37 protein-coding genes and 11 pseudogenes are annotated in these 43685 nt (G+C 44.9%); 31 read left to right on the forward strand and 17 right to left on the reverse strand.

Annotation, left to right across the window (positions count from 1 at the left end; all coding sequences use genetic code 11):
• Nucleotides 1-226 precede the first annotated feature (226 nt).
• From DA100_RS04680 to DA100_RS04700, 5 genes and pseudogenes are all read left to right on the forward strand, one after another.
• Nucleotides 227-1189, forward strand: coding sequence for a transposase (locus tag DA100_RS04680; RefSeq protein WP_171052138.1), 963 nt, complete (start codon nt 227-229; stop codon nt 1187-1189).
• Between the two features lie 265 nt (nt 1190-1454).
• Nucleotides 1455-1952, forward strand: a pseudogene (locus DA100_RS04685) (prolyl oligopeptidase family serine peptidase); the annotation flags it as partial.
• Between the two features lie 109 nt (nt 1953-2061).
• Nucleotides 2062-2214 (forward strand): annotated as a pseudogene (locus tag DA100_RS04690) (transposase); the annotation flags it as partial.
• A 193-nt stretch (nt 2215-2407) separates the two neighbouring features.
• Nucleotides 2408-3985, forward strand: a complete 1578-nt coding sequence (locus DA100_RS04695) for a tetrathionate reductase family octaheme c-type cytochrome (RefSeq protein WP_138971125.1) — start codon at nt 2408-2410, stop codon at nt 3983-3985.
• Nucleotides 3985-4584 carry a cytochrome b/b6 domain-containing protein gene (locus tag DA100_RS04700; RefSeq protein ID WP_206208551.1) on the forward strand — a complete coding sequence of 200 codons (600 nt, stop codon included), beginning with the start codon at nt 3985-3987 and terminating at the stop codon, nt 4582-4584. Before DA100_RS04695 ends, DA100_RS04700 begins: the two co-directional genes overlap by 1 nt.
• 206 nt (nt 4585-4790) lie before the next feature.
• On the opposite strand, the pseudogene DA100_RS04705 reads toward DA100_RS04700, so the two are convergent.
• The 4 genes and pseudogenes from DA100_RS04705 to DA100_RS04720 all read right to left on the reverse strand — a co-directional run.
• A pseudogene (locus DA100_RS04705) lies at nt 4791-5117 on the reverse strand (tryptophan--tRNA ligase); the annotation flags it as partial.
• Nucleotides 5118-5391: 274 nt separating this feature from the next.
• Nucleotides 5392-5589: a hypothetical protein gene (locus tag DA100_RS04710; protein WP_138971127.1), complete on the reverse strand. Its 198-nt coding sequence runs from the start codon at nt 5587-5589 to the stop codon at nt 5392-5394.
• Between the two features lie 85 nt (nt 5590-5674).
• The gene (locus tag DA100_RS04715) at nt 5675-6511 is read right to left on the reverse strand and encodes a DUF1566 domain-containing protein (RefSeq protein WP_138971128.1); all 837 of its coding nucleotides are present in this window, start codon (nt 6509-6511) and stop codon (nt 5675-5677) included.
• Between the two features lie 11 nt (nt 6512-6522).
• Entirely contained in the window at nt 6523-7521 is a 999-nt protein-coding gene (locus DA100_RS04720) for an OmpA family protein (protein WP_138971129.1), read from the reverse strand.
• A gap of 316 nt (nt 7522-7837) precedes the next feature.
• On the opposite strand from DA100_RS04720, the pseudogene DA100_RS04730 reads away from it, so the two are divergent.
• The 4 genes and pseudogenes from DA100_RS04730 to DA100_RS04745 form a co-directional block, all read left to right on the forward strand.
• Nucleotides 7838-8047: pseudogene (locus DA100_RS04730) on the forward strand (helix-turn-helix domain-containing protein); the annotation flags it as partial.
• 114 nt (nt 8048-8161) lie between these two features.
• Nucleotides 8162-8749: a TetR/AcrR family transcriptional regulator gene (locus tag DA100_RS04735; protein ID WP_138971131.1), complete on the forward strand. Its 588-nt coding sequence runs from the start codon at nt 8162-8164 to the stop codon at nt 8747-8749.
• Nucleotides 8750-8850: 101 nt separating this feature from the next.
• Nucleotides 8851-9702, forward strand: coding sequence for an alpha/beta fold hydrolase (locus DA100_RS04740; protein ID WP_138971132.1), 852 nt, complete (start codon nt 8851-8853; stop codon nt 9700-9702).
• A 158-nt stretch (nt 9703-9860) separates the two neighbouring features.
• Entirely contained in the window at nt 9861-11249 is a 1389-nt protein-coding gene (locus DA100_RS04745) for a DASS family sodium-coupled anion symporter (RefSeq protein WP_138971133.1), read from the forward strand.
• A gap of 96 nt (nt 11250-11345) precedes the next feature.
• On the opposite strand, the gene DA100_RS04750 is transcribed toward DA100_RS04745, so the two are convergent.
• The 3 genes from DA100_RS04750 to DA100_RS04760 all read right to left on the reverse strand — a co-directional run bounded on the left by DA100_RS04750 (nt 11346) and on the right by DA100_RS04760 (nt 15450).
• On the reverse strand, nt 11346-12449 hold the full coding sequence (locus DA100_RS04750) for a GGDEF domain-containing protein (protein ID WP_138971134.1): 1104 nt from the start codon (nt 12447-12449) through the stop codon (nt 11346-11348).
• A gap of 164 nt (nt 12450-12613) precedes the next feature.
• Entirely contained in the window at nt 12614-14089 is a 1476-nt protein-coding gene (locus DA100_RS04755; protein ID WP_138971135.1) for a Na+/H+ antiporter NhaC family protein, read from the reverse strand.
• Nucleotides 14090-14106: 17 nt separating this feature from the next.
• On the reverse strand, nt 14107-15450 hold the full coding sequence (locus DA100_RS04760) for a glutamine synthetase family protein (protein WP_138971136.1): 1344 nt from the start codon (nt 15448-15450) through the stop codon (nt 14107-14109).
• Between the two features lie 344 nt (nt 15451-15794).
• Here DA100_RS04760 and DA100_RS04770 point away from each other — a divergent pair, with 344 nt between their 5' ends.
• The 8 genes from DA100_RS04770 (at nt 15795) to gabT (ending at nt 24709) form a co-directional block, all read left to right on the forward strand.
• The gene (locus DA100_RS04770) at nt 15795-16541 is read left to right on the forward strand and encodes a gamma-glutamyl-gamma-aminobutyrate hydrolase family protein (RefSeq protein WP_138971138.1); all 747 of its coding nucleotides are present in this window, start codon (nt 15795-15797) and stop codon (nt 16539-16541) included.
• Nucleotides 16542-16557: 16 nt separating this feature from the next.
• Nucleotides 16558-17115: an HTH-type transcriptional regulator PuuR gene (gene puuR, locus DA100_RS04775; RefSeq protein WP_138971139.1), complete on the forward strand. Its 558-nt coding sequence runs from the start codon at nt 16558-16560 to the stop codon at nt 17113-17115.
• Nucleotides 17116-17152: 37 nt separating this feature from the next.
• A complete protein-coding gene (locus DA100_RS04780) occupies nt 17153-18637 on the forward strand; it encodes an aldehyde dehydrogenase (protein ID WP_138971140.1) in 1485 nt (494 codons plus the stop codon).
• 31 nt (nt 18638-18668) lie between these two features.
• Nucleotides 18669-19946, forward strand: coding sequence for an FAD-binding oxidoreductase (locus DA100_RS04785; protein ID WP_138971141.1), 1278 nt, complete (start codon nt 18669-18671; stop codon nt 19944-19946).
• Between the two features lie 24 nt (nt 19947-19970).
• On the forward strand, nt 19971-20837 hold the full coding sequence (gene aguB, locus DA100_RS04790; RefSeq protein ID WP_138971142.1) for an N-carbamoylputrescine amidase: 867 nt from the start codon (nt 19971-19973) through the stop codon (nt 20835-20837).
• 11 nt (nt 20838-20848) lie between these two features.
• On the forward strand, nt 20849-21931 hold the full coding sequence (aguA, locus tag DA100_RS04795) for an agmatine deiminase (protein WP_138971143.1): 1083 nt from the start codon (nt 20849-20851) through the stop codon (nt 21929-21931).
• A 63-nt stretch (nt 21932-21994) separates the two neighbouring features.
• Entirely contained in the window at nt 21995-23422 is a 1428-nt protein-coding gene (locus tag DA100_RS04800) for an NAD-dependent succinate-semialdehyde dehydrogenase (protein ID WP_138971144.1), read from the forward strand.
• Between the two features lie 15 nt (nt 23423-23437).
• Nucleotides 23438-24709 (forward strand): 4-aminobutyrate--2-oxoglutarate transaminase, encoded by a 1272-nt coding sequence (gabT, locus tag DA100_RS04805; protein WP_138971145.1) that lies wholly within the window; start codon nt 23438-23440, stop codon nt 24707-24709.
• 84 nt (nt 24710-24793) lie between these two features.
• On the opposite strand, the pseudogene DA100_RS21235 reads toward gabT, so the two are convergent.
• Nucleotides 24794-24904, reverse strand: a pseudogene (locus tag DA100_RS21235) (sterol desaturase family protein); the annotation flags it as partial.
• Nucleotides 24905-25092: 188 nt separating this feature from the next.
• On the opposite strand from DA100_RS21235, the gene DA100_RS04815 reads away from it, so the two are divergent.
• The 6 genes and pseudogenes from DA100_RS04815 (at nt 25093) to DA100_RS04840 (ending at nt 29664) form a co-directional block, all read left to right on the forward strand.
• Nucleotides 25093-26700 carry a peptidoglycan-binding domain-containing protein gene (locus DA100_RS04815; RefSeq protein ID WP_138971146.1) on the forward strand — a complete coding sequence of 536 codons (1608 nt, stop codon included), beginning with the start codon at nt 25093-25095 and terminating at the stop codon, nt 26698-26700.
• Nucleotides 26700-27086 carry a hypothetical protein gene (locus tag DA100_RS04820; protein WP_138971147.1) on the forward strand — a complete coding sequence of 129 codons (387 nt, stop codon included), beginning with the start codon at nt 26700-26702 and terminating at the stop codon, nt 27084-27086. The genes DA100_RS04815 and DA100_RS04820 overlap by 1 nt, the downstream gene beginning before the upstream one ends.
• A gap of 135 nt (nt 27087-27221) precedes the next feature.
• Nucleotides 27222-28007 (forward strand): annotated as a pseudogene (locus tag DA100_RS04825) (hypothetical protein); the annotation flags it as partial.
• Entirely contained in the window at nt 28007-28393 is a 387-nt protein-coding gene (locus tag DA100_RS04830) for a hypothetical protein (RefSeq protein ID WP_138971148.1), read from the forward strand. The pseudogene DA100_RS04825 and the gene DA100_RS04830, both read left to right, overlap by 1 nt.
• A 135-nt stretch (nt 28394-28528) precedes the next feature.
• Nucleotides 28529-29284, forward strand: a pseudogene (locus tag DA100_RS04835) (hypothetical protein); the annotation flags it as partial.
• Nucleotides 29281-29664 carry a hypothetical protein gene (locus DA100_RS04840; RefSeq protein ID WP_171052139.1) on the forward strand — a complete coding sequence of 128 codons (384 nt, stop codon included), beginning with the start codon at nt 29281-29283 and terminating at the stop codon, nt 29662-29664. The pseudogene DA100_RS04835 and the gene DA100_RS04840, both read left to right, overlap by 4 nt.
• 147 nt (nt 29665-29811) lie before the next feature.
• Here the strand turns inward: DA100_RS04840 and DA100_RS04845 are convergent.
• Nucleotides 29812-30095: pseudogene (locus tag DA100_RS04845) on the reverse strand (IS5/IS1182 family transposase); the annotation flags it as partial.
• Between DA100_RS04845 and DA100_RS04850 the strand changes: the two are divergent.
• Nucleotides 30051-30509, forward strand: a complete 459-nt coding sequence (locus DA100_RS04850; RefSeq protein WP_276608331.1) for an AraC family transcriptional regulator — start codon at nt 30051-30053, stop codon at nt 30507-30509. The pseudogene DA100_RS04845 and the gene DA100_RS04850 overlap by 45 nt on opposite strands.
• Nucleotides 30510-30582: 73 nt before the next feature.
• On the opposite strand, the gene speB is transcribed toward DA100_RS04850, so the two are convergent.
• Both speB and speA read right to left on the reverse strand, forming a co-directional pair.
• The gene (gene speB / locus DA100_RS04855) at nt 30583-31509 is read right to left on the reverse strand and encodes an agmatinase (protein ID WP_138971150.1); all 927 of its coding nucleotides are present in this window, start codon (nt 31507-31509) and stop codon (nt 30583-30585) included.
• A complete protein-coding gene (speA, locus tag DA100_RS04860) occupies nt 31510-33477 on the reverse strand; it encodes an arginine decarboxylase (protein ID WP_138971151.1) in 1968 nt (655 codons plus the stop codon).
• Between the two features lie 229 nt (nt 33478-33706).
• On the opposite strand from speA, the gene DA100_RS04865 reads away from it, so the two are divergent.
• Nucleotides 33707-34228 carry a DUF2058 domain-containing protein gene (locus DA100_RS04865; protein ID WP_138971152.1) on the forward strand — a complete coding sequence of 174 codons (522 nt, stop codon included), beginning with the start codon at nt 33707-33709 and terminating at the stop codon, nt 34226-34228.
• An 84-nt stretch (nt 34229-34312) separates the two neighbouring features.
• Here DA100_RS04865 and DA100_RS04870 read toward each other — a convergent pair whose 3' ends face one another.
• Both DA100_RS04870 and DA100_RS04875 read right to left on the reverse strand, forming a co-directional pair.
• Nucleotides 34313-34525: a cold-shock protein gene (locus DA100_RS04870; protein WP_138971153.1), complete on the reverse strand. Its 213-nt coding sequence runs from the start codon at nt 34523-34525 to the stop codon at nt 34313-34315.
• Nucleotides 34526-34848: 323 nt separating this feature from the next.
• Nucleotides 34849-35358 (reverse strand): annotated as a pseudogene (locus DA100_RS04875) (beta-ketoacyl-ACP synthase); the annotation flags it as partial.
• Here DA100_RS04875 and DA100_RS04880 point away from each other — a divergent pair.
• Nucleotides 35356-36252: pseudogene (locus DA100_RS04880) on the forward strand (FAD-dependent oxidoreductase); the annotation flags it as partial. The pseudogenes DA100_RS04875 and DA100_RS04880 overlap by 3 nt on opposite strands.
• Nucleotides 36253-36334: 82 nt before the next feature.
• Complete coding sequence (locus tag DA100_RS04885) at nt 36335-36586, forward strand: DUF3081 domain-containing protein (RefSeq protein WP_138971154.1); 252 nt, start codon at nt 36335-36337, stop codon at nt 36584-36586.
• A 44-nt stretch (nt 36587-36630) separates the two neighbouring features.
• On the opposite strand, the gene DA100_RS04890 is transcribed toward DA100_RS04885, so the two are convergent.
• Nucleotides 36631-36990 carry a DUF413 domain-containing protein gene (locus tag DA100_RS04890; protein WP_138971155.1) on the reverse strand — a complete coding sequence of 120 codons (360 nt, stop codon included), beginning with the start codon at nt 36988-36990 and terminating at the stop codon, nt 36631-36633.
• A gap of 197 nt (nt 36991-37187) precedes the next feature.
• Here DA100_RS04890 and DA100_RS04895 point away from each other — a divergent pair, with 197 nt between their 5' ends.
• Complete coding sequence (locus DA100_RS04895) at nt 37188-38081, forward strand: LysR family transcriptional regulator (RefSeq protein WP_138971156.1); 894 nt, start codon at nt 37188-37190, stop codon at nt 38079-38081.
• Between the two features lie 91 nt (nt 38082-38172).
• Here DA100_RS04895 and DA100_RS04900 read toward each other — a convergent pair whose 3' ends face one another.
• The gene (locus DA100_RS04900; RefSeq protein ID WP_138971157.1) at nt 38173-38376 is read right to left on the reverse strand and encodes a hypothetical protein; all 204 of its coding nucleotides are present in this window, start codon (nt 38374-38376) and stop codon (nt 38173-38175) included.
• A gap of 162 nt (nt 38377-38538) precedes the next feature.
• Here DA100_RS04900 and DA100_RS04905 point away from each other — a divergent pair, with 162 nt between their 5' ends.
• From DA100_RS04905 to DA100_RS04915, 3 genes are read left to right on the forward strand one after another with little or no spacing between them, the layout of a single operon-like run.
• Nucleotides 38539-39891, forward strand: coding sequence for an AlkA N-terminal domain-containing protein (locus DA100_RS04905; protein WP_240800880.1), 1353 nt, complete (start codon nt 38539-38541; stop codon nt 39889-39891).
• The gene (locus tag DA100_RS04910) at nt 39888-40364 is read left to right on the forward strand and encodes a methylated-DNA--[protein]-cysteine S-methyltransferase (protein ID WP_138971158.1); all 477 of its coding nucleotides are present in this window, start codon (nt 39888-39890) and stop codon (nt 40362-40364) included. The genes DA100_RS04905 and DA100_RS04910 overlap by 4 nt, the downstream gene beginning before the upstream one ends.
• A gap of 4 nt (nt 40365-40368) precedes the next feature.
• Nucleotides 40369-40773: a hypothetical protein gene (locus DA100_RS04915; RefSeq protein WP_138971159.1), complete on the forward strand. Its 405-nt coding sequence runs from the start codon at nt 40369-40371 to the stop codon at nt 40771-40773.
• Here the strand turns inward: DA100_RS04915 and nhaD are convergent.
• Both nhaD and DA100_RS04925 read right to left on the reverse strand, forming a co-directional pair.
• Nucleotides 40766-42202, reverse strand: coding sequence for a sodium:proton antiporter NhaD (nhaD, locus tag DA100_RS04920; RefSeq protein WP_138971160.1), 1437 nt, complete (start codon nt 42200-42202; stop codon nt 40766-40768). The two genes, DA100_RS04915 and nhaD, sit on opposite strands and share 8 nt — an antisense overlap.
• Nucleotides 42203-42439: 237 nt before the next feature.
• Nucleotides 42440-43645 (reverse strand): annotated as a pseudogene (locus DA100_RS04925) (leukocidin family pore-forming toxin); the annotation flags it as partial.
• Nucleotides 43646-43685: the final 40 nt, after the last annotated feature.

Consider the following 43685-nt stretch of genomic DNA (forward strand, 5'->3'; position numbering starts at 1 on the left):
CTAATAAGCCTATATTTCATGTTGGTCACCTTTATCCTTGATTCTGTCAAAAGTTAATCATGGCACATTGCGATGCCGAGATAGAGGTGACCATCTCATCACACGCCATAAAGGATGAAATAAGAGTGAGTTGTTGATACTTACGCCAAAGGTTCTATTCATGCGGGTTGCCGATTGTTGTTGGCATTCTTAACCTCACTGGATAACTCACCAAAGGGGCGTAAAAATGACAACTGCGAGAAAACAACAGATATGCGTTGATGCCACACCTTATTATCATTGCGTCTCTCGCTGTGTCAGGCGTAGCTTCCTGTGTGGGACTGACCCTATCACTCAACAAAATTATGAGCATCGCAGAGCGTGGGTGAAGCGAAAAATGATGGCGCTCTCGCAACTTTACTGCATTGACATCTGCGCTTACGCCATCATGAGCAACCACTACCACTTAGTCTTACATATCAATCGAGAGAAAGCCCTAAATCTATCGGCTTATGAGGTGGTTGAGCGTTGGCAGCAAGCACACAAACTGCCCAATATCGTGTCTCGATGGTTAGAAGGGCCGCTCACCAGTAAGGCCGAGCTTGAAGTGTGTTTAGCGATTATCGAATCTTGGCGTGAGCGACTATGGAGCCTAAGTTGGTTTATGAAAGAGCTTAATTTTGAGATTGCCTGCCAAGCCAACAAAGAAGACCAATGCAAAGGACATTTCTGGGAAAGCCGCTTCAAAAGCCAGGCTCTACTAGATGAACAGGCGCTCGCGGCAGCGATGACCTATGTCGACTTAAACCCGCTAAGAGCTGGAATAGCCCAAACACCAGAAACCTCCGATTACACCTCAATCAAAGCGAGAGTTGAGGCATTAAACAATCAGCGAGAGACGGCACCTTGCCTTTACCCGTTTGTTGGGAATGACAAAAACCATCAACGTGATGGTATACCGTTTCGACTGATGGATTACATCGAGCTAGTCGATTGGACAGCACGTCAATACCGAGAAGGTAAAGTGAGCTTAAGTGAAGATACGCTACCGATATTGCAAAGACTTAATATCAATCAAGCAAACTGGCTTGAGACTTGTACTCAGTTGGAGCGTCTGCGCTGCACCGCAGTAGGTTGCACCCAAAGCTCGATGATGGCCAAACAGCTGATGAATCGAAAGCGACTCAATTTACTTCGCTTGGATAGTTAAGCGATTAAAGCTATTAGCCAACCGTTAAATCTCTAGTAAGAAACCCACACCAAACCAAAATTGTTTTTGGTGAGTCACTCGATACTCAAAAAAGCCTCAATAGACTCATTCACGCAAAACCGTGACAGACAGAACGCACCCCTCTCCCCCTGTCGGACAAATTAATACCGATTTCACCGATAGATTATGCCTGGAGCATAAGTATCTTTTAATAGTGCCTGTCCTTTAAGTCTTTTTTAAGTCTTTGTCCTTTAAGTCTTTAGGTATCAAAGCTGATAATCTCGTGATGATGGGACGCTCAGCGGGTGGCCATTTGGCGGGTTTTATCGGCGCAACTAACTCTGCATACAACCAAGTGGATTTCTATGATCCGCCGAAGTATAAGGTTTCTGCTGTGGTGAGTTTTTTCGGTCCTACTGATTTACTTGAGTTGGGTAATAAGGGGGGCAAGAAAACCAGCAATCAGTCATCAGTGTCTCGCTTCTTAGGGGATATCCCAAGCAACATTCCAGAGATTGCCAAGCAAGCATCTACGACGACCTATGTGAATGAGAGTACACCCCCATATATCCAGTTGCACGGCACTTTGGATAAGCGAGTGCCTTTATCTCAAAGTGAGATATTAAAAGCAAAGCTGGATGAATACAGGGTACCTAATCAACTGTTCATTGAGGAAGGTGTAGGACACAGTGCTCCGGTCTTTGATACTGACAAATATGTTCCGCACGTTATAAGCTTCTTAAGTGAACATTTTCCGAACTGATTCTTTAGGAAAATAAAGCGGTTATCAATTGATAAAATTGATCTGTGTAGTGGTCAAACCATATTGGCCACTGCTGTACAAAGTGATTTTTCAATTGTCTAAGTAAGGCATCAAATACTAATGCTCTAATTGGCGCAAGTACAATAACTCACTAATCAACCGGGGTTCACTGACGTTTTGGATTGACGAAGAAGTAATAACTGAATGGAAACAACCTAAGCAGGATAGGCGTGGTAGACCACGATTGTTTAGCGACTTAGCTAGCGTCCGCTCGTAAGCTAAATTCAGAAACACAGCCCACCCATTCAATTATATGATCGATATCTCATATTATTTGCTCAATTCTGGGTTATTTGATTTATCTCAATTAACCGTTGTTTTTCTGTGGATATAGAGTGCGAAGTTGTTACATTAGTAATGTCTAATTAATGGATTGCTAACGTTAAGGTGTTGGTATGAACAGGATGTTGCTTTTGATTTTAAGTATAGTGATAACAAATGGACTATACTCTTCGACTGTGTTTGCACAATCGACTGCGGACCACTCAACATTTACACAACTGCAAGGGCCTTTTAATTCTGGACCTGATGTAACCGCTGCATGTTTGGAGTGTCATACTGAAGCGGCTCATCAAATCCAGGAGACGACTCACTGGACGTGGGCATTCGATGTTGGCCTCGAAGACAAAATTGTTGGTAAAAAAAACGTCATCAATAATTTTTGTATCTCAACCGCCTCCAATGAACCTCGATGTACCAGTTGTCACGTAGGGTATGGCTGGAAAGACAATACCTTTGATCACACCAAGCAAGAGAACGTCGACTGCTTAGTTTGCCACGACAATTCTGGCCAATACTCAAAATTTCCAACAGATGCTGGTCACCCAAACTATGTCGCCAAAGAGTGGCCAGTTGGCTCTGGCAAAGAACGCGCACCAGTTGACCTAAGTAAGGCGGCGCAAAGTGTTGGAGATCCATCCCGCGATACGTGTGGTTCTTGTCACTTCTTCGGAGGTGGCGGTGATGGCGTTAAGCATGGCGACATGGATTCAAGTCTTTCAAACCCCAGCCATTCATTGGACGTACATATGTCGAGTGATGGAGCCAACTTCGCCTGTCAAGACTGTCATACCACCAGTGGTCACCAAACCGCAGGATCACGTTACATTGTCAATGCCAAGGATACTGATGGTATCGACTTTCCCGGGCATGGGGATCAAAATCGAGCGTCTTGTGAATCTTGCCATGGGCTAGCACCACACCAAGGCAATCGACTAGCAAATAGACTGAATGAGCACGTTGAAAACATCGCGTGTTCTACTTGTCATGTCCCAGAATATGCCAGAGAGAAAAAAACCAAAACCGTTTGGGATTGGTCAACCGCCGGAGATAAGTCTCGCTCAACAACGAAAGATGATGAAGGTTATGTCACTTATACACCGACGAAAGGTGACTTTGTCTGGCAAAGAAATGTTACCCCAGATTATGCCTGTTTTAATGGCGATATGCGCTATACCACAATTGGCGAAAAGGTAGTGCCTAACCAAGAGGGTGTCGTTGAGCTGACCAAGCCCCAGGGCAACTGTGGTGATGACGATAGCCGTGTATGGCCTTTCAAAATAATGCGCAGCACTCAACCTTATGACACGGCCAATCAGATCATGGTGACACCGCACCTTTTCGGCAAAGACAAAAATGCGTACTGGAAACACTTCGATTGGGACAAAGCCGCCACGGCCGGAATGGCGGCCACAGGCGAAACCTATAGTGGTGAAATGACGTTTGTCGATAGTGTTTATCACTTCCCTATTGTTCATATGGTTGCGCCGAAAGAAGAAGCGTTAAGTTGTGGCGCGTGCCATAGCCAAGATGGTCGACTAGCCGCTCTGTCCGGTTTTTATATTCCATCCCAAACCTCAATACAGTGGCTAGACAACGTAGGCTGGCTGGTTGTGCTCATGACTTTGCTTGTGGTAATTGGTCATGCATTGATGAGAATTAAAGGGACATCTTCCCAAAAAGGAGACTCGTGATGAAAGTCATTATCTATAAAAAGTTCGAGCGCTTTTGGCACTGGAGCCAAGCCTTGTTGATGATAGCGATGCTAATCACGGGGTTTGAAATTCATGGTACCTACACTCTATTTGGTTTTGGCACCGCAGTGTTGTGGCATGAATACTGCGCCTTTACTTTAATGACCTTATGGGTGTTCGCCATTTTCTGGCATTTCACCACCGGTGAGTGGAGGCAATACATTCCTACCACAGATAAACTCAGTGCCGTGATCAATTATTATCGTAACGGGATTTTTACAGGTGAGGCACACCCGTTTCACCCGACAGCAGAGCTTAAACTCAACCCATTACAGCGATTCGCTTATTTGGGTTGGAAGTTAGTCATGGCCCCGGTGGTCTGGGTCACAGGTCTACTATTGTTGTTCTATTCAGAGTGGGAAAGTATCGGGTTAGGTTTTTTATCACTCGGTTGGGTTGCCACACTGCACATAATTAGCGCATTTATGATACTCGCATTCTTAATTGGACATGTGTACATGACAACAACAGGCGAAACACCTACCGCTCATATAAAAACCATGTTGCGTGGTTATGAAGTTAGTCAACGAAACGATTAAAGTAAACAACCAAGTCAAGTGCCGCAGTGGTGATCAGGAGTTAGGGTTCGGATTACCTCATGGCTCAGGTTACAAGTGACCTAGAAAGAAGTCGGGAAGGCTTTACTGGAAAACTTACAAAACTGTGGTCAATTTTAGTTGACCACAACATTCCATTTTAGCGGGTATACAAACGATTTAATTTAATGGTGCCTGTCCTTTAAGTCTATAGTGACTAAGTTACTGTAGAACATAGTCAGCTCAGCCAAGGCTGGCAATTGTGATTGCAGGCAGATGGTGGTTTGTGAAGGGTCGATACCAACAGCAAGGTAGTCTGCGACCACATTGAGAATGTTGGATGAGACTTTACGTGGATTGTGGGCGTTGTCAGTCAGACCTTGTATATCTGCAACCAGAATGTTTTGCTCACAAATGGATTGCAATGCGACTCGCTGTTTTAACGAACCAACGTAATGGCCGAGATGCAAGGGACCAGTTGCACGATCGCCAGTGAGGATAATTTCTTTTGGTTCAATGTGTTGTTGAGTTTTCATATGTGTATCTCCGAGATAAATAGATCGCTACTGGAGATACAAAAGAGATGACAATCTTAGCTACCTTCCAGCAGCATAAGAATGTAAGAATTCCGCGCCGCTCTAGTTAGAGCGCCACCAGAAGAATAGTGAAGGTGCGGATATATATTTCATTCAAGCAATCTAACAAGAAGTGTTTTTGAACACAACACGCTCGATAAAGATTTTATTGACGATTGCTTCGGGTAAAAACAATCGAACATATCGACGATTTAACAGATCCTCATCACAAGGGTTAGAAGGTGATTTTTCTTCCATTCAATTTCTTAACCTTTGTCCTTAACACCTTCAATGTCGGTAATTGGTCCTGTTTAGATACCCACTGCTGCCAACCAAAGAGTGATTGCTCATAGAAACGTACAAACATCCCCTCTTTTATGCCAACAATACGTTGACTGCTTTCAACCAATGCTAATTTAGTTTCAACATTCACTTATCTTCCTCCTTTAAAAAGTGCCAGATGCAACTCTGACACTTCAAAAACTAAAATTAAAACGTTAAACTCTAAACGCTCAACTTTAAGGATTTGAGACACAGGATACGTAGTCCGTGGTGCTCGGATGGACGCTGCCGATGCTGCCACCGGAGAGGTACACGTCGTAATAGTTGTCGTAATGGCTAGAATCATTAGGAGTCGCCGACCAATGGGCGTAGGCGGTCGGCCAACCGCGCGCGGTAAACATATTACCATATACGTCGTATAGCTCCATTTTTAACTCGTCTCTTGTCGCTAAACGCCAGTTAGTTCGTCCGCCGAGACTATGGGTGTTGTAGGTAGTACACAGTGCATTTGCGTTAGTCCAGTTGAATAGGTAGAAATCACCAGCTGGGCCTCTAGATCCTGTTTCAGTATAAGTACTGTTTGTAGCACTACCGCCAATGCTGTCTAGATAGGCCACTGATGGTGAATTGGTAAATAACTTACCAGTACCTGTATCGAAGATATCAATACATGTACCAGCTAAGTCACACACAGTGACATTTGCCGTATCGCTGGTGATGCCATCCTTTTTTGCTATGAGTTCAGTGTCACCTTTAGTGTTACCCGTTACTAAACCAGAAGCGGATATGATCGCGACTGTTGGGTCTCCAACAATCTCCCACGTCACAGAATCACTGACGTCACTTTCGGCTCCATCATCGTATTTAGCCACCGCGACCATCTGTTGTGTGCGACCTACTAACACCGAAATCGGTGAGGGGGTCACCGTAATTTCAATCACTGTCGCGTCTATTGGTGGCTGAGGCTGAGGCTGAGGCTGAGAACTGAATGCGCCCTCTGAATTACAACCGGTTAATACTATTAATAATGAAGCAATTGCTATTGAAAATAGAGATTTAAAATATGTATTCATACTAATTCAACTTATTTTTGAAACTGGAAGCTAAGGATGGTGATTTCAACTCGGCGATTTTTAGCTCGTCCTTCTGCAGTATTGTTATCTGCAACCGGTTGAGACTCACCCTCACCACTCCACTCAAGTTGTGTCGGTGTGACACCCAGTTCAATCAGTTTATTGACAACCGCTTGAGCACGATGCTCAGAAAGGTTTTGATTGTAGAGTGCTGAGCCCGTTGAGTCAGTGTGTCCAACAACTTTGGCTTGATCTTGTGGGTAAGAATTTAATACTGAAGAGGTCTCAGTTAATTGGTCAATGAGCTCTTGGCTAAGTTCGACTGAATCAAAACCAAACAATCCATCTGTAGTTTTTGGTGAAAATGCCTGTATTTGAGGAGGTGTTTTTACAGTGGCAGTCTCTTTAACGGGAGTATCTTCAATAATCGACGTTGGCGCTGTTTCGACTAACGCTGGTTGAGTTGTACTGCCAAACGTATAGGTTAGACTGACCAACAATCCATGGCTATCATACTTACCCGTGTTTGACTTACCAATACTGTCAATGTATTGATAGCCCGTTGATAATCGGACGTTAGGGTTAAAGTAATAGTTAATCCCCACCTCACCGAGAGGAGAAAAACCTGTCGCATCGCTCTTACTTGAAGACAGTTGCGTTTTTTCCATGTCCCAATAAGCAGCACCAAGCCGACCGTATAAACTTAGGTTATCTTGTAGGTACCAATCGTAACGAAGAGCACTTTCAATCAACCAAGTTTTAACATTAACTGATGTGGCGTCCGCCTTTAGTTTATCGTGATATTGATAGCCTAAATCCCAACTCCAAGAGGGCGTAAACTGTAACCCGCCATAGAGACCTAAAATTGTGCCCTCTGGATTTGAACGATTGTAATTGTCGTCTAGGGCCCATTGATACCCACCCTTTACGCCAACAAAAATCTGAGGGGACTCCGTCGCAGCCAGTACAGGAATACTAAATAAACTAGTAAGTAATATTATTTTTTTCATAATTTCCAGATAGTTAAATAGATAAATAGATAAATAGACAGTATCATTTTTAAGCAGGTATTGAGTGTAGGATTTATCTGAACTTTATTTTCTGCAAAGAACGAACTCTCATCTGATCCAAAAAATGAAAACCAAAATAGCCAGTCTCAGAGAGATAAATATCGATAGAAGGTAGCGCGAGAAATCGAAAGAGACTCACAAATAGAGTCCACAGATAATAACTGTTTTTGATGCATTTGCTTTGCTATCAGGACACTATACCCCTGATCATTGAAGATGCTTGATTTTCTTTAGAATCAGGATCATGCTACGAACCATGAAAATTACACTGACTCCTCAGCAGAAACTGCAACTCGAACAAATGCACGATTCTACTCGTGATGGTCGAGTGCGTGACCGTATTAAAGCAGTATTGCTTACCACAGAGGGGTGGAGTCAGACCATGATTGCTCAAGCTCTTCGCATTCATGAATCAACCGTTGCACGCCACCTTAGTGACTACGTTCTTTCTGAAAAACTCAAGCCTGCATTTTCAAGTTGATTGGGTATACACGACATTAATTTTCACTTAATCCTTTTTGAGCATTGCAAAAAAGTACGAGTGTGCTAAAAATAGCACTAATAGCAATGAGAGAGCGGTATGAGTAAAGGCAGAATTACCCGAGAGAATATCTTAAGCAAGGCATTTGAACTGGCGAGTGAGAATGGTCTTGAGAGTCTCACCATTGGGGAGCTAGCAAAGCAATGCGGGATGTCGAAAAGTGGCTTGTTTGCCCACTTTAACTCCAAAGATAATCTGCAAATAGCGGTGTTGGAGCATGCCAATTTGATTTTTACTCAGCGTGTTATTGCACCTGCTCGGGAGAGGACGTCGATCAGCATCGAGGATAAACTAACTCAGTTACTCGATAACTGGCTAGGTTGGAATCACTCTTTTCAGGGTAGCTGTATGTTTCTTGATGCATGGAAAGAAACGGGTAGCGAAGCGTCACCCACTCAACAGGTGCTAAAAAAGACCATTGCAACATGGATTGAATACTTAACGATTCAGGTAGCAAAAGGGGTAGAAAATGGTGAGTTTCGCCACGATTTAGACCCAAAGCAAGCAATCTATGAGCTGTATGGTTTGTATTTAAGTGCGCACCTTTTTTACTCCATACGCGGTGAGCAGGCAAGTCAACAACACTTCTGGCTGGGCGTTCAGCGTCTGATGGCGGACTGGAAGTAAAACTAAGCTAAGTGGATGACGACTTAGCTTATTATTTAACTTAAAATAGCACGGTCGTTCGCTTTTGGGGTGTAAGAGACTGGCATAACAAGGACTACAAGATGAGTGAGAAGATTTACTTTAATACCGCTAAAAAGTTTAGTGTTAAGAAAAGCTTAGTAAACTTAACCACACGCCTTCATCATACTCTGGCACCTACACACGCAAAGAGAACTGCGCGTAACCTTTTACTCACCCCTGCTCGAGCTAAGCCTAAAAATGAGTTACCGAGTGGATTGGTTACTGGTGAAGTGGCATCGAAGGAAGGGTTACTGAAAACTTACCAACTGGGTAGTGGCCCAGTTTGGGTGATGACGCACGGTTGGTCTGGTAGTGCTAATCAGTTTTTCCCGCTGATGGAGCACATCGCAAGTCAGGGCTACACCGCTTTGGCTTATGACCATCCAGGGCATGGCCGCAGTGAAGGTGCTTATGGTCATATCCCAGCCTTTGTTCTTGGTTTAGAGTCCATTCTAGATAGCGTTGATGATGTTGCAGGGCTAGTGGCGCATAGTATGGGGACGGTTTCTGCGCTTGAATGCCATCATCAAAAGTTAGTGGATAAACCACTGCTGCTTATCGCTCCTTTGCTCGATTATCTGGATAACTTGTTTGGCAGTATTGCGCGTTCTGGCCACTCGATGCGTCTATTTGATGCGGTGGTTAACGAGGTGGAAGAGCAATATCGCTATCCTCTCAAGTCGATTGATCCATACAGTAAACTTAAATCTCGCTCAGCACAGACTATTATTGTTCATGATGAACAGGATAAGTTTGCCAAGTATTCTGAGTCGGTTAAAGCCGCGCAAGAAATGGCGAATGTCAGCTTGGTCACAACACAGGATCAAGGGCATGGACGAGTAATGAAGTGCCAACAAGTGATGGATAGTTTTGATAAATTGGTGTCAAAATAGACGTTTTTCTGATGGGAAAATGTCCAATCTATTCATGTTGTTAACAAATATTTCCATGTTGTTGATATGGTTAACAGATTTGCAATGAAAAATATTTCCAAAGCAGGTTGTGTGGGATCATTTGCTATGCCACATGGCCCTCATAAGGAAATATAATAATGAATAGAAATGATAGTGTCCCTTTGCCCACCAATACCAGAGAATGGTTGTTTAACCGCAACAGTATGATTGTCTTAGCCGATATCGCACTGTTTGCGGCTCTATACTTTACCTTACCATTTGATCCTAAAGTGGTATTGGGTATCTGTATGTTAATTTTTGTCGCCATTCTTTGGCTGACAGAAGCCCTACATGTCACTGTAACGGCCATACTCGTCCCGATCATGGCCGTGTTATTTGGTGTTTTTGATACCCAAACGGCTCTAAATAACTTTGCTAACTCCATCATTTTTCTGTTTCTTGGTGGCTTTGCTCTTGCTGCCGCTATGCACCGACAGGGGTTAGACAAGGTTATCGCTGATAAGGTACTTGTTTTAGCCAAAGGTAAAATGAGCGTTGCAGTGTTTATGCTATTTGGTGTAACGGCGGCGCTTTCAATGTGGATCAGTAACACAGCAACGACGGCGATGATGCTGCCTCTTGTGCTTGGTGTCTTGAGCAAGGTGAACTCAGAAAGCGGCCATAAGACTTACGTATTTGTGTTGCTTGGCATCGCGTACAGCGCAAGTATTGGTGGTATCGCGACCATCGTTGGTAGTCCACCGAATGCAATTGCTGCGGCTGAAGTAGGTCTAACATTCACAGATTGGATGCGCTTTGGTATTCCAACGACCTTGATCTTACTGCCTATCTCTATCGCGGTACTGTATGCGGTTCTAAAACCAAACTTGAGTGGTCAGTTTGAGTTGAACAACGAGCCAGTCAACTGGGATAAAGGCAAAATCGTTACTTTAAGCATCTTTGCCGCGACCGTCTGCTTGTGGATTTTCAGTAAGCCTATCAATGCCATGCTGGGTGGCTACGCGAAGTTTGATACTGTCGTTGCACTAGCTGCGATTGTTGCCGTTAACTTTGCACGTGTGGTGCATTGGAAAGACATTGAAAAAACCGCTGACTGGGGCGTATTACTGCTGTTTGGTGGTGGTATCTGTCTAAGTAATGTTCTTAAAGCGACAGGTACGAGTGTTTTCCTTGCTAATGGTTTGAGCGAGCTGATTGCTCACCTAGGCGTGTTCTTTATTATCGCTGTGATTGCCGTGTTTGTGGTGTTCTTGACGGAGTTCGCGAGTAACACAGCCAGCGCAGCATTGCTGATCCCTGTCTTTGCCAGCGTGGCGGAAGCGTTCGGTATGTCACCTGTGGTTCTGTCGGTATTGATTGCCGTAGCCGCTTCTTGTGCCTTTATGTTGCCAGTGGCAACGCCACCTAACGCGATCGTGTTTGGTTCAGGTCATATCAAGCAGAGCGAGATGATGCGTGTTGGACTTATTCTCAACTTCGCCTGTATCGCTGCGTTAACCTTTATCGCGATGACTTTCTGGGCTTAACCAGTCCGTTAAGATTAAAAACCTGCTGTACGGCAGGTTTTTTTATATTTCATTCCTACCGAATCGTGAGTAATAGTCGGCAGGGGCGATATGCAGTTACTTTTTAAGTGCTACGCATTTTAGCGGTTGTTCATTTTTGTTGGGCGATTTGCGAGTCTTATTGAGGTACATATCTTTATCTGCTCGTGCCAAAGTATCCTGGCAGCAGAGGTAATTTTTCGGACCTGACTGTGCTACACCAACGCTAAGCGATATATCTTTTCGCAGAGAGGCAAGGCTTTCCATCATGCGTGGAATATAGTTCTCGACGGCGGAGTCTTTAGTGCAACTCGGCATGACAACCACGAACTCATCGCCACCAACTCTAAAGCAGAGGTCAACATTGCGAGAAGCGCCTCTGAGGCAATCAGAGACAATAATCAACACGCTGTCGCCTTCTTCATGACCAAACTGGTCATTGAAGTGTTTAAAGTTGTCGACATCGATATAGACGATGGCGACGGGATCGTTTTGTTGTTGTGCTTCTGAAAACAACTTACTGGTAAACTCTTCAAAAGCGCGCTTGTTATAGAGATTGGTCAGTGGATCTAAACGCGCCATCTTTTCAAGGCTTCGCGTTCTTTCTTGAACAATAGACTCGAGCTCATTGACGTACTGAAAGGATTTGTTCTTCTCAATCTCGATTTCGTTCATCATGCTTTTTATGTAAGTATCAAATACATAAGAAACATCAAAATCAATCAATCGGTCGAGAATGTCACTCAGCATCTGAGCATAATTAGGATCATCCAAATGATCATGAATCGTAGAGATCAGCTTCGCTTTGAGGTAGTTCACCGAAGATAGATACATTTTCGGGTCTACACCGATGCGTTTGTGGACTAGACCGATACGAAGTCGATGTTCGACATAATCCAAATTGATATCTTTACTGAACAGATCGGTAATGTATTGTCTTAGTGCAGACATTAAGCGCTGTAATGTACCCGCATCACCAATTAACGTTTCGACATCTGGGCTGCGAGTTTGATGGGTATAGAAGTCATCAACAATGGCATCTAAATGACGAGAGATGACCCCTTTCATCGTCCTTAATTCGTTGATATCACTCGTCGTGAGCCTAAAAAGATGCAGTCTTTGTGTTAACTCGGTTTCTGATATTTTTTGTTGTTCAACGAGGGATTTGTCTGTGATTCTCATCTTAACTACCCTTAATACACCTAGCCATGAACCTATATTATAAAACAGTATGCATATTTTGCCTGAATTTGATTGTTGCTAGATGTTATGGGGTATTTGCGATGCTCTTAACGTTAAAGCCCCGCTATCGTAAGCGGGGCTGATTGCATCGGTGAAACGAGTGGTTAGCCTATGAATAGGAAGAACAGGAATGTAGCGACAATACCAATCAGTGCATACGGGAACTGCGTGGTAGCATGTTGCATCGAAGTACATCCAGAACCTTGAGCAGAGAGTACAGTTGAATCACTGAAGAAACAGGAGTGGCTGCCTGCCGCTGAGGCAGAAAGTAGTGCTGCAACAGTTAGGTGTAGAGGCACGCCAAGTTGTTCACCTAGCGGAAGAACAATCGGCATTGCTACCGCAAACGTACCCCAAGATGATGCAGTCGCAAACACAAGGCCACCAGTGATCATAAAGATGATGGCAGGGAAGTAGGATGCAGATAAGTAAGGGCTAACCGTCTCAATAACATACTGAGTCACACCCAGTGAATCGTTGACGTTTTTGAGCATGAAGCCACCAATAACGGTTGCTAGAGGTAACAGCATGACCTTGATACCGTCGTAAATCGCCTCAAACATGTCGTTCATTGAGATCAGTCGTTGTACCCCATAGAAACAAACCGTAAAGATGATTGCAACGAAGACGCCTGCTAATAGATCGATACCGTAGTACCAACTTGCCGCAACAAGCACGACCATTGGAAGTAGGAAGTTGATAAGACCCATAGTTGGGCTGGTGTGTGCTGAAATATCTGAACCAAAATCGATGTCAGCAGCGCCGTCTGGGCGAACTTGTCCGTTTTTAGCACGTTGCTCGGCTTTTTTCATCGCACCAAGATCTGGGATCTTTTCGAGTGCAACCAGCAGAACAATTGCTAGCGTCACCCAACCGTATGCCATATATGGGATGGCTTCAATGTAGGTCTTGATACCTTCGCCAGATTCGGCCACATTGTTTGCTTCCAGAAGTGAGCTAAAGAATATTGCCCACGTAGAAATCGGTACCAAAATACAAATTGGTGCTGCGGTTGAGTCAACCAGATAAGAGAGCTTTTCACGTGAAATCTGGTAGCCATCCGTCACCTTCTTCATTGAGGATGAGATTGCAATGGCGTTCAAGTAGTCGTCAATGAAGATCACGATACCCAGTACGAATGTCATCAGCATCGACTGGCGACGGCTCTTCACTTTGGTCACCAGCATATCTGAGAAACTGAGTATGCTGCCGCCTTTTTCAAGGATAGCGATCAGGCCGCCCATCAAGCCACAGACCAGAATGATCCAAGCAATGGTTTCATCCATCATAACCGTCATTGAGATATCAACTATCTGCTCAACGGCTTGTGCCGGATTTAGCAGTAAAACCCCAGCAATCGCACCGCTAAATAGCGCTTCTACTGTACGGTGAGTCGTGAGAGCAAAGACGAGTACTAACGCTGTTGGGAGCAGGCTCATCCAGCCATAAGCTTGACCTTCTTCATGGCTAAGGCCAATAGCAGTAAAGAAGATAAAGGTCGCTATCACCAGTAAGGTGACCACAATATGTTGGGTATTGATCTTAAATGGCGCATCCAGCACCTTTGTTTGAGTCGTCATAGCTTGTCAGTCCTTTGTTAAGCTGAGTGCAACATCCAATCGATTTCTAGGGGAGTAACGGCTCGCTCAAATTCCGCGAGTTCACTCCGTTTACAGGCTAGGAATAAATCGATGAATTCTCTCGAGATGTATTGAGCCAACTCGCTGTGTTCCAATTGATCCAGAGCTTCAGACATTCGCACAGGTAAGTCAACAGCATTATCACTAAGAGAAGGAGGGCATTGTTCTTTGGTATAGTTTTCGCTTGCCAGCACCGCGGAGAGCACGACAGCTGCGAGAATGTAGGGATTCACATCTGCGCCTGCAATACGGTGCTCAATACGACGGTTCTTGCTGTCGCTAATTGGTACGCGTAATGCGACACCACGGTGGTTTACTCCCCAGTCAGCTTGGGTAGGTACATAAGCACCAGGCACAAAGCGACGGAAAGAGTTGATATTAGGGCAGATTAACGCCATTGAATCGGATGTTTGCGCTAGCATTGCCGCGATAGTCTGATAAAACAGCGGGCTCTCACTTCCATCAGCGAGGCTAAAGTGGTTGTTACCTTCTTCGTCGACAAGGCTGATGTGGATATGCATGCCATTACCAGCTTGCTCTGCAAAAGGTTTGGCCATAAAAGTGGCATCAAAACCATGTTGGTTGGCAACCTGACGGATGACACGTTTTGCGATGATGATTTCATCACAAACTCGCAACACATCTTTTGAATGGTTGAAGTTGATTTCAAATTGCCCTGGTGCAGATTCAGATAAAGCACCCGATGTGTTCAGCCCTTGCTCTTGAGCCACTTTACTTAGATCGGACAGGAAGTCGGCATAATCATCCAGACCACCCAGGTCATAAACTTCAGTATCTTTTTCACGGACGTGTTTGGTCGGGTTAATGGCGGTTTGCAATTCTCCATTCTCACCGCGTTTCTTATCAATTAGGTAGAACTCAAGTTCTAGAGCAATGCAGGGATAAAGGTTTTTTCGGTGCAGTTTTTCGACCATGCCGCCAACAATATTGCGAATAAATAGAGAGTTTGGGTTTACTCCCGTTTCATCCATCATGCTCAACAGCAGTTGACCCACTTGAGGTTTTGCCGTTGGCATGAGTGTATCGGCGATAGGGAAGCACATATTGTCTGGTTCGCCCAAATCTTCGCCAAGCCCAGCAGACTCCACTACATTTCCTTTGGTATCCAAGGTAATGGTAGATAAAGGGAGAGCGACCCCTTTATGCAGTTTGTCGAGTCCACTCACTGGGATGCGTTTACCACGTGGAGTGGCGTTTATGTCAGTGAAGATCAGGTCGACAAACTCTATTTCTGGCCATTGCTGTCTAAAATTTTTAACTTCCTGTAAATACGATTCCATTTTTAGTTCTCCAAGTAGCCTGACGAGCGGCGAGCTAAAAATAATTGACTTAACAATTAAGTTACATCATTTAGACCAAAGTCTAAGCAATGACAATTATTTTGTTTATATACAATGATTTAACTTCGTTTGCATGAAAGCGGAGAGTTCATTGTGGGTTTGTTTTGTTAACCATTTTGTAACAGGTGGTGGTCTTTTGCTCAATATATTGAGCAAAAAATGGTTCTTTTTTGACCAAAAAGGAGGGGTTGGTCACGATTTGGTCAGAATATCGAACATTGCTGTTGATAATTTTGTACATGGTTTGTAGTGTGAATGTTAAATAAATTGAACGCGGAAGCATCATGGCTAAAACAAGCAAACCCGTCATTGGTGTCGTCAGCTGCGCGAAACAGCTAGGTGGTTATAAGATTCAGTCAGTTAATGACTTTTATCTTCGTGCAGTAAAGGATTTTGGCGGTCTACCTCTGATTCTGGCTCCGGACTTACCACAAGAAGATATGCAAACCCTTGTCGAATTGTGTGATGGATTTTTGTTTCCGGGAAGTCATTCGAACGTTGCTCCGCATCGCTATAACGCAACGCATGAAGAAGCAAACAAAGATGAGAAGCGCGATGAGCTGGCATTCTCTCTTATTCGACACGCAGTTGATAAAGACATTCCTTGTTTGGGGATCTGTCGAGGGTTCCAAGAGATGAATGTGGCGCTCGGTGGTTCGTTGAATCCAGCCGTTCACGACTCTGGTTTTAGTGACCATAGAGAGAAACCTGTTGAAGATTTTGAACAAAAATATGCACCAGCCCATGCTGTGCTCGTTCAGAAAGAGAGCTTGTTTGAGCAGTGGTTAACGGAAAACCAGTGGCAGAACACCAGTTTGTTCGAAGTAAACACCCTACATAATCAAGGGGTCGACCAACTCGCACCACAGTTGCAAATAGAGGCTAAGGCCCCTGATGGTCTGATAGAAGCCTTTAGCCTGCCAGGACAAAAATTTTTCGTTGGCGTGCAGTGGCACCCAGAATGGCAAGCAAAAACCAATCATTTCTCTCAAATTTTATTCAAAGAATTTATGATGGCTGCCTCTGTATAAATCAGGAGCAGAATGAATGGACAATCAAGAGATTGGTAAAAATATTGTTCAGTTAAGAAAACAAAATGGATTGTCACAACGCGAACTCGCTGAGCGAGCGGGCATTACACACAGTGCGATTTCTTCAATTGAGAATGGCAAAGTCAGCCCGTCAGTGAGTTCGTTACAGAAAATAGTTAATGTTTTTTCTTTGTCACTTTCTGAATTTTTCATTGTTGAAAATGATCAAAGTGATGAAACGAAGGTTGTCGTGACACAGGATGAGCTGGTTGAAATGGGCAGCGAATCGGTTTCGATGAAACTTGTCACCAACGGCAGCAAAGATCAGGTAATCGGATTCCTGATTGAAGAATATGCTCCGCACGGTACCACGGGTGCGCGAGAAATCAGACACGAAGGTGAAGAGATAGGTACGGTCCTTGAGGGGGAAATTACTCTTGAGTACCGAGGAAAGTCTTATCTTATCAAGCAGGGCGAATCGTACGTTATTGATACGATGAAACCGCATAAGTTTACTAATCACACAGACAAGGCTTGTCGAATGATAAGCGCGCATACGCCGACCACATTCTAAGTGGGCCTTGCCTTGTTGTGATAAACAAGGAGGGCGTATGAAAACCCAAGAGCAATGGATTGAACTCAAAAACAATCTCGTCATTGAGAGCCGAGCTTACCTGAATGGCGAGTATTGTGAAGCACAAAGTGGTCAAACGTTAGGCGTATTCAATCCTGCAACGGATGAAAAACTGACTGATATCGCTCGTTGTCAAAGTGAAGATGTCGATCTTGCGGTTAAGTATGCCCGAGATACTTTTAAAGCTGGCGATTGGAGCAACAGTGCTCCTGCCAAGCGTAAGGCAGTTCTGTATAAATTTGCCGATCTCATCGAGCAGCATTGTGAGCAATTAGCACTGCTTGAAACCTTAGACACCGGCAAACCTATTTCTCATAGTGTATCAACGGACGTACCTGGCGCAGCCAATTCATTGCGCTGGTATGCAGAAGCAATTGATAAAGTTTATGGGGAAGTCGCACCAACAGAAAAAAATGTTCATGCCTTTATTTCTCATCAACCTATAGGCGTTGTTGCCGCAGTCGTTCCTTGGAACTTCCCTTTATGGATTGCTTGCTGGAAACTTGGACCCGCGCTTGCAGCAGGTAACAGTGTCATCCTTAAACCCTCTGAAAAATCATCTTTAACCGCTATCTACTTAGGTCAACTTGCCGAGCAGGCAGGTCTACCAAAAGGTGTTTTCCAAGTCGTCACCGGTTTTGGACATGAAGCTGGTGACGCTTTGGCTAAACATCATGATGTTGATTGCATCGCGTTTACTGGTTCAACCCGAATCGCGGGTCAGCTCATGATCAGTTCAGGTGAAACAAACCTGAAGCGAGTATTCGCCGAAGCGGGTGGTAAGAACGCCAACATCGTCTTTGAGGACTGTGACGATTTGGATCGCGCAGCAGCGGAAACTGCGGCGGGATGTTTCTACAACCAAGGTGAAGTTTGTGTCGCTGCGACGCGTCTGCTGGTGCATGAAAGCATTAAGGATCGCTTTGTCGATAAAGTGATTTCAGCGGCACAGGCATTTATGCCGAAAGATCCTCTAGACACCTCCTCATCAATGGGGGCATTGATCGACAAGGAGCACAAAGCCAAGGTGCTTGAGTATATCCTTCTTGGCCAGTCTGAAGGCGCGACGCTTCGCTGTGGTGGCGACGTTCAGGGTCAAGGCGCTTTCGTCGAACCAACCATTCTTGACAACGTCGATAACAAAATGAAAGTGGCTCAGGAAGAGATCTTTGGTCCGGTATTGTGCGTGATTCCATTTAAGGATGAAGCGCAAGCTATCGAGATTGCCAATGACTCACAATATGGCCTTGGTGCAGCACTTTGGAGTAGCAACATCAACCGTGTTCACCGTGTAGCGAAACAGCTACAGGCGGGCTCGGTCTGGGTCAATAACTACAACGAAGGTGACATGACTGTCCCGTTTGGTGGATTCAAGATGAGTGGTAATGGCCGCGACAAATCGCTGCATGCCATCGAGAAATTCACTGAAACTAAGACGACTTGGATTCGTCTACACCCTTAAGCCTGCTGAAGATTAATAAAGGAATATCTCTATGAACAAGCATACGGATTCGTTCTACGCCCATTCTGTACCCAATATGCCTGACTACCCGCAACTGCAAGACCACATTGAGTGTGATGTTTGTGTCGTAGGTGCAGGATTCTCAGGACTCTCTTCTGCCCTGCATTTGGCCGAAAAAGGTTTCAAAGTGGTGGTGCTGGAGAGTGCAAAAGTCGGTTTTGGAGCAACGGGTCGTAACGGTGGACAAATCGTCAATAGCTACAGCCGAGATGTTGATGTACTAGAAAGCCGTTACGACCATGCTCAGGCAAAAGCGCTTTGTGAAATGATTTTTGAAGGTGGCGATATCATTCGTGGCCTGATTGATAAATACAATATTGATTGTGACCATAAACAGGGTGGTCTGTTTACCTCGCTAAATAAAAAGCAGCTTAAAGGGCTGGAAGAGCATAAGAAGAACTGGGAACGCTACGGTAATGATCAGCTTACCTTGCTTGATGCTAACGAAATTGAGCAAGCGGTCGGTACCAAAGTCTACTCTGGTGGTCTGCTTGATATGCGTGGCGGACATATTCATCCACTTAAACTTGCGTTGGGTGAAGCGGCAGCATTCGTCTCTCTTGGTGGGCAAATCTTTGAACAGTCGGCAGTCACTGCGATTGAAAAAGGCGCTAATCCAGTTGCTAAAACCGCGCATGGTAGCGTGAAAGCCAAATACTTAGTGCTCGCTGGCAATGCTTACTTAGGTGGGCTAGCGCCGAACATCAGTAATAAAGCGATTCCATGTGGTACTCAGGTTGTGGCAACAGAGCCATTGTCAGAAGAGTTACTCAAACAGATCTTGCCAACCGATTATTGCGTGGAAGATTGTAACTACCTACTGGACTACTTCCGTCTCAGTGCGGACAAACGCCTGCTGTTTGGTGGTGGTGTGGTATACGGTGCGCGCGATCCAGAAAATATCGAAGCCATTATTAGACCTAAGATGGAAACCGTCTTTCCTCAGCTTAAGGGCATTAAAATTGACTACAGATGGACAGGGAACTTCTTGTTGACCTATTCACGTATGCCTCAGTTTGGCGCGTTTGCTGACAACATCTACTACCTGCAAGGCTACAGCGGCCATGGGGTTACTTGTACCCATTTGGCTGGCAAGCTACTAGCAGAAGCATTAACAGGACATGCAGAGCGTTTTGACGCATTTGCTGCCCTTAGACACTACGCTTTCCCAGGTGGTCGTCACTTCCAGATCCCGTTTACGGCTATGGGGGCGGCGTACTACAACCTGAGAGATAAATTGGCGATTTAGGAACAAAAAGATAAGGAATATCCAATGAGTAAAGTCGTGAAGTTTGCCGCTCTACAGCTAACCATCAGCTGGGATCTGGAAGATAACCTCAACAAAGCTAAAGCCGCGATCCGTGAAGCTGCGGCGAATGGCGCAAATGTGATTTTGCCTCAAGAGCTTTTTGCAGCGCCTTATTTCTGCAAAAAGCAGGAAGCGAAGTACTTTGAGTTGGCCCAAGAGACCGCTCACTGTCATCTGATTAAAGAGATGAGCGAATTGGCCAAAGAACTTGGTGTGGTGATTCCAGTTAGCTACTTTGAGAAAGCAGGCAACACTTTCTTTAACTCGCTGGTAATGATCGATGCAGATGGAACCGTACTGGACAATTACCGTAAGTCTCATATTCCTGATGGCCCAGGTTACAGCGAGAAGTACTACTTCAGCCCTGGCGATACCGGATTTAAGGTTTGGCAGACTAAGTTTGGTAAGTTTGGTGCGGGTATTTGCTGGGATCAATGGTTTCCAGAGCTTGCGCGCAGTTTGGCTCTTCATGGCGCGGAAGCTATTTTTTATCCAACGGCGATTGGCTCTGAGCCTCAGGATCCAACACTGGATTCACGAGATCATTGGCAACGCACAATGCAGGGGCATTCTGCCGCGAATCTCGTCCCAGTGATTGCTTCCAACCGAGTAGGAACGGAAGTGGATGATGGTATCGAGACGACCTTCTACGGTTCTTCGTTCATTACTGACCACACTGGAGGCAAGCTTGCGGAAGCACCGCGCGAAGGTGAGGCAATCATTTACGCTGAGATCGATTTGGAGCAGACCGCGAAAGCGCGTCACTCTTGGGGCTTGTTCCGTGACCGTCGCCCAGATCTCTACGCTAGTGTAGGCAAGCTTGCAGTATAGGAGGCATTGCAATGCAGTTATTTTCAACGCCTGCACAAGATGGCTTCTATTTTCCGGCTGAGTTTCAGCCGGTTAGCCAAGTTTGGCTAGCATGGCCAGAAAGACGTGATAACTGGCGTGATGACGCCTTACCCGCTCAGCTAACTTTTGCTCGTATCGCCAATGCGATTTCTGAAGTGACGAAAGTCTGTGTTGCGGTAAGTAGTAAACAGTTTGATCACGCTCGTGACTTACTTCAGCCTGAAATTCGGTTAGTTGAAATCCCATTCAACGATGCTTGGATGCGTGATATTGGCCCGACAGTCTTGGTAAACGAGAGTGGTGAACGTCGTGGTATTAGCTGGCAGTTTAATGCTTGGGGCGGTGAGTACAACGGTTTATATGACAACTGGCAACAAGACGATCTCGTCGCCAGTTCGGTGTGTGACATCATCGGCATCGATCACTACCGTGCGCCATTTGTCCTTGAAGGCGGTTCGATTCATACCGATGGTGAGGGCACCTTGTATACCACTGAAGAGTGTTTACTTAGTCCTGGTCGTAACCCTTTGCTGACCAAGCAGCAGATCGAGCAGCAACTCAAGGAGTACCTCAGCATAGAGAAAGTGATTTGGCTTCCTAACGGCTTATTTAATGATGAGACGGATGGCCATGTTGATAATCTTATGCACGTTATTGCTCCCGCTAAAGTGGTGCTGAGTTGGACGGATGACCCAAGTGATCCTCAATATCATCTATCGCGCGAAGCGGAACGGGTGCTCAAATCACAGACCGATGCGCAAGGTCGTGAGATTGAAATTGTGCGTTTACCTTTGCCTGGCCCACTGCATTACAGTGAGAATGAAGCGCAAGGTATTGAGGTAAGCGAAGGAATGAGCCGAGAAGCAGGGGAACGCTTAAGTGCGTCTTATGCAAACTTTCTTATCGTAAATGGCTATGTATTTTTGCCTCTCCTTGATGATAGAACCGATGCTGAGGCGATCTCTGTGCTACAGAGCGCAATGCCGGATCATCAAATTATTGGGATACCGACAAGAGAAGTGCTGTTAGGAGGTGGGAACATCCACTGTATAACGCAGCAGATCCCAGCATAAATAAATCAAAAGCCACGTTAGAACTGATTGCGTGGCGAACACTAGCTTTCAAAAGGAATCACCATGCAACAAATTATTAATCAAAGTCTTCTTTCGTTTATGGTGCCGAGTGAAGAGCAAGGCATTGCTGTGACCAACCCTGCAACCGGAGAACGACTTGGCTTTGCTCCTGTTTCGTCTCAGCAATCCATTTTAGATGGTATCGAACGTTCAAGTGTTGCGCAGAAAGAGTGGGCGGCGATGTCTGCGAAAGCACGTGGTGCTTTGTTACTACGCTGGCATCAATTGCTATTGGAAAATAAACAAGACCTCGGCCGTTTAATGACGTTAGAGCAAGGCAAACCACTTGCAGAGGCAGAAGGTGAAGTGGCTTATGGCGCGAGCTTTATTGAGTGGTTTGCTGAGGAAGCAAAACGCACATACGGTGAAACGATTCCTGCGCCAAGTGGCGACAAGCGTTTGCTAACCATCAAACAACCGATTGGTGTGGCTTGTGCGATTACCCCGTGGAACTTCCCGATTGCGATGATTACCCGTAAGGCTGGCCCAGCATTGGCTGCGGGCTGTAGCTTTGTGGTTAAGCCATCAGAGTCTACGCCGCTATCGGCGTTTGCGGTGGTTGAGTTAGCCTATCAGGCGGGTATCCCACGTGATGTACTTCAGGTGGTGCTTGGTGAAGACTCACGTCAGGTTGGTGCTATTTTTACCTCTCATCCTCTGATTCGTAAGCTGTCTTTCACGGGCTCTACTAAAGTGGGCAGCATTCTAATGCAGCAAAGTGCGCACGATATCAAACGCACGTCGATGGAACTGGGTGGCAACGCGCCGTTTATCGTTTTTGATGACGCGGATATCGATGCGGCGGTAGCAGGTGCAATGGCGTCTAAGTTCCGTAACGCTGGCCAGACTTGTGTTTGTGCCAACCGCTTCTATGTTCACAGCACGGTTTATGACGAGTTTGTTGCCAAGTTTGACGCTGCTGTTCAAAACCTCAAAGTCGGTAATGGTCTTGAACAGGGAGTCACCATTGGTCCTGTGATTAGCGAATCTGCTAAGCAGGGAATTCAAAGCTTGATTGATGGTGCGATTGAACAAGGTGCGCAGCCTGTCAGTGAGTTGAAGCAACTTGATGGACTCTTTATTCAGCCAGTGATTCTGAAAAATGTTACCCATGACATGAAGATCGTTTCGGAAGAGATCTTTGGCCCAGTCGCTCCCGTGATTGCTTTTGACAATGATGAGCAACTGATTGAGATGGCCAATGACACCATCTATGGATTGGCTTCTTATTTTTACAGCCAGAATATTCACCGCGTGTGGAAAATTGCTGAAGCGTTGCAGTACGGCATGGTTGGAATTAACGAAGGTATTATCTCTACGGAAGTGGCACCGTTTGGTGGTGTCAAACAGTCAGGCATTGGCCGTGAAGGGGCTAAGCAGGGTATCGATGAATACATGGACGTGAAATATCTCTGCTTTGGCGGCAACTAATTTAAGGAAAAATTTATGAACAACCAACAACTACATCAAAGAAGAAGTCAGGTCATTGCTCAGGGTATGGGCGCTATGTACCCACTCTATGTTGAGAAAGCCGATAATGCCCACGTGTGGGATATTGAAGGCAATAAATACATCGACTTCGCGGCGGGAATCGCTGTAACCAACACAGGTCACGCTAACAAGCGTATCAGTGAAGCGGTAAAAGCTCAGATTGATAAGTTCTCCCATACTTGTGCCATGGTCACCCCGTATGCCTCGTTTGTTGAACTGGCAGAGAAGCTGACAGAGCTTGCTCCGGGCCCATCGGCTAAAAAAGCGATTTTCCTCACCACGGGTGCGGAAGCGGTAGAGAACGCAGTAAAAATCGCACGAGCTCATACCGGTCGTAGTGGTGTGATTGCATTTAAAGGGGGTTTCCACGGTCGTACTAACATGACCATGGGACTGACGGGTAAAGTGGCGCCATACAAGGCGGGTTTTGGGCCGTTCCCAAATGAGATTTTCCATGCGCCATATCCGAATGCTTTCCACGGCATTAGCGTCCAGCAGAGTCTACAAGCGATAGAAGATCTGTTTGCTTGTGATATCGAACCATCACGCGTTGCTGCGATCATTTTTGAACCAGTGCAAGGTGAAGGTGGTTTCTACAAGGCACCGAAAGAGTTCGCTCAAGGGCTGCGTCAAGTGTGTGATAAGCATGGCATCATGTTGATTGCCGATGAGATCCAAACCGGCTTTGCGCGTACCGGCAAAATGTTTGCCACTGAGTATCTCGACATTGAGCCTGACATGATGACGATGGCGAAAGGAATCGCGGGTGGTTACCCAATCTCAGCCGTTGTCGGTAAGAGTGATGTTATGGACTCGGCACTACCGGGGGGGTTAGGTGGCACCTACGCGGGTTCGCCTCTTGGTTGTGCCGCTGGTCTGGAAGTGCTCAAAATTATCGAAGAGCTCGATTTATGCGCTAAAGCCCAAGGTATTGGTGAAGTGGTTAATGCTCGTATGACGAAACTGCAACAGTCTGTCCCTGCGATTGGTGAAGTGCGTACCTACGGTGCGATGATGGCCATCGAATTTACTGATCCTCAAACAGGTCAGCCTCTTCAGGATATGACCAAAGCGGTGATCAGCAAGGCACAGGAAAATGGTTTAATTCTGTTGTCATGTGGTGTTAAAGCCAACGTTATTCGTCTGCTACCACCATTAACAATTGAGCCAGAAGTTCTTGAAGAAGGCTTGGATAAACTCGAGAACATCATTCTCGAAATCGCATAAAATAGCAGACCCGCAATCGCGGGTCTTTTTTTAATCATCAGGTGGAGAGAGCACTAACTTTAGGCGCTGTCTAAGTGATAGCCCCCGATGACTGGCACGATGAAACCAGTAGTAGAAAAAGTCCTGCAATACCAGTAGGAGTATCAAGGTCGCGGCCGTCATTTCGATATCGAATAAACGCCATCCGAATAGCCATTACGAACTACGCCCTGCTTCCCATTGATTGAGGCTGTAGTTAACCCCCGTCTTTTAAGCTCTCTTGAGCAAATTTTTGCCTCTGCTTTTTCTATGATATGCTCTTACGCATCTTGTCTCATTGTCTTTATTTTTATGAACACCGCCTTTTGATAGGACTACGTTAAAATAAAATTTATGGATGGAATATGGATTATAAATACCCCCCAAGAGAAATCATAGACCCAGAAGAAGAGAAAAAGTCTATGGTGGAAAGTCAGGTTAGGCGTTCAAATGCAGCGATAGCTGAATATGATGAAAGGGAAAGAAGAAGAGCTAAACTATTGGCTTCTTTGACTAAAGATAATCCTCCACAGGTAAGTAACGCGCCAATACTCAAATCAAGGCTGTTAAAAAATGAAGAGAATATGAATGCGCTAGGAAGTGGTTCATTTTCTTACCTGTCTATGGGGATGAAAAGCTTTGAAGTATTAAAAGCTCAAGAAGCATTGAAAGCAGTGGGAGTCTATCAAGGAAAGGTTGACGGAATCTTTGGAAGTAAAACAGAGCAAGCGGTTAAATCTTTTCAGCAGACATACAAACCAACGCATACAACTCATGCTCAATACAATCTTGATAAGACCGATGGTGTTGTAGGCAGAAATACTGTACTAGCACTAGATGAAGCGGTCGTTGAGCAATGGGATAGCACTTTTCATCTTGGTTGGATGCAATCGACGACCACTCAATCACAAGATGAATTGTGGGCAAACCTCTTTACGTCAGAGACAAGTGAGGAACAAAAGCAGACCATCAAGCGCTGTAATCTTCATTTGAACGAGCCCGTTCGAGAGGGTGAAATTGTCCTTCTTCCAACTACAGAGCCTAAAACAAAGGATGAACGAGAGCTGCTCAATCTTTGGATTGAACAAGCGAAGATTGCCAGTAAGGAATTAGGAAAACTATCGGATGAGGAGGTAGCGACACTCAACCGTCACTTCGAGCTTTTCTCTCATCAACTGGAAGAGCGGATTGAAGCGGATGGTTTACCTCTTGATTTTTATGCTCAGGTAGCGGTGGGGGTTGGCGCAACGTCTGCAATCGTTGAGCAAAACCTTAAGAATATTCAAAATGTTCTATTAGAAATAAATGGGCTGTATGTGCAGCATGTCGAAACCAATCAAAAAGTGGGCTATGCCAATAATCAGCGATTTTTTGATCAGCGTGCCGCATTGTTTAAAAAACTGGATGGTTCCTTTGCAATGCTTTCCAAGCGTAGCGTTCAATTGCCCATCTACATCCAAATTAAACGCAATTTAAGCCTCTCTACTAAATCAGTTGTTCACAATGCGGATGAAATTCTAAAGACGGGTTTTGTGAAAGAATTAGGGAAGCGGATTGGTAATATTGCTCTTGGAATTTCTGCCGCCAGAGGTGTGGGTTATGTTGGTTTACTTGTGGGTGCCGTCAGTGGTGTCGATAGCATCTATGAAGCGTGCAAGGTGGATGGTACTGGCGAGTGTGGCAAGACAACAACTCGTGAAGTGTGGGGCTTTATTGGCGGAGTATACGGTGGAATCAAAGGTGGAAGCGTTGGAGTAGGGCTCGCTGTAACCGCCGTTTCTGGTATCGCTTTAGCCATCAGCATAACTGTTACCGCCCCAGTACTTGCTGTCGCGGTGATTAGTGGAGCTGTCGCAGGTGGTTTTGTCGGTGGGGTTGCAGGCTCTACGGCAGGTAAAGCCGTTGGAGATGGATTGTATTTCTTGTATGAAAGTTCAGACAAAATTGTATCTGATATAGGGGCTAAATTCTGATGGTCTGGTATGAGTCTGTCGTGGCGCTTTTAGGTTTGGTTTTCGGAGGCTACGCTACAATCTGGGCTGTTCCGGGTGTTATTATGAGTGCGATTGTATCTCTAGGTAGTCTTAAGCATATTGTTTTTATGGATAAACAACTGGCCAAAGATCTTAGCAAATACTATGACGATAACGGTCATATGAGACCTAAATACCAATTGTCCTGGGAGATAGGTAGCCGTTGCTTTGATTACTGGGTGAAGTATCCATTTATTCGTAAACGAGCAACAACGAAATCAACTAAATTTAAAGTGTTTATGTGGGTGAATGCATTAGGGATGTGGAGCTGTATTGTCCTTATCTTAAGCTTGATTTTCTTAAAGTTTACTGGGTACATACCCTAATTTATATGGGACTGTAATGATCGGTTTCATATCGTTACTTAAGGTGTTGGTAATGTTCCATTGTTACTAATTCCTATATATTGTGTCTGTATCAGCTGCGACCGATACTAGATATTGTGGTTTGGTAAGAGGGCGATTGAAGCGGATGGTTTACCTCTTGATTTTTATGCTCAGGTAGCGGTAGGGGTTGGCGCAACGTCTGCAATCGTTGAGCAAAACCTTAAGAATATTCAAAATGTTCTATTAGAAATAAATGGGCTGTATGTGCAGCATGTCGAAACCAATCAAAAAGTGGGCTATGCCAATAATCAGCGATTTTTTGATCAGCGTGCCGCATTGTTTAAAAAACTGGATGGTTCCTTTGCAATGCTATCCAAACGTAGCGTTCAATTGCCCATCTACATCCAAATTAAACGCAATTTAAGCCTCTCTACTAAATCAGTTGTTCACAATGCGGATGAAATCTTAAAAACAGGTTTTGTGAAAGAGCTTGGTAAGCGCATTGGCAATATTGCAATTGGTATCTCCGCTGCTAGAGGTTTGGGGTATGTCGGTCTAGTGATAGGTGCTGCCAGCGGTATGAGTAATATCTATGAGGCGTGCAAGGTCGATGGAACAGGAGATTGTGGTAAGACGACGACCCGAGAAGTGGGCGGGTTTATTGGCGGTGTCGTTGGTGGTATTCAAGGTGGTAACGTTGGCGTTGGGCTTGCTGTCGCCGCCGTTTCTGGTATTGCTCTAGTTATTGGCGTAACCGCATCGGCTCCTGTTCTGGCGGTTGCTGCAATTGGTGGAGCGGTTGCAGGTGGTTTTGTCGGTGGTGTCGCTGGCGGTGCGACTGGTAAAGCAATAGGCGATGGATTGTATTTCTTGTATGAAAATGCGATAGAAATTGTTTCGGAAATCGAGGCTACTTTCTAATGGCTTGGTATGAACTTCTTGCTGCTTCGTTAGGTTTGATCTTTGGAACTTATGCCCTTGTTTGGTCTATTCCTGCTGTAATAATGATTGCTGTTGTTTCTTTAGGGAGCTTCAAGCACATTATTTTCATAGATAAGCAGCTAGCTAAAGACCTGAATAAGTATTACGACGATAACGGTTATATGCGACCGAAGCATCAAGCATCTTGGGATGTTGGAAGTCGGTTTATCAATTACTGTATTGCTTATCCTTTTATTCGACATCGTGAACAAACTGATTCTAAAAAATTTAAAGGATTTATGTGGATTAACGCATTAGGAATGTGGAGTTATATTGTACTTGCCTTGAGTTTAACGTTATTAAAATTTACTGGGTACATACCCTAATTTATATGGGACTGTAATGATCGGTTTCATATCGTTACTTAAGGTGTTGGTAATGTTCCATTGTTACTAATTCCTATATATTGTGTCTGTATCAGCTGCGACCGATACTAGATATTGTGGTTTGGTAAGAGGGCGATTGAAGCGGATGGTTTACCTCTTGATTTTTATGCTCAGGTAGCGGTAGGGGTTGGCGCAACGTCTGCAATCGTTGAGCAAAACCTTAAGAATATTCAAAATGTCCTATTAGAAATAAATGACCTGTATGTGCAGCATGTCGAAACCAATCAAAAAGTGGGCTATGCCAATAATCAGCGATTTTTTGATCAGCGTGGCGCATTGTTTAAAAAACTGGATGGTTCTTTTGCAATGCTATCCAAACGTAGCGTTCAATTGCCCATCTATACGCAAATTAAACGCAATTTAAGCCTCTCCACTAAATCAGCCGTTCACAATGCGGATGAAATTCTAAAGACGGGTTTTGTGAAAGAATTAGGGAAGCGGATTGGTAATATTGCTCTTGGAATTTCTGCCGCCAGAGGTGTGGGTTATGTTGGTTTACTTGTGGGTGCCGTCAGTGGTGTCGATAACATTTTCGAAGCGTGCAAGGTGGATGGTACTGGCGAGTGTGGCAAGACAACAACTCGTGAAGTCGTTGGGTTTATTGGTGGCTGGTATGGAGGCCTAAAGGGCGGAACAGTTGGTGTTAGTCTATTTGTGCTTGCTGTTGGTGTAACGGCCTCAACTCCGATACTTGCTCTTGCTGCCATCGGTGGAGCGGTTGTTGGTGGGGCCGTTGGCGGTGTCGTTGGAGCAACAACTGGCAAAGCGATTGGAGATATCATGTATGAAAAGACAATCGAACTTTATGAATGGGGTGAGGATTTTCTGTGATTGAGGTTCTTAAAGATCTTGAAACTATTGTTGTTGGTTTGCTTTCTGCTTATGCCATTGTTTGGTCTGTGCCAGCTGTCTTTATGAGTGCAGTTGTTAGCTTAGGTAGTTTAAAACATATAATTTTTATTGATCAGCAGTTAGCGAAAGATCTTGATAAGTATTATGACCACAATGGTTATATGCGTCCTAAATATCAATTGTCTTGGGAGATTGGTAGCCGTTGCTTTGATTATTGGGTTAAATACCCATTCATACGTAAGCGTTCAACAACCAAATCAACGAAATTTAAAGTGTTTATGTGGGTTAATGCTTTAGGTATGTGGAGCTATATAGGAATTATATTTTCAACTTTTATTGAAAAATTGCTTGGTATTTAACTTTGATACAAGCACTTGTCATGTTTTCGACTCGGTCTTCGAGCTATTGGATGTTCCGCTCTGAGGAATCCCCTGATGATTTAGATAAAAATCGGCTTTGTTTCCTAATTCGATTTCAGTTAAAAACACGCCTAACATGACTAAATGTTAGGCGATCACCATCGTTTCGGGCATACTAGTCCTGTGAGCTTGTTTAACGCTTTTATCATGGCGTAAGTTTCACCAACCTGAGCATTGTAGTTTGTCAGACTTAATCGCCCACCGAACAACTGCTTCACTCGATACATTGCTGTCTCTGATAGTGAGCGTTTATGATAGCCGTACTGCTTTTTCCACTTATTGTTGGAGCCGTAGAGCTTTTGGCAACCTACCGCTAAATTCCTAGGGTGGCCACTCTCCCAGAAGGCAGCCCCTTCTCTAGGAGGGATGAGTACTTCCTTAGCTCTATAGCCTTTCTGTTCTTGGGGCTAACGGGACGCGAGCTTAATGTGACAGCGATTCACCTCCCTTACGCTGCTCCTGAATATCACCGCCAGTATCAGCAGCGCTTTGCTTGCCAGGTGAAGTTCAATCAGGATGAGTTAGTACTGCGGTTTGATGCCGAGCGGCTTGCGGTTCAGTTCGGATGTTCTGAGAGAACGTTGAGACGGCACTTGGAACAGTGCTGCACGAGTTATCAGCAGCTTTTGAATGAAGTGCGTGCCGATCTGGCTAAAGAGTATCTGGTTGGGACGCGTTTAACGGTAGAAGAGATTGCGTTTCGCCTTGGCTACAGTGATAGCGCTAATTTTCGTCGAGCATTTAAACGCTGGACAGGAACAACTCCCCAACACTTCAGAGCATAAATCTAGCGGCACAGATAGAACAAATGCCAGCAAAAATGCTGGCATTTGGTCGATAAATGGATGAGCTTTAAGATTATTCGCTTTCGCGATTAGAAGCCCATACGTACATCAGTTCAAGAGCAATGGTTGCTCCTGCAAGCGCTGTAAGGTCACTTTGGTCATAAGGTGGAGAGACTTCCACTACGTCCATGCCAACAACGTTGATGCCAGCTAAACCACGTAGAATTTTCAACACTTTATCTGAGTTCAGACCGCCACAAACGGGTGTTCCTGTACCCGGAGCGAAGGCTGGATCGAGACAGTCGATATCAAACGTTACATACACAGGCTTATCACCAATGATGTCACGAACACGTGCTACGATGTCCTCTGCGCTCAGGTCGTTCGCTTCCATCGCATTGATAACGTTGAAGCCGTGACCATCTTGTTTGTATTCAGTACGGATACCGATCTGAACCGAATGCTTCGGTGAAATCAGCCCTTCGTTTGGCGCATGATAGAACATGGTGCCGTGATCATAGCTGCTGCCGTTAGCATAAGTATCGGTATGTGCGTCAAAGTGGATCAGAGCCATCTCACCGTGATGTTTCGCGTAAGCGCGTAAAATCGGCAAAGTGATGAAGTGATCGCCACCCAAAGCTAACATGGTCTTGCCGCTTTTTAGGATTTCACTGGTTGCCGCTTCTAAACGGTAAGTGAAGTCTTCAGCATCGCCACAATCAAACACTAAGTCGCCCGCATCGATAACTTTCGCACGGTCGAAGACGTTGAAGTTCCATGGGAACTTTTTGCCTTCCCAAGCCAGATTGACTGACGCGCGACGAATCGCATCCGGCCCCATACGTGCACCTGGTCTACCTGATGTCGCCATATCTAGCGGCACACCGAATACCACCAAATCGGCGTCGGCTGAAACAGGGTTGCGCAGGTACGGCTTGCGCATAAAACTCATCGAGTTTGAGTAGAGTGAATAATCAGTCTTAGTGAACAAATCATTCATTTAAAAATCCTCTAAATAGGTGTAACCCGCTAGGCCACCTTCTAATTCTTCTAGAACGGTTTTCTGCTCGCTCGCTTCTACGCGCTCGGCAACCAGTTCACGATAGTGGTGACGAATCTTATCGACGTCGATATGAACGTAACGCATCATGTCCTCAACGGTATCACCCACGTCTATACGCTCAATGACCGTGTTGCCCGTGTCGTCAACCGTGACAACCGCGCTGTGAGTATCACCAAATAGGTTGTGCATATCACCAAGGATCTCTTGGTACGCGCCAACGAGGAAAAAGCCCATTAAGTATGGTTTGTCTTTGTTCCAAGCGGGCACTGGCAAGGTAGTTTCGATGCCTTGACCTTCAACGTACTGTTCAATTGCACCATCTGAGTCACAGGTGATGTCCAACATGACCGCGCGACGGTCTTCCACATTTTCCAAACCTGATAGAGGCAGAATAGGGAAGACTTGATCGATACCCCAAGCATCCGGTAGAGACTGGAACAGCGAGAAGTTGACAAAGAACTTATCCGCTAGTCGTTCGTTCAGCTCGTCCAGAATTGGGCGATGGAAGCGGTTTTTATTGCTCATTTGGCGGCTTAGTTCGAAGTAAATTCGAAGCGAAAGCTGCTCTGCCCATGCACGTTGCTGAAGATTCAGTACACCAGTCGCAAACTGAGAATGCACTTCTGCTAAGTCACTTTGAGTATCGTTATAGATCTCGATCAGAGCTCGTGCATCGCTGCCATCTTGGAGGTTTTCCCAGCTACGCCACATATTTTGTAGCAAAGTTGGGTCTTGTGCATCGGGTGCAACCACATGCTCTGGATGATACGCTTCCGTACCAATAACGTTCGTGATCAATACCGCATGATGAGCAGTTAAAGAACGACCTGACTCAGAAATAATAACAGGAACTGGCAGTTCATACTGCTGACATACGTCGCCTACTGTGCTCACGATGTTGCGAGCATACTCGATCAGACCATAGTTCATCGAGTTTGACGATTGGCTGCGAGTGCCATCGTAATCAATCGCTAGACCACCACCAATGTCGAAGTATTTGATGCCAGCCCCCATAGCACGCAGTTCGCAGTAAAAGCGAGCAGACTCATTAACGCCATTGCGGATATCGCGAATGTTGGCCATTTGCGAGCCAAGGTGGAAGTGTACCAGTTGCATTGCATCTAGCTGATCTTCCTGTTTTAGGCGTTCGATAACGGTCAATACTTGAGAAGCGGCTAAGCCGAACTTCGATTTTTCGCCACCGCTTGATTGCCATTTGCCCGCTCCTTGTGAAGCGAGTCGGATGCGGAGACCTAGGCGCGGTTTAACGCCTAAACTTTCAGCTTCTTTTAGTACCAAATCAAGCTCAGAAAGCTTCTCTAGTACGATAAATACTTTGTGACCCAGTTTCTCGCCGATCAGGGCAAGGCGGATGTACTCTCTGTCTTTGTAACCGTTACATACGATCACTGAGCTGGCTTTTTGCGCCAGTGCGAGTACAGCGAGCAATTCAGGCTTACTGCCAGCTTCAAGACCAAGTTGTTTTGTTTCCAACTGAGCCTGACTTTCCAGGATTTCGTCAACAACTTCTTTTTGCTGGTTAACCTTAATTGGATAAACCAACAAATAGTTATTTTGGTATTGGTTTTCTTCAATCGCTTGGTTAAACGCTTGGCAAATACCATGCACGCGTTGGTGCAAAATCTGTGGGAATCGAACTAGTACTGGCAGGTTGAGTTGCTTTTGCTCTAGCTGCAAAACGATGTTACTCAATGGAATTTGGTGCGCGTTATCGCTGCGAGGTGATACATACACCTCACCCTGATTGTCGATACCATAGAAGCCTTGGCTCCAGTAGTGAACATTGTAATCAGCGCGAACACGGTCAAGTTTGGAAATGTTTTCCACATCAAATCTCACAAAGACAGAGATAAAAAAACATGATTCAGAATGGCCTGAAATCATACCTGATACGGGGCTGGATAGGGTTAAAAGCCGTCGTGTCGAGCGCATTAACGGATAAATATTAGCTTGAGTCTAACAAAACAATTTTGTCGCCACGATTGGATATGAACTCTGTGAGTTATATTAGAGCCTTTATCTGGACTTAGTGAAATTCAATCACAAGACTAACCTTTATTTGGCTAGGTTGAACCGCTAAAATGGGCACAAATTGAATAGTGTTGGATGAAACATGGCAAAATTAACACTCCAAGAGCAAATGCTAAAAGCGGGCTTGGTGAACGAGAAAAAGCTTAAAAAAGCAAAGAAAGGTTCTAAAAAATCGCGTGTTCAAGCACGTGAAGTCAAAGCTGCGGTTGAAGAGAATAAACGTCAGCAACAAGAACGTGATAAAGCGCTGAGCAATGAACAGAAAGAGCAACGCTTGAGCAAAGAAATTCAGGCGCAAATTAAACAGCTGATCGAGATGAATAAAATCGATCTTAAAGACGGTGACATCAAGTACAACTTTACCGATGGCACGTTAGTAAAATCTGTTTATGTTGAGTCTTTAGTTCGTGATCAACTGGCAAAAGGGATCTTGTCGATTGCGCGTAGTGAAGAGTCTTACGTTGTGATTCCTAGCAGTGTCGCCAAGAAAATTGCATTGCGTGATGAGAGTGCGATCATTGAGCAGAATGCGCCAGCTGAAGACCTTCCAGCAGAAGATGATCCATACGCTGATTTTGTCGTGCCAGATGATTTGATGTGGTAGAGCAAAATACCGACAAATAAAAAACCAGCCACTAGGGCTGGTTTTTTTAAATCTTAAATAGATGACGCTAAGGTCAATCTAAAATTAAGCAGCTACAACGTTAGCAGCTTGTGGGCCTTTTTGACCTTGTTCAACTTCGAAAGATACGTGTTGACCTTCTTTCAGAGTTTTGAAACCTTCAGAAGCGATTGCGCGGAAGTGTACGAATACGTCAGCGCCGCCGTTTTCAGGAGTGATGAAACCGAAGCCTTTCTCTTCGTTGAACCATTTAACGATACCAGTAGTTTTGTTAGACATAATCTGTCCCTTATATAAATTGAATTAATCTTCGTTTATGCGCTGAAAATTTGAACTATTTAATGTAACAATGAAGCTAAGGGAAACACAGAGGATAACGCCGGTAACGCAGGAATTCTAAGGATTTACTTTTGACTTGCAGTTTCACTAATAACTCTGAATTGCAGAGCGAATAAATCTTACCTTATTCCACACGGTTGTAAAGAGATATTTTGCTAAAGTTGGTTGTTTTTTGTTCACATTGATATTAAAGCCCTCATTGAGGGCTTTAATTGAGTAGAACGACAACCTAAGAAAAAATCTTTTTATCACGGAGAGTTAACTTAGATCTTCTTAAAGATGATTGAAGTGTTGATGCCACCAAAGGCGAAGTTGTTACTCATCAGATATTCGACCTCTAACTCTCGACCATTGCCAGTGATGTAATCAAGGTTGCCACACTGCTCGTCAAGAGAGTCTAAGTTCAATGTTGGGCTGAACCAACCAGTGTGCATCATCTCTAGGCTTAACCACGCCTCAATCGCACCACAGGCCCCAAGAGTATGACCAAAATAACTCTTTAGAGAACTGATGGGTACCTTGCCCAGTGCGTTGGCTGTTGCGTTACTCTCTGCGATATCACCACGATCAGTGGCGGTTCCGTGTGCCGAGACATAGTCGATCTGCTCCGCTTTGATGCCTGCATTTTCTAATGCCATCTCCATACAGATTTGCATGGTTTCCATCTGTGGTTGGGTGACATGGGCTGCATCACAGTTGCTGGCAAAGCCAATGATTTCAGCGTAGATTTTAGCGCCGCGAGCCTTAGCATGTTCATACTCTTCCAGAATCAACAAGGTGTCGAAATTCGTTACAAACATGAACTGACGGCACTCGAGTTCATTGACCAGCGCTCGCTGCTTACGGTCACGGATCATCAAGGTAATCCCTATCAGATAGAAGCCGACTATGTGCTCGATGCCAGTGGCTTTGGACGTGTTCTACCAAGAATGCTCGATCTTGAAGAGCCATCGTGTCTTCCACCACGTAAAGCGATTTTCACTCATATCGTTGACAACATCGACGTTGAAGATATGGAGTATGACCGCAATAAGATTCTGATCTCTGTCCATCCTGATAATCATGATGTTTGGTACTGGCTAATTCCTTTTTCTAATGGTGTGTGCTCATTTGGTATTGTTGGTGAGCCTGAGTTCTTCGACAAGTACCCACAAGACAAGATAGAGGCAATTGAACAGCTGGCTAGTGAGGAGCCGGGTTTGGCTCGCTTGTTGACGAATGCTGAGTATCCTAACCCTGCTGGCGAACTCGGTGGTTATTCAGCCAACGTTAAACATCTTGCGATATCGCACTACGCTTTGCTTGGTAACGCGGGCGAATTTCTTGACCCAGTGTTCTCTTCTGGCGTGACCATTGCCATGAAATCGGCACACTTTGCGGCAGATTGTATTGTTCGTCAGCTCAGTGGACAGGCAGTGGATTGGCAAAAAGAGTATGCTGCCCCTTTGATGGTTGGCGTTAACACCTTCAGAACCTACGTAGAAGGTTGGTATAACGGCACCCTACAAGATGTGATCTTCTATCAGCGCCCAAACCCGCGTATTAAAGAGATGATTAGCTCAATCTTGGTTGGATATGCTTGGGATACTGATAACCCATATGTCAAAAATAGCCAGCAACGATTAGCGACCTTGGCGGAATTGGTTAGAGAAGACAAAAACGTCTAGATTTTGATACGGCTCAAGGTTCGGATTGGCTAAATAGGCCATTTCTGCTCATACTTTCAGTGTGAAATAAAGGAGGTTGGGGATGAAAAACGAACTTGATCCGAGCAAAATTCTTATGGCATATGAAACCGTTATGGCGAATGGAACGCCAACTGAGCACGGTAAAATATATGAAGGGGTGGAGGCATTCTCCGACTATGATGGCTATAACGTCTATATGCGGGGGAATGGCGTCGAGTTAAAAGTTGGTTTTCACAACACCTACCACCTCGACTATGACCAAGAACATCTGCGTGACAGCTTTCTTAAGAAAGTGGCGATGCTCGCTAAATAGACAAAGCCCTGAACGTATTGCGCTCAGGGCTTTTAATTTGGTGCTTAATCTTCTTCTACTAAGCTTGCGTCTTCTGAGTAGTCATCAGCGCCTGCTTCAGGTTTATTGCGACCATTTAGAGTATGGAAACGCTTGCGGCCACGAGCTAACTGAACATATTTAAGCCATACACGCTCAAGTTTTGATTTCGCTTTGCCTGGATGGACTAATACTTTGACAAAATGTTTCTCTTCGGCGTTTTCAGGCGTTAAATCACCAGACTCTAAGCCAAGCATAGTGTCGCCATAAAGCGTTAGAATTTCTTCCTCAGCAAGCGTAAAATCGCCAGACTTAGCGAATCCTCGTGGGAACTTAGTATTGTCGTAAAAACGTTTTTTGCCATGACGAAATTCGGTGTCAGACATTTTGTTAGCCTCTAATTGATCCTAAATGGGTGACCTAGAGCGAAAGTTAGGCGTAAAATTAACAAAAGAAAAACAAAACCTTTTTATCATTACTATTGAATAGTTTTATTAAATTTAGATAACACTTTAGTGACCTGAAGATTATAAGAATTCATCGAACTTGCTAACATTGCAAGATTGTCGGTAGAGGAAAACCAATGGACGTAAAAGTCTTTAGAACGTTTTTAGAACTGGCTCAAGTCAGACATTTTGGCAAAGCGGCAGAGAATCTGTACATCACCCAAGCGGCTGTTAGTGCCCGCATTAAACAACTTGAAAGCTACTTTGACACCCAGCTATTTATTCGAGATCGAAACAACATCAAGTTGACCTCTTCTGGTGAACGACTCATCGGTTATGCCGAAGTCATGGTGAGTACCTTACAACAGGCTAAACTGGAACTTTCGTTGGAAAGTGGCAAAGCCCTGCAATTAACTTTAGGTGGTACTGCCAATGTGTGGGATGCCTATCTTCAGAACTGTCTCAGCCTAGTGACCGATGAATTTGAAGGTTATGGCTTTATGGCTGAGATCTTGGGCCGCGAAGCATTAACTCGTCAATTGCAAGAACGCACCCTCGATATGGCTTTCGCCTTTGATCAAATTAAAGCAGATGAACTTCACTGTAAAAAAGTCGCCGATGTCGTGCTTGTGCTGGTCTCGACTAAGCAAGATGCGTTAGATACGGTATTTGAAGATAAGTATGTCTATGTTGACTGGGGGACGAAGTTTGCCTCTGAGCACGCGGAGCGTCACGCTAGAATCGCAGCGCCTTACTTACGTACATCTACAGCCAGAATTGCTTTGGAATTCATCCTTGAAAAAGGTGGAAGTGCTTACTTACCAATCTCTCTCGTCGAGCCCTTCCTAGCGAGTGGACAGCTGTTCAAAGTTCAGGGAGTTGAGGATTGGTATCGTCCTATCTACCTCAGCTATCGTAAAGCGAGCAGTTCGGTAGATGCGATTAAGCAAGTGGAAGAGTTGGTGAAAACGATTGACCCAGTCACTGCATATAGCTTGCAGCAGATGGCAGATTTTTCCGTCGCTGAATAACTCGCTTTAAATCAAAGCCTCGCTAATGCGAGGCTTTATTGTATCTATGTTGGACAAGATAGCTGCTAACGCTACCTTGCGACTACTGCTTTTAAAGGCTCATTAAGCTCTCAATTGACTCCTCAATCGTTAATTCATGATAGCGACGTATCGACTGACCATCGAAGGCATCAATTAAAATTTTGTCGATATTGATGGGGCCGTGTTGGTCAATAATGCCTAAGATTTGTTCAACATTATCGCATGTCATAGTGAGATCGCTTTTAAGCACAACAGTGCAAGAGTGTAGATGCATAGCCAACTTCCTTATTATTTTTTAAGGTTTCATCTATAACTTTAGATGAGGAAAATGGCTTCGCAATCTCATTGAGTGCCGAAAATGGCTAGTATTTATTGTTATCCGATTTAGAATTTAAATAACAGTTTGAAGCGTATCGGAAAAATGATGGCTCAGGGAATGACATTTTTGACAAAAAAAGATTGCCATAACGCGAGAATGGCAAGAGACAGCCGTTTTGATGGGTGTTTTTACGTGGCAGTGAAAACCACAGGAATCTTTTGTCGACCGATTTGCCCAGCAAATCTACCCAAGGAAGAAAACGTCGAGTACTTTTTTGATAAGGTCCTTGCATTGCAAGCGGGTTATCGACCTTGTTTACGCTGCCGCCCAGATAGTGCGCCAAGTTCTTGGGCATGGAAAGGCGTCGAGGCGACATTTCAGCGTGCGGTTAAGTTAATTGAACAAGGCGCTTTGCAACACGCTTCTTTAGTCGAACTCTCTGAGCGACTCGGGATCTCAGACCGCTATCTACGTAAGTTGTTCAGCCACTATATTGGTATGTCCCCCAAGCAATACGCGCTGTGTTATCAATTGATGTTCGCCAAGCAGTTGCTGCATACCAGCCGTCTCTCCGTGACAGAGGTTGCTTTGGCGAGTGGATTCAATAGTCTTCGTCGTTTTAATGATGCGTTTAAGCAGCAGCTGAAATTGACACCGTCCCAGATAAAGAAGGATTTGGTGGCTTGCGCAGAGACGAATCATATCGATCTCGCTTACCGAGGCCCCTTTGATTGGCAGCACATGCTCGATTTCTATCGTTTGAGAGCGATCGACGGATTGGAACGGGTGGGGGCAGACGACTATCAACGTTGCTTCGAGTTGGAAGGGCAAGCCGGTTGGTTTTCTGTATCAAACCCCAAAACGGGCATTGTAAGATTGCAGTTTAAACTCGATGATATTTCGTGCCTGAGGTCGTTGGTCAATCAGGTTCGGCGAATGTTCGATCTCGACAGTGACTTGTTACTGATCGAGAAACATTTACATGACATCGAGCCAAAGCTAATCAAGCAATCGGGTATTCGTATCCCTGGGGTTTGGAGTCCTTGGGAAGCGGGGGTCAGGGCAATTCTTGGTCAACAGGTCTCTATCAAAGCTGCCATTGGGCAATTGAACTTGCTGGCAACCACTTTGCAGCCAGATGGCGTCACGCATTTCCCCACTCCGAGTGAAGTGAACGGTGCAGATTTATCATTCTTGCGGATGCCTCAAAGCCGCAAGGATACGCTGGCAAGATTTGCTGCCTACATGACCTGTCACCCTGATGCACCACCGGAGTCCTGGCTTGAATTAAAGGGAATCGGACCATGGACGATGAACTATGCGCGTTTACGAGGCGCTTCAGAACCTAACTGTTTTTTGGAGAGTGACCTAGTGGTGAAAAAAGCACTCAAGGCATTCCCCAACCTCACTACGAATACTGTTTCTCCTTGGGGAAGCTACGCAACCTTTCATTGTTGGAGTCACGCATGACAAACTACTACACCACATTTCAATCACCATTAGGTGTCATGACGCTGCAAGCGAACCAAGAGGGGCTAGTCGGTGCTTGGTTTGAAACTCAAACGACTCAGCCAGACAGTTTGGGGATCTACACGGAAGACAACCCCATTCTTTGCCAAGCGGTTGTCCAATTGACTGAGTATTTCTCTGGCTCTCGCACCAATTTTGATCTTCCTGTTGCAGCCAAAGGCACCGTATTTCAGACTCAAGTTTGGAAGGCGCTAGTCACTATTCCATATGGAGAAACCTGGAGCTATCAGGATCTTGCTAATGCGATTGGTAACCCCAAGGCTGTTAGAGCCGTAGGGTTAGCGAATGGTAAAAATCCTGTTTCTGTGATTGTACCGTGTCACAGGGTGATTGGAAAAAGTGGTAAGCTAACAGGGTACGCAGGAGGCGTAGAACGCAAAGCGCAGCTTTTGCAGTTAGAGCAATCGGAGTAATGGAATGGTAACACGGATAAAAAGCACTGCGTTGTTGGTGTGTGGTTTATTGCCAGTCGCCCTAATGGGGTGTTCAGAAGAGAAGACTGAACGTATTCTCAACAAGCAAACGTATTCGTTTGAAGGGGTCTTCGAAAACCAGTACAACAGTGATCTGCTGGAATTTAAAGACGCTCAAGTGACTTTTATCAAGGAGAACCATCTGGATGTGATAAAAACGTTTGAAGTGAAAGATAACTATCTGACCATCCAGATGCGCAATAGCTCGAAGGAGAAGCGTGAAGACATCGTAATGCGAATTCACGGCGATAACGAGTTACTGACGTGCAACGTGTGCGCGAAATACCAGTTGGCCAGTACGTGGCAAAAGAGAGACTTCTCTCCTTTGCCCGCTGAAGTGATTAAGTAAAGAGAGCACCATTTAGCAATAGATGGGCAGCAATACTAGCCACGTAGCCCATCGCGATGACTGGCAGCCATTTCAAGTGACCAAAGAAGGTGTATTTTCCATGCGCCGCTCCCATCAATGCTACACCTGCTGCTGAGCCTATCGACAATAAGCTTCCTCCCACACCAGCAGTAAGAGTGACCAATAACCAGTTGCCCATACTCATGACTGGCTCCATGGTCAATACCGCAAACATCACTGGGATATTATCGACAATGGCAGAAAGTATTCCGACCATCACGTTCGCTAGCACCGGATCCCATTGGGTATACATGACTTCAGAGATCATACCTAAATAGCCTAGAAGGTTCAGGCCGCCAACGCACATCACGACGCCATAGAAAAATAACAACGTGTCCCATTCTGCATGAGAGACGCGTCGGAACACATCAAAAGGCACCACTGATCCTAAACGTTTTAACGCATGATCATCTCGATTTTCTATTGCCCGCGCTGCTTTTTTATGTAGAGAAGCTTTAAGGGTTTTGCGCAAGAAGAATCCGAAAAATTGCAGATAGGCGAGCCCCATCATCATACCGATCACGGGCGGAAAGTGCAGGACAGCATGAAAAGCAACCGCTGTTGCTATGGTAAGAATAAACAAAAAGACGATGCGCCTAGCTCCTCGTTTTAGCTCGACATGTTGGTGGACGACATCTGGGCAAGTCTTAGGAATGAAGAACGACATAATCAACGCTGGCACAAGGTAGTTGATGACGGAGGGTACAAACAAGGGCATGAACTCTCCAAACGAGACGTGCCCTGCCTGCCAAACCATTAGAGTGGTGATATCACCAAATGGACTGAAGGCACCTCCGGCATTGGCTGCGATAACGATGTTGATACAGGCTAGATTAATGAATTTGGTATTATCGCCTGCAACTTTCATTACGACTGCGCACATTAGCAGTGCGGTGGTCAGGTTATCGGCGATCGGTGAAATAAAGAAGGCGAGAATACCGGTTAGCCAAAAGAGTGATTTAAAGTTAAATCCTTTGCCGACCATCCAAGCCTGAAGTGCATCGAACAGCCGCCTCTCTTCCATTGCGCTGATGTAGGTCATCGCAACTAACAAAAACAGCAATAACTCCGCATACTCAAGCAGGTTATGTTCCAACGCAGCCTTAGCAACTTCAACCTGATCGTATTGGGAATAGACGTAACCAATCATTGCCCAGATTAAGCCTGCGGCAAGTAATACAGGTTTTGATTTCCTTAGCTGCAGGTACTCCTCTAGCATCACCAAGGTATAGGCGATAGCGAAGATGATGAGCGATGCATAACCAATGGTGGATTGGGTTAATGGTAAAACTTGTGTGTTCGAGGAAGCAGCAAATGTTGAAAAAGGTAGCAAAAAGAGGGTGACAAAAAGGGACCACTGCAATTTCATACTTTCACTCCTTGGAAAGCTGATTGTTGTTATCGTAAAACTATTCTAGAGAGGATTTAGCTGTGGTTATGTGAGATAAGTTGGATCCGATTGTATTCATTAAACATTTGTGATCTAAATGTTTGTTTTTTTGTGGCGATAACAAGTAGAGTCATTGCTTATAGAGGAAAAGATCCCCCCTGACATTAGAGTCAGGGGGGATCTTTTTGTCTGTAGTGTAACTTATATGGCGAAATATTAGTTAAAGAGGTTGGTAAAAGAAGTCATCGTCCTTACACTGACTTGTGAGTCGTCATAGTTATATAAACCGAGATTACCTGTGGTTTTATCGTGTCCAAGCTTTTGGTCAAAAAAGACATTGTTCAGGTTGTCACTGTTTTCTAACCACTCCCAGCGCTGGCTTAATTTCATCGCACAGGGCTGCAATCTACCCAGTGACTCTCCGTCGAGACATTTCTTGTTGGTTGTGCTCACGTAGCGACCAAACTGATCATAGATAAATGATTGTTGAGCACTATTAGAAAGACAATTGCGCGTGCTTAGCGTACCGTTGCTACTCGTTTGAATACATCGGTTATTAAAACTCGCAAGTTGTAGATTGACAGGTCGACCTCCCGTAAATACAGGGTGTGTCCAATCGACGGTGAAGCTGGTGTTAACACCAACTCTTCGGCGTGGAGTGTCTTCAAAACTATGGTAGGAAAAGTGATTACCAAAGAAGTAATAGTGGTAATAACGCCCGTGATAGAATGGACGCATGTTGACCGAAGACTCAATTGTAAAGCGTGTGGTTCCTGTCTCGTTTGCATTGGCTTTATAGATAACATCCATTTTTGGGACAAAACCTGAGTACGAAATCGGGCTTATACGGTTGAGATCAACAGGATATCTATCCCATACAAACACTGTATCGGTTCGTTTGTTCATCAAAGAGGCTGCGGTCCGAAATTGCTCTCGGTTCCACTTGAAAGTTATGTTTCTTGGCCCATTGGTGTTACGTTCAACACGATAATCGGACGTGTTAAAGGTTAGCCAACGGCTCTGATTATAACTCGCTTTAGCTTCTAGTTTTCTCTTAGCGTTTTCTAAGTTGCCGGATATCCCCAGTTCGAAACCAGATACTTCTCTTACTTCATATTGTGAGTTGATGTTGGATCTGGGGAATGTTTTTAATACCTGCGCTTTGCTATTCGAAGCATTAAATGTGAATCGATAATCTTCAGCGATAGCGTCAGTTACCCATTCTGTGTCGTAAGCATTTGACGTAGCTGACGTCCGATTGTATGTCCTATGAGTATCGAGTTTATTGTTCAGGTTAATTCCAGCGCCGGACGATTCGTCATCTAAGCTAATACGAACGATTTTTGCGTCGGGAGTTGCTGAACCTGTTGTACCATATTGCAATGAACGTGCGAGACTAACTCGATAAATTAAAGATATATTATACCCCTGATCATTGAAAATGCTTGATTTTATTTAGAAT

Source organism: Vibrio sp. Hep-1b-8 (assembly GCF_006124995.1).
Lineage (GTDB): Bacteria > Pseudomonadota > Gammaproteobacteria > Enterobacterales > Vibrionaceae > Vibrio.

Bases quoted from the DNA above. Each gene is read 5' to 3' on its own strand.
- aguA (WP_138971143.1), top strand. From the start codon at position 20,849: ATGCAGTTATTTTCAACGCCTGCACAAGATGGCTTCTATTTTCCGGCT.
- DA100_RS04780 (WP_138971140.1), top strand. From the start codon at position 17,153: ATGAAAACCCAAGAGCAATGGATTGAACTCAAAAACAATCTCGTCATT.
- DA100_RS04770 (WP_138971138.1), top strand. From the start codon at position 15,795: ATGGCTAAAACAAGCAAACCCGTCATTGGTGTCGTCAGCTGCGCGAAA.
- DA100_RS04800 (WP_138971144.1), top strand. From the start codon at position 21,995: ATGCAACAAATTATTAATCAAAGTCTTCTTTCGTTTATGGTGCCGAGT.
- DA100_RS04900 (WP_138971157.1), bottom strand. From the start codon at position 38,376: ATGCATCTACACTCTTGCACTGTTGTGCTTAAAAGCGATCTCACTATG.
- DA100_RS04695 (WP_138971125.1), top strand. From the start codon at position 2,408: ATGAACAGGATGTTGCTTTTGATTTTAAGTATAGTGATAACAAATGGA.
- DA100_RS04680 (WP_171052138.1), top strand. From the start codon at position 227: ATGACAACTGCGAGAAAACAACAGATATGCGTTGATGCCACACCTTAT.
- DA100_RS04865 (WP_138971152.1), top strand. From the start codon at position 33,707: ATGGCAAAATTAACACTCCAAGAGCAAATGCTAAAAGCGGGCTTGGTG.
- aguB (WP_138971142.1), top strand. From the start codon at position 19,971: ATGAGTAAAGTCGTGAAGTTTGCCGCTCTACAGCTAACCATCAGCTGG.
- DA100_RS04755 (WP_138971135.1), bottom strand. From the start codon at position 14,089: ATGACGACTCAAACAAAGGTGCTGGATGCGCCATTTAAGATCAATACC.
- DA100_RS04815 (WP_138971146.1), top strand. From the start codon at position 25,093: ATGGATTATAAATACCCCCCAAGAGAAATCATAGACCCAGAAGAAGAG.
- DA100_RS04750 (WP_138971134.1), bottom strand. From the start codon at position 12,449: ATGAGAATCACAGACAAATCCCTCGTTGAACAACAAAAAATATCAGAA.
- DA100_RS04885 (WP_138971154.1), top strand. From the start codon at position 36,335: ATGAAAAACGAACTTGATCCGAGCAAAATTCTTATGGCATATGAAACC.
- DA100_RS04890 (WP_138971155.1), bottom strand. From the start codon at position 36,990: ATGTCTGACACCGAATTTCGTCATGGCAAAAAACGTTTTTACGACAAT.
- DA100_RS04895 (WP_138971156.1), top strand. From the start codon at position 37,188: ATGGACGTAAAAGTCTTTAGAACGTTTTTAGAACTGGCTCAAGTCAGA.
- DA100_RS04700 (WP_206208551.1), top strand. From the start codon at position 3,985: ATGAAAGTCATTATCTATAAAAAGTTCGAGCGCTTTTGGCACTGGAGC.
- DA100_RS04870 (WP_138971153.1), bottom strand. From the start codon at position 34,525: ATGTCTAACAAAACTACTGGTATCGTTAAATGGTTCAACGAAGAGAAA.
- DA100_RS04830 (WP_138971148.1), top strand. From the start codon at position 28,007: ATGGCTTGGTATGAACTTCTTGCTGCTTCGTTAGGTTTGATCTTTGGA.
- DA100_RS04820 (WP_138971147.1), top strand. From the start codon at position 26,700: ATGGTCTGGTATGAGTCTGTCGTGGCGCTTTTAGGTTTGGTTTTCGGA.
- speA (WP_138971151.1), bottom strand. From the start codon at position 33,477: ATGATTTCAGGCCATTCTGAATCATGTTTTTTTATCTCTGTCTTTGTG.
- speB (WP_138971150.1), bottom strand. From the start codon at position 31,509: ATGAATGATTTGTTCACTAAGACTGATTATTCACTCTACTCAAACTCG.
- DA100_RS04735 (WP_138971131.1), top strand. From the start codon at position 8,162: ATGAGTAAAGGCAGAATTACCCGAGAGAATATCTTAAGCAAGGCATTT.
- DA100_RS04905 (WP_240800880.1), top strand. From the start codon at position 38,539: ATGACATTTTTGACAAAAAAAGATTGCCATAACGCGAGAATGGCAAGA.
- DA100_RS04740 (WP_138971132.1), top strand. From the start codon at position 8,851: ATGAGTGAGAAGATTTACTTTAATACCGCTAAAAAGTTTAGTGTTAAG.
- gabT (WP_138971145.1), top strand. From the start codon at position 23,438: ATGAACAACCAACAACTACATCAAAGAAGAAGTCAGGTCATTGCTCAG.
- puuR (WP_138971139.1), top strand. From the start codon at position 16,558: ATGGACAATCAAGAGATTGGTAAAAATATTGTTCAGTTAAGAAAACAA.
- DA100_RS04760 (WP_138971136.1), bottom strand. From the start codon at position 15,450: ATGGAATCGTATTTACAGGAAGTTAAAAATTTTAGACAGCAATGGCCA.
- DA100_RS04745 (WP_138971133.1), top strand. From the start codon at position 9,861: ATGAATAGAAATGATAGTGTCCCTTTGCCCACCAATACCAGAGAATGG.
- nhaD (WP_138971160.1), bottom strand. From the start codon at position 42,202: ATGAAATTGCAGTGGTCCCTTTTTGTCACCCTCTTTTTGCTACCTTTT.
- DA100_RS04785 (WP_138971141.1), top strand. From the start codon at position 18,669: ATGAACAAGCATACGGATTCGTTCTACGCCCATTCTGTACCCAATATG.
- DA100_RS04715 (WP_138971128.1), bottom strand. From the start codon at position 6,511: ATGAATACATATTTTAAATCTCTATTTTCAATAGCAATTGCTTCATTA.
- DA100_RS04910 (WP_138971158.1), top strand. From the start codon at position 39,888: ATGACAAACTACTACACCACATTTCAATCACCATTAGGTGTCATGACG.
- DA100_RS04915 (WP_138971159.1), top strand. From the start codon at position 40,369: ATGGTAACACGGATAAAAAGCACTGCGTTGTTGGTGTGTGGTTTATTG.
- DA100_RS04720 (WP_138971129.1), bottom strand. From the start codon at position 7,521: ATGAAAAAAATAATATTACTTACTAGTTTATTTAGTATTCCTGTACTG.